At 60.6% G+C, this 57,671-nt stretch carries 46 protein-coding genes (2 of these 46 running past the window's edge); 20 read left to right on the top strand and 26 right to left on the bottom strand.

The window, feature by feature from the left end; all coding sequences use genetic code 11:
* The 7 genes in view from VLA07_RS10060 to tssA are tightly spaced (at most 52 nt apart) and all read right to left on the bottom strand, a layout consistent with a single transcriptional unit that may run on beyond the window.
* Positions 1 to 269, bottom strand: partial view of a hypothetical protein gene (locus VLA07_RS10060; RefSeq protein ID WP_333989172.1) — the 5' portion only. It extends 145 nt beyond the left edge of the window; only the first 269 of its 414 coding nucleotides appear in the window; its start codon is at positions 267 to 269; the stop codon falls past the left edge of the window.
* 52 nt (positions 270 to 321) lie between these two features.
* Positions 322 to 1,251 (bottom strand): DUF6402 family protein, encoded by a 930-nt coding sequence (locus tag VLA07_RS10055; RefSeq protein WP_333989171.1) that lies wholly within the window; start codon positions 1,249 to 1,251, stop codon positions 322 to 324.
* 12 nt (positions 1,252 to 1,263) lie between these two features.
* Positions 1,264 to 1,788, bottom strand: coding sequence for a PAAR domain-containing protein (locus VLA07_RS10050; protein ID WP_247267166.1), 525 nt, complete (start codon positions 1,786 to 1,788; stop codon positions 1,264 to 1,266).
* Positions 1,789 to 1,799: 11 nt separating this feature from the next.
* Positions 1,800 to 2,207, bottom strand: coding sequence for a type VI secretion system baseplate subunit TssE (gene tssE, locus VLA07_RS10045; RefSeq protein WP_007920274.1), 408 nt, complete (start codon positions 2,205 to 2,207; stop codon positions 1,800 to 1,802).
* 9 nt (positions 2,208 to 2,216) lie between these two features.
* Entirely contained in the window at positions 2,217 to 3,692 is a 1,476-nt protein-coding gene (tssC, locus tag VLA07_RS10040) for a type VI secretion system contractile sheath large subunit (protein WP_003229584.1), read from the bottom strand.
* Positions 3,693 to 3,717: 25 nt separating this feature from the next.
* On the bottom strand, positions 3,718 to 4,221 hold the full coding sequence (gene tssB, locus VLA07_RS10035; RefSeq protein ID WP_003229587.1) for a type VI secretion system contractile sheath small subunit: 504 nt from the start codon (positions 4,219 to 4,221) through the stop codon (positions 3,718 to 3,720).
* Positions 4,222 to 4,253: 32 nt separating this feature from the next.
* Positions 4,254 to 5,816, bottom strand: a complete 1,563-nt coding sequence (gene tssA / locus VLA07_RS10030; RefSeq protein WP_103368526.1) for a type VI secretion system protein TssA — start codon at positions 5,814 to 5,816, stop codon at positions 4,254 to 4,256.
* Between the two features lie 791 nt (positions 5,817 to 6,607).
* Here tssA and VLA07_RS10025 point away from each other — a divergent pair.
* A complete protein-coding gene (locus tag VLA07_RS10025; RefSeq protein ID WP_333989168.1) occupies positions 6,608 to 6,925 on the top strand; it encodes a hypothetical protein in 318 nt (105 codons plus the stop codon).
* Positions 6,926 to 7,020: 95 nt separating this feature from the next.
* On the opposite strand, the gene VLA07_RS10020 is transcribed toward VLA07_RS10025, so the two are convergent.
* The 3 genes from VLA07_RS10020 to VLA07_RS10010 form a co-directional block, all read right to left on the bottom strand.
* Positions 7,021 to 7,296 carry an HU family DNA-binding protein gene (locus tag VLA07_RS10020; protein ID WP_003213368.1) on the bottom strand — a complete coding sequence of 92 codons (276 nt, stop codon included), beginning with the start codon at positions 7,294 to 7,296 and terminating at the stop codon, positions 7,021 to 7,023.
* Positions 7,297 to 7,486: 190 nt separating this feature from the next.
* Positions 7,487 to 8,635 (bottom strand): NAD(P)/FAD-dependent oxidoreductase, encoded by a 1,149-nt coding sequence (locus VLA07_RS10015; protein WP_027610377.1) that lies wholly within the window; start codon positions 8,633 to 8,635, stop codon positions 7,487 to 7,489.
* Between the two features lie 20 nt (positions 8,636 to 8,655).
* Positions 8,656 to 8,823: a rubredoxin gene (locus VLA07_RS10010; protein ID WP_003229600.1), complete on the bottom strand. Its 168-nt coding sequence runs from the start codon at positions 8,821 to 8,823 to the stop codon at positions 8,656 to 8,658.
* Between the two features lie 200 nt (positions 8,824 to 9,023).
* On the opposite strand from VLA07_RS10010, the gene VLA07_RS10005 reads away from it, so the two are divergent.
* Positions 9,024 to 9,584: a chorismate--pyruvate lyase family protein gene (locus VLA07_RS10005; RefSeq protein ID WP_333989167.1), complete on the top strand. Its 561-nt coding sequence runs from the start codon at positions 9,024 to 9,026 to the stop codon at positions 9,582 to 9,584.
* Positions 9,584 to 10,474 carry a 4-hydroxybenzoate octaprenyltransferase gene (ubiA, locus tag VLA07_RS10000; protein ID WP_333989166.1) on the top strand — a complete coding sequence of 297 codons (891 nt, stop codon included), beginning with the start codon at positions 9,584 to 9,586 and terminating at the stop codon, positions 10,472 to 10,474. Before VLA07_RS10005 ends, ubiA begins: the two co-directional genes overlap by 1 nt.
* A 110-nt stretch (positions 10,475 to 10,584) precedes the next feature.
* On the opposite strand, the gene VLA07_RS09995 is transcribed toward ubiA, so the two are convergent.
* On the bottom strand, positions 10,585 to 10,968 hold the full coding sequence (locus tag VLA07_RS09995) for a COG4315 family predicted lipoprotein (protein ID WP_330205771.1): 384 nt from the start codon (positions 10,966 to 10,968) through the stop codon (positions 10,585 to 10,587).
* Between the two features lie 151 nt (positions 10,969 to 11,119).
* On the opposite strand from VLA07_RS09995, the gene phoB reads away from it, so the two are divergent.
* From phoB to VLA07_RS09980, 3 genes are all read left to right on the top strand, one after another.
* The gene (gene phoB, locus VLA07_RS09990) at positions 11,120 to 11,809 is read left to right on the top strand and encodes a phosphate regulon transcriptional regulator PhoB (protein WP_003229608.1); all 690 of its coding nucleotides are present in this window, start codon (positions 11,120 to 11,122) and stop codon (positions 11,807 to 11,809) included.
* A 74-nt stretch (positions 11,810 to 11,883) separates the two neighbouring features.
* The gene (gene phoR / locus VLA07_RS09985; protein ID WP_333989290.1) at positions 11,884 to 13,170 is read left to right on the top strand and encodes a phosphate regulon sensor histidine kinase PhoR; all 1,287 of its coding nucleotides are present in this window, start codon (positions 11,884 to 11,886) and stop codon (positions 13,168 to 13,170) included.
* 110 nt (positions 13,171 to 13,280) lie between these two features.
* Positions 13,281 to 14,621: a hemolysin family protein gene (locus VLA07_RS09980; RefSeq protein ID WP_007962298.1), complete on the top strand. Its 1,341-nt coding sequence runs from the start codon at positions 13,281 to 13,283 to the stop codon at positions 14,619 to 14,621.
* A 114-nt stretch (positions 14,622 to 14,735) separates the two neighbouring features.
* On the opposite strand, the gene VLA07_RS09975 is transcribed toward VLA07_RS09980, so the two are convergent.
* The 8 genes from VLA07_RS09975 to VLA07_RS09940 all read right to left on the bottom strand — a co-directional run bounded on the left by VLA07_RS09975 (position 14,736) and on the right by VLA07_RS09940 (position 25,547).
* Positions 14,736 to 15,632 carry a peptidoglycan DD-metalloendopeptidase family protein gene (locus VLA07_RS09975; RefSeq protein ID WP_027610372.1) on the bottom strand — a complete coding sequence of 299 codons (897 nt, stop codon included), beginning with the start codon at positions 15,630 to 15,632 and terminating at the stop codon, positions 14,736 to 14,738.
* Between the two features lie 209 nt (positions 15,633 to 15,841).
* A complete protein-coding gene (locus VLA07_RS09970; RefSeq protein WP_027610371.1) occupies positions 15,842 to 16,801 on the bottom strand; it encodes a response regulator in 960 nt (319 codons plus the stop codon).
* A gap of 180 nt (positions 16,802 to 16,981) precedes the next feature.
* Positions 16,982 to 17,743 (bottom strand): phosphate signaling complex protein PhoU, encoded by a 762-nt coding sequence (gene phoU / locus VLA07_RS09965; protein ID WP_003229617.1) that lies wholly within the window; start codon positions 17,741 to 17,743, stop codon positions 16,982 to 16,984.
* A 70-nt stretch (positions 17,744 to 17,813) separates the two neighbouring features.
* Positions 17,814 to 18,647, bottom strand: a complete 834-nt coding sequence (gene pstB / locus VLA07_RS09960; RefSeq protein WP_007962289.1) for a phosphate ABC transporter ATP-binding protein PstB — start codon at positions 18,645 to 18,647, stop codon at positions 17,814 to 17,816.
* Positions 18,648 to 18,808: 161 nt separating this feature from the next.
* Complete coding sequence (gene pstA, locus VLA07_RS09955) at positions 18,809 to 20,479, bottom strand: phosphate ABC transporter permease PstA (protein WP_007962288.1); 1,671 nt, start codon at positions 20,477 to 20,479, stop codon at positions 18,809 to 18,811.
* A gap of 15 nt (positions 20,480 to 20,494) precedes the next feature.
* Positions 20,495 to 22,528, bottom strand: coding sequence for an ABC transporter permease subunit (locus VLA07_RS09950; RefSeq protein WP_333989289.1), 2,034 nt, complete (start codon positions 22,526 to 22,528; stop codon positions 20,495 to 20,497).
* 483 nt (positions 22,529 to 23,011) lie between these two features.
* The gene (locus tag VLA07_RS09945) at positions 23,012 to 24,016 is read right to left on the bottom strand and encodes a phosphate ABC transporter substrate-binding protein PstS (RefSeq protein ID WP_086792482.1); all 1,005 of its coding nucleotides are present in this window, start codon (positions 24,014 to 24,016) and stop codon (positions 23,012 to 23,014) included.
* A gap of 232 nt (positions 24,017 to 24,248) precedes the next feature.
* Positions 24,249 to 25,547, bottom strand: a complete 1,299-nt coding sequence (locus tag VLA07_RS09940; RefSeq protein ID WP_247267161.1) for an MFS transporter — start codon at positions 25,545 to 25,547, stop codon at positions 24,249 to 24,251.
* Between the two features lie 377 nt (positions 25,548 to 25,924).
* On the opposite strand from VLA07_RS09940, the gene VLA07_RS09935 reads away from it, so the two are divergent.
* A complete protein-coding gene (locus VLA07_RS09935; protein WP_003229628.1) occupies positions 25,925 to 26,329 on the top strand; it encodes an acyl-CoA thioesterase in 405 nt (134 codons plus the stop codon).
* 58 nt (positions 26,330 to 26,387) lie between these two features.
* Positions 26,388 to 27,287: a D-hexose-6-phosphate mutarotase gene (locus VLA07_RS09930; protein ID WP_150370027.1), complete on the top strand. Its 900-nt coding sequence runs from the start codon at positions 26,388 to 26,390 to the stop codon at positions 27,285 to 27,287.
* A 227-nt stretch (positions 27,288 to 27,514) separates the two neighbouring features.
* On the opposite strand, the gene VLA07_RS09925 is transcribed toward VLA07_RS09930, so the two are convergent.
* From VLA07_RS09925 to VLA07_RS09905, 5 genes are all read right to left on the bottom strand, one after another.
* Entirely contained in the window at positions 27,515 to 28,051 is a 537-nt protein-coding gene (locus tag VLA07_RS09925; RefSeq protein WP_027610367.1) for a DUF3299 domain-containing protein, read from the bottom strand.
* Between the two features lie 102 nt (positions 28,052 to 28,153).
* The gene (locus VLA07_RS09920) at positions 28,154 to 28,399 is read right to left on the bottom strand and encodes a GlsB/YeaQ/YmgE family stress response membrane protein (protein WP_003229635.1); all 246 of its coding nucleotides are present in this window, start codon (positions 28,397 to 28,399) and stop codon (positions 28,154 to 28,156) included.
* A gap of 114 nt (positions 28,400 to 28,513) precedes the next feature.
* Entirely contained in the window at positions 28,514 to 29,596 is a 1,083-nt protein-coding gene (locus VLA07_RS09915) for a 5-(carboxyamino)imidazole ribonucleotide synthase (RefSeq protein ID WP_097089450.1), read from the bottom strand.
* Positions 29,597 to 29,606: 10 nt separating this feature from the next.
* Positions 29,607 to 30,098, bottom strand: coding sequence for a 5-(carboxyamino)imidazole ribonucleotide mutase (purE, locus tag VLA07_RS09910; protein WP_003229641.1), 492 nt, complete (start codon positions 30,096 to 30,098; stop codon positions 29,607 to 29,609).
* 333 nt (positions 30,099 to 30,431) lie between these two features.
* Entirely contained in the window at positions 30,432 to 31,340 is a 909-nt protein-coding gene (locus tag VLA07_RS09905; protein ID WP_007962273.1) for a LysR substrate-binding domain-containing protein, read from the bottom strand.
* Between the two features lie 180 nt (positions 31,341 to 31,520).
* On the opposite strand from VLA07_RS09905, the gene aspA reads away from it, so the two are divergent.
* The 9 genes from aspA to VLA07_RS09860 all read left to right on the top strand — a co-directional run bounded on the left by aspA (position 31,521) and on the right by VLA07_RS09860 (position 53,624).
* Positions 31,521 to 32,945: an aspartate ammonia-lyase gene (gene aspA / locus VLA07_RS09900; RefSeq protein WP_027610364.1), complete on the top strand. Its 1,425-nt coding sequence runs from the start codon at positions 31,521 to 31,523 to the stop codon at positions 32,943 to 32,945.
* A gap of 507 nt (positions 32,946 to 33,452) precedes the next feature.
* On the top strand, positions 33,453 to 34,898 hold the full coding sequence (locus VLA07_RS09895) for an alanine/glycine:cation symporter family protein (protein ID WP_097089448.1): 1,446 nt from the start codon (positions 33,453 to 33,455) through the stop codon (positions 34,896 to 34,898).
* Positions 34,899 to 35,069: 171 nt separating this feature from the next.
* Entirely contained in the window at positions 35,070 to 36,074 is a 1,005-nt protein-coding gene (locus VLA07_RS09890) for an asparaginase (RefSeq protein ID WP_096795417.1), read from the top strand.
* Between the two features lie 134 nt (positions 36,075 to 36,208).
* A complete protein-coding gene (locus VLA07_RS09885) occupies positions 36,209 to 40,825 on the top strand; it encodes a hypothetical protein (RefSeq protein ID WP_333989162.1) in 4,617 nt (1,538 codons plus the stop codon).
* Between the two features lie 103 nt (positions 40,826 to 40,928).
* Complete coding sequence (locus VLA07_RS09880; protein ID WP_027610360.1) at positions 40,929 to 41,924, top strand: AraC family transcriptional regulator; 996 nt, start codon at positions 40,929 to 40,931, stop codon at positions 41,922 to 41,924.
* Positions 41,925 to 42,192: 268 nt separating this feature from the next.
* Complete coding sequence (locus tag VLA07_RS09875; protein ID WP_135296863.1) at positions 42,193 to 43,218, top strand: histone deacetylase family protein; 1,026 nt, start codon at positions 42,193 to 42,195, stop codon at positions 43,216 to 43,218.
* The gene (locus VLA07_RS09870; protein WP_096795420.1) at positions 43,215 to 44,315 is read left to right on the top strand and encodes a polyamine ABC transporter substrate-binding protein; all 1,101 of its coding nucleotides are present in this window, start codon (positions 43,215 to 43,217) and stop codon (positions 44,313 to 44,315) included. The genes VLA07_RS09875 and VLA07_RS09870 overlap by 4 nt, the downstream gene beginning before the upstream one ends.
* 152 nt (positions 44,316 to 44,467) lie before the next feature.
* Positions 44,468 to 49,042, top strand: coding sequence for a hypothetical protein (locus VLA07_RS09865; RefSeq protein WP_333989160.1), 4,575 nt, complete (start codon positions 44,468 to 44,470; stop codon positions 49,040 to 49,042).
* Positions 49,043 to 49,070: 28 nt separating this feature from the next.
* Entirely contained in the window at positions 49,071 to 53,624 is a 4,554-nt protein-coding gene (locus VLA07_RS09860; RefSeq protein ID WP_333989159.1) for a hypothetical protein, read from the top strand.
* A gap of 33 nt (positions 53,625 to 53,657) precedes the next feature.
* Here VLA07_RS09860 and pdxR read toward each other — a convergent pair whose 3' ends face one another.
* Positions 53,658 to 55,214: a MocR-like pyridoxine biosynthesis transcription factor PdxR gene (pdxR, locus tag VLA07_RS09855; protein WP_333989158.1), complete on the bottom strand. Its 1,557-nt coding sequence runs from the start codon at positions 55,212 to 55,214 to the stop codon at positions 53,658 to 53,660.
* Positions 55,215 to 55,306: 92 nt separating this feature from the next.
* On the opposite strand from pdxR, the gene VLA07_RS09850 reads away from it, so the two are divergent.
* Genes VLA07_RS09850 through VLA07_RS09840 form a run of 3 tightly spaced genes read left to right on the top strand, consistent with a single transcriptional unit; the run spans position 55,307 to position 57,071 of the window.
* Positions 55,307 to 55,930 carry an FMN-binding negative transcriptional regulator gene (locus VLA07_RS09850; RefSeq protein WP_333989157.1) on the top strand — a complete coding sequence of 208 codons (624 nt, stop codon included), beginning with the start codon at positions 55,307 to 55,309 and terminating at the stop codon, positions 55,928 to 55,930.
* A gap of 10 nt (positions 55,931 to 55,940) precedes the next feature.
* Positions 55,941 to 56,387 carry a GNAT family N-acetyltransferase gene (locus VLA07_RS09845; RefSeq protein ID WP_097089433.1) on the top strand — a complete coding sequence of 149 codons (447 nt, stop codon included), beginning with the start codon at positions 55,941 to 55,943 and terminating at the stop codon, positions 56,385 to 56,387.
* 12 nt (positions 56,388 to 56,399) lie between these two features.
* Positions 56,400 to 57,071 carry a GNAT family N-acetyltransferase gene (locus VLA07_RS09840; protein WP_330205761.1) on the top strand — a complete coding sequence of 224 codons (672 nt, stop codon included), beginning with the start codon at positions 56,400 to 56,402 and terminating at the stop codon, positions 57,069 to 57,071.
* Between the two features lie 86 nt (positions 57,072 to 57,157).
* Here the strand turns inward: VLA07_RS09840 and VLA07_RS09835 are convergent, their stop codons facing one another.
* Positions 57,158 to 57,671, bottom strand: partial view of a homocysteine S-methyltransferase family protein gene (locus tag VLA07_RS09835; protein WP_097089431.1) — the 3' portion only. The gene runs 386 nt beyond the window's last position; only the last 514 of its 900 coding nucleotides appear in the window; its start codon lies off the right edge, out of view; the stop codon is at positions 57,158 to 57,160.

Genomic DNA, 57,671 nt, shown 5'->3' with positions numbered 1-57,671 from the left:
GTGCGCATATCCAATGACTGAGTATCATACAACGGGGTTCGATATACCTTTCCTGGCTCTTTTGAGTCGACAACTCTTAAATACGCCATACCGCCAAGCATGAAGATCCTGCCGACACGCACATTCTCAATTGTGTAGCGACCCGAGGGGCTAGCTGTAGTTGTACTTGCAGGATACCCTAGCATTGCGCTTACGCAATAAACGATCAATGCAATCAACGCCAAGAGCAAACTGATAGGCACTAGCCATTTCTTTTTAAGCGTAGTCATTCTTTCGCCACACCCACTTCGACAGCGATTGTATATGAGCAAAAAATGCGCATCATTTATTCCAAACATTTATAACTGTCACGGGAACATTCTGATATTGAACATCAGACAAAACCTGGAAATCACCGCCTTTTTTAAATTCCGTCCGATATTTTATAAAATGAGAATTCGTAATATAGAAATAACGCGAGTCCTCTATTTCCCGAAACATCGCCTGAGAATCTTCTGCACTGATATAGGGATTTGAAGCGATGTCTGACTTCATCTGCGCCGCACCGGCATTTGCAGTGGCCGCATAGGCCGGGTTGGCTATACCATCGAAGTTCCAGAACCCTAATGGCTGACTGAAATTGTCTTCCGGTGCGTCATTGAAGTCATAGGCATCCTCAGCGTAAAACCCAATTCGCTCTACAAACAGTTGAATGCTGTCTACGGAAATAACCAGCTTTCCTTCTGGAAATACGCGGACGTTAAAGTTTGCCAGCGCAGCTCGCAATTCATCAGTCTTCTCTATTAGACCGAATTTAACTGCTCGATTATTACTGTATCCAAACTCTTCAACCTTCCTGGCGCTCGCAAACTTAAAAGGATAGACACCCGGCGCCGAGCCAAGATACTTATCTTTAATCTTCTTGCTTATATTATTGCGGCCTGCAGGATTATCCCAGACTGACTTAAGCTCTTCAATGACAGCTTTCGCAGGTTCAAACTTTTCCAACCAGGCCATTTTTACGATGGTGTCATTTACGTAGGCGATGTCAGCAAGAGCAATATGGTCTTTGACCTCTTTACTCATCGCACCATCGGCAGTTGGCCACGGCTTGCCATCAAACCAATGGCGCATCAGCTTCGCAGCAACTGGCCACTTCATCTTATCCATCGCATCAGGTATATCTGTGATTTTGAATTGACGGACAGCTGCAGACTTACCAGTTTGGTTACTGGCCGGCGTCAGACTTGATGCTATTTTCGTATCCGCCATAACAAAACCCTTTTATCCAATTACGACTTCTGATTGCTGTTCAATAATCAACTCATAGGACTCCGCTACAGAGGACGAGATTTTTTGCGTCTTCCCGTCGGCTCCCGTGACGCCACTGATAACTTTCCCCGAGGCGGTTTTGAAACTGTATGCCACTCCCGCCAGGGGCTTCCCGGAGTCCTGACAATTGATGACGTAGTGCTCGTTAAACGGCCATTTGATCTCCACCGGTAACGGCGGCACAAACGGCGCCGGCGAATGCGAATTACCGATAATCACCGTCCCGGAGCCGGCAGTGACCTTGTTGCCATGGGCCCCGACTGAACCTACGGTGGCGGCAGGTTTGCCATTGATCAAAACAGTGGTCGCCAGATCACCAACCAACGCACCACCACACGCCGAGGCATCGCCTTGGCGGGCGGCCGCGAGGCCGTCGAAGAACACGTCGCCGGAACCGGCGGCGATCGGGTTGGTGCCGTGGCCTGGGAGTGGGCAAGCGGTGGGGTCGGATACGCGTGCTGCGGGTTTGCCAGACATCGGGAATCTCCTTAGGTGACCTTCACTTGACCGCTGCCATCCAGGCGCGCGGAAAAACTGACCTGACGCTTGAAACCCTCGACTTCCAGCAGGCCTTCGATGCTGAAGGCCAGCCGCAACTGGTCGTGGTCACGCGGCAGGGAAATGACACGCACGTTGCTCAGGCGCGGCTCGTAGGCTTCGATGAAGTTTTCGATGGCCAGGCGGGCCTGACTCAGGGAGTCGTGCAGGCTCAGACGCATGTCATTGAGATCGGGCAACCCGTAGTCGGCCAGCGTTTGCACGCTGCCGGCCCGGGTGCTGAGCATTTTGGCCAGATGGGCAGCCACTGACGCCATGGCACAAGCCTCGAGGCTGTTGCCCTTGCGTAGTTGCGCGTCGCCGTTGAGGCGCTCGAACAGGCTGCCGTATCCGTCCATGAGTCGCTCTTACTCTTTGTCCAGCTTGCCAACCAGCGACAGGGTGAAATCGGCGCCCATGTACTTGAAGTGCGGACGCACGTTCAAGCTCACGCGGTACCAGCCCGGCTCGCCTTCAACGTCGCTGACGATCACTTGCGCAGCACGCAGCGGACGACGGCCACGCACTTCGGCGCTCGGGTTTTCCTGGTCGGCGACGTACTGGCGGATCCACTTGTTCAGTTCCAGCTCGAGGTCGGTACGCTCTTTCCACGAACCGAGTTGCTCGCGCTGCAGCACTTTCAAGTAGTGAGCCAGGCGGTTGACGATCATCATGTACGGCAGTTGGGTGCCGAGCTTGTAGTTCAGCTCTGCCGCCTTGCCTTCTGCGCTGATGCCGAAGAACTTCGGCTTCTGCACCGAGCTGGCGGAGAAGAACGCCGCGTTGTCGGAGCCTTTGCGCATGGTCAGGGAGATGAAGCCTTCCTCGGCCAGTTCGTATTCACGACGGTCGGAGACCAGAACCTCGGTCGGGATCTTGGTTTCGATTTCGCCCATGCTTTCGAAATGGTGCAACGGCAGATCTTCAACCGCGCCACCGCTCTGTGGGCCGATGATGTTCGGGCACCAGCGGAATTTGGCGAAGCTGTCGGTCAGCTTGGTGCCGAACGCGAACGCGGTGTTGCCCCACAGGTAGTGCTCGTGGCTGTTGGCAACGGTTTCCTTGTACACGAACGATTTCACCGGGTTTTCTTCCGGATCGTACGGGTTACGCAGCAGGAAACGCGGCACGGTCAGGCCAACGTAGCGGGAGTCTTCCGAAGTACGGAAGCTCTGCCATTTGGCGAATTGCGGGCCTTCGAAGTGGTCTTTCAGATCTTTCAGATCCGGCAGGCCGGTGAAGCTTTCCAGACCGAAGAATTTCGGGCCGGCCGCGGCGATGAACGGCGCGTGAGACATGCAGGAAACGCTGGCCACGTACTGCATCAGTTTCACGTCCGGCGAGCTTGGGGACATGAAGTAGTTGGCGATGATCGCGCCCACCGGCTGACCACCGAACTGGCCGTATTCAGCGGTGTAGATGTGCTTGTACAGGCCCGACTGCATGACTTCCGGCGAATCTTCGAAATCGTCCAGCAGGTCTTCTTTGGAGACGTTGAGGATTTCGATCTTGATGTTTTCGCGGAAGTTGGTGCGGTCGACCAGCAACTGCAGGCCACGCCACGACGATTCCAGCGCCTGGAAGTCCGGGTGGTGCAGGATTTCGTCCATCTGACGGCTGAGCTTGGCATCGATCTCGGCGATCATGCGGTCAACCATGGCCTTCTTGACCGGCTCACCGTTGTTCTGCGGCTTGAGCAGTTCTTCGATGAACGCCGACACGCCACGCTTGGCGATGTCGTAGGCTTCGTCGTCCGGAGTCAGACGGGTTTCGGCGATGATGCTGTCGAGAATGCTGTACTCGCCGCTTTCGGCGCTCTTCTCTTGTGCTGCGCTAGTGCTCATTGTGTTGGCTTCCTTGGCTGGAGTCTCAGGCGTCCGGGGCTGCGGCGTTCAGGCCCAGCTCACCGAGTACGCGACCGCGGGATTCGTCGTCGGCGAGCACGCCTTCGATCGCTTTACGGAACGCAGGTGCGTTACCCAGCGGGCCTTTGAGGGCCACCAGCGCATCGCGCAGTTCCATCAGTTTTTTCAGCTCAGGCACTTGCTCGACCAGGCTGGCCGGGTTGAAGTCCTTCATCGAATTGACGCGCAGTTGCACAGCCAGCTCGTCGGCCTCGCCATCTTCCTGCAGACGGTTCGGCACGCTCAGCGTCAGACCCAGCTCTTGCTTGGCCAACACTTCGTCGAAGGTCATCTTGTCGATGCTGATCGGCTTGCGATCTTCGATTTTGCGATCGTCCTTGCGGTGGGTGTAGTCACCGATTGCCAGCAGCTTCAGCGGCAGTTCAATCTCTTCCTGAGCACCGCCGGTGGCGGGTTTGAAGGTGACGTTGATGCGTTCCTTGGGGGCTACCGAGCCTTCTTTGGCCATGGCTTTTCTCCTTGCGGTTGTGGCCCTGGGGCCTATTCGAGTACCACTTCGAGGTCGAGGTGGCACAGCCTGCGATAAATCTCTTCCTTGCGTTCACGCACTGCATGGTTCTGCGGCAACAACTCGCAGCAACTGTGCAGCAGGTGCAGCACTTCCAATGCAAGATCGGGCTCCCAGGCGTGCAGGCCTGAGTCCTGTAATGTCTGATCGAGGGTTTCGAGCTGGTTCTTGGCCAGTTCGTACTTCTTGGCCATGAAGCACAGCCGGGCAAGGGCGAACTGCCAGAAGAACCGCTCGCGTCCACCGTGAGCCGATTGCAGCCCTTGCTTGAGCGTCTGCACGGCAGGCTTCAGGCCTTCCTTGCGCAGCAGCGGCAGCACGTCCTGAAGGGCCTTTTCCCAGGCGGGCTGGGTTTCGACGTCGTCGGTTTCGACCTTGCGCGGCGCACTGGCGCTCTGCAGGTGCGGCATGACATTGCCGGCGATCCACGCCCGGGTGGACGGATCGGCAAACGGCGCGCCGTCATGGAAACGACATTCGATGATGCCGGGCAGGCGCTGAACCAAAAGCGCGAAGTGGATTTCCACTTCGCGCATTGCCATCTCGGCGTTGAGGTTCTGGAGACATTCCCAGACCATCCTCTGGCCATCGAACCAGAACGGCGCCTTCGCCAGGCTCGCCTCCAGTTCCACCAGCAGGTCGGCGTATTTGCCCTGATCGAAGCGATCCTGATACTGCTTGAGTTTGTCCACCGGCAGCCCGCGCAGCACGGTGATCTGCTCGGCATTGCGTTCGGGCACCGCATCGATCGGCAGCCAGAGCAAAGTGCGGTTCAGGCGCAGGGCGCGCAGGTCGGTGGCTTTCTGTTTGAGCCACCAGGCACACAACGGACGCGCGCTTTCCTGCTGGGCGCGCAGAGCCTTGTAGGCGTCTTTTTCGTTATCGATCGGTGCGCCGGGGGTCAGCAACTGGCTCGCGGCCTGCTTGACCTGCGCCACCGCCGCACCCACCACACCGGGGGCCGGCTGATTGTCGGCGGCACGCTGGATCATGGTTTTCAAGCGACGCGAGAGCGGCAGCAGCAGCGGTGCGTCATCGCCCAAGTGCTCGGTGCATGCGGCATCGAGGCCGGCCAGATGCTCGGACAGTTGCCGGAACATCGGCAGCTGTTCCTTGATCGCGATGTTTTCAGTGAGCACCTGCTCCAGGCGCGGCACCAGCCAGCCGATGGCAGCGGCACGGGTGCGCGGTTTGAGCGGGTGAACGTCGGCCCAGTGGTTTTCCGACAGATGGTGCAGCAGACCGAGGCCGGCCAGCAGCCCGGGGAAGGATTCACGCTGGTACAACGACCAGGTCAGCCAGGCGCCGACGCGTAAATCCTTGGATTGGGTACGCAGCAGATTTTCGCTGTTTTCACGGATTTTCAGCCAGTCGATCTGCCCGCTTTCGTGCATCGACGAGGCTTTGGCCAGCTCGCTTTCCAGCGCCTCGAATTCGCTCGAAAAACGAACGTCTTCGCCCGCGAAATTCTCTTTGGAAACAGAGACTTTTGCGAGTTCGAGGTAATGGGCGGAAAGTTTGCTTGAGTAGGACATCCATGGCCTTTAATTAGGATTACAGTCATGCGCCTATTGGAGTTGCCGCGGCGCGGGACAGTATCGAAGAGCAGTGAAGCGACTCATCCAATTGAGATGTGCTCTTTCAAGTGGGCGCATCGTAATCACTATGATGGCCACTAGCAAGCATCTGGTTAAACAACAAGACGAAGTGTTCATTGGACCGTGTAGGAGATCGCCCTATATGTGGCAGGGGAATCCCTGATGGCGATTTATATTGTGAACATTTGCCCTGCGCCCTCAGAACCCTTGATCCAGAGCGGCCCGATCCCGCCTGCGCGAATCGCGTCGAACATCCGTCCTATTACACGGGGGCCAGCATGACAACTCTCGAAAAAAATAGAAGTAGGATTTTTCCGAGAACCCGCTGGAATTACAAACAATTCAGCGGCGACAACGCTCAACAAAAAAAGTGCCATCAATTTGATGGCAATTCATTTTTCTGAAACTTTATTCATCTCGTGAATGCTGTACTTCAGTGCCAACTCAATAATTATCGAAGTGCGATCCAACAGTCATTTCCACCACTTACGCAACACTTCCACGCCGAAAATACTCTGACAAATGTCAGGGATAATTCTTACATCGTTTTATTTCCCACGTTGCCAGCTTGCCTTGGTAAATTCTTTTCGACCGGCAATGTCAACCAGACCGGCTGACTGTTGAGCCACGGTCCGAAGCCTGCATCTCATTCGGCTCCCGAGCCCGGAGCCGCCAAGGAGCTTTACCTCATGGAATTGAAAGCCATATTTTTCGCAGCACTTATTTGGTTGCCAACAACTCAAGCGTCAGCGGACACCCCGCCACTGGACGGTCATTACTATCTGACTGGTGCAATGGAGATGGGCGCCGAGCTGCTGCTGCGCAAGGACGGCACGTTTGACGCGGGCGTGGCGTATGGCAGCGCAGATGGCTTTGCCAAGGGCACCTGGCAGGTGCAGAACAACACCGTAACGCTGAAGAGCGAAACCAAACCGGCGTCGAACAGCGATTTGTCCGGCCTGTTCCAGGATCTGCAACTGGCGATCGAACCGAATTGCCTGGCCGTGGATTTCGGCAACGGCAAGGCCTGCTTCCGGCGTCAATAAGCCATTTGCAGCCACAAAAAATGGGCACCCGACCGCAATCGGTGTGCCCATTTTTTATTGCGGTACTCCCCGTCATTCAGGGAGTTCGCCGCAATTTAAGGATTGACGCTGTCTTTCAACGACTTGCCTGGCTTGAATGCCACGGTGTTGCTGGCCTTGATCTTCACCGGCTCACCGGTTTGCGGGTTCTTGCCGGTGCGGGCGCCGCGGTGACGTTGCAGGAAGGTGCCGAAGCCCACCAGCGTGACGCTGTCCTTGCGGTGCAGAGCGCCGGTGATTTCTTCGAGGACGGCGTTGAGAACGCGGTTGGCCTGTTCTTTGGTCAGATCCGCTTTTTCAGCGATTGCAGCGGCGAGTTCTGGTTTACGCATTAGTGAAGCCCCTTTGACGGTTTTTTGTTGTTATGTCCGTGCTGTTCTCGTTGGAACAGCGCCCAAGGCGCCGCAGGCTCTACTCTGCGGCAGACGGGAGTGAGAATGGCACGCGGATACCGGCGGCGCCAGTCTCCCCGCGACCTTTGTGGGGGCAAAAGCGGGGTGATTCCGACAGAACGACCGGTATTTACGCCAGCAGGGGCGGAAGCTGTTTGTTCAGAGCAAGTTTTTCCATCACCGCCGCACCGGTCAGTGCATAGCCGAGCAACTGACCATCGGCACTGTGGCACAGGGCCTTGATGTCGGCGCCCTGCCCTTCGACGGTCCAGACGCCTTCGCTGCCCCGTGGCGGTGGCGAAACGACCAACGGGCACACCGGAGTTTTCACCGTGATCGGCATCGGGCCGTAACTCACGGCCGTCGGATTGCCCGCCAGGGTTTGTGCCAGCGCACGCGCACAGCTCATGAGGGGCATCACGTACAACAAATTCAGCCCATCGACCTCGGCACAGTCGCCCAGGGCGTAAATATTGGCGTGGGACGTCTTCAGATACCGGTCGACTACGACACCGCGATTGACCTGCACCCCGGCCGCCGCGGCCAGATCGATGCGCGGGCGCAGGCCGATGGCCGACACCACCACATCGCAGGCAATCACCTGCCCGTCGGACAGATGCGCTTCCAGACCGTCAGCGACCTTCTGCAGGCGAGTCAGCACCGGGCCGAGGTGAAAACGCGCGCCCAGGCTTTCCAGCCCGGCCTGCACGGCGGCCGCAGCGGCCGGGTGCAGCAGCATCGGCATCACTTGCTCGCACGGCGCCACCAGTTGCACCTCGTAGCCGCCGAGGATCAGGTCGTTGGCGAATTCACAGCCGATCAGCCCGGCGCCTAGCAGCAATACGCGGCGCTTGCCCGCAGCGGCTGCACGAAAGCGCGCGTAATCTTCGAGATCGTTGATCGGGAACACCAGATCAGCACCGTCACCTTCGATCGGCACTCGCACGGTTTCCGCACCCCAGGCGAGGATCAGGTCGCGGTAGTACACCGCTTCCTCGCCGATCCACAGGCGCTTGTGGCCGGCGTCGATGCCGCTGATGCGCGTGTGGGTGCGCACTTCGGCCTTCAACTGCTCGGCCATGGCGCCGGGTTCGGCCATGCTCAGGCCATCGGCGTCCTTGTTCTTGCCGAAACCGGTGGAGAGCATCGGCTTGGAGTAAGAGCGCCCGTCATCGGCGGTAATCAGCAGCAGCGGGGTTTCGCCATCGAGTTTGCGAAACTCCCGGGCCAGGTTGTAACCCGCAAGCCCGGTGCCGACGATTACGACAGGTGCGTTCATGCCTTACTCCCTGGTTTTTCTCAGTTGATTTCGATCATTTCGAAGTCCGACTTGCCCACGCCGCAGTCCGGGCACAGCCAGTCTTCCGGCACGTCCTGCCACAGGGTGCCCGGCGCGATGCCGTCATCCGGCCAACCGTCAGCTTCGTTGTAGATCAGGCCGCAGACGATGCATTGCCACTTTTTCATTCAGGTACTTCCTCAGGATTCAGGCTTTTGTCGGCGCGGATGGTCGATGGTGGTTGCGCTGCCATCCGGCTCAGGGCGTTTTGTACTGAGGGTGCCGGGCAGATGCAAGCCTGTTCGGCGCAACGGCGCCCCGGATCCATCAAATTCGCAGCACGCCATGTTAAGCTCGCCGCCTCATTTGCGGCCAATAATGACTCATTGTGCAACATTCAAACGCCTGCCCGGCCCCGCTCTGGCTGACTCAAAGCCGACTGACGCCCCTTCCCGATTCGTTGACCCTGAACTGGTTGTTCGACGAAGGCTCGCTGACCCGCCGCCTGACGCGGCTGTCGAATGACGGCTTCAGCGTCACACCGTTGTTCGAAGGCTGGGACACTTTGCGCAGCGACGAATGCGCGGCGCTGGATCTGGCCGAAGGCAGCGAAGGCTGGGTGCGCGAGGTGTATCTGCGCGGTCACGGCGAGGCCTGGGTGTTCGCCCGTAGCGTGGCGTCACGCGCCGCCCTGCAAGGCGACGGCCTGCACATGGACGAACTGGGCAGCCGCTCGCTGGGCGAACTGCTGTTTTGCGACCACGCCTTCCAGCGCCGCGCCATCGAGGTCTGTCACTACCCGCAAGACTGGCTGCCGCCAGCCTGCCGCGCCCCGGAGCTGTGGGGCCGGCGCTCGCGCTTTGACCGTGGCGCCTTGAGCGTACTGGTGGCGGAGATTTTCCTGCCGCCCCTGTGGAGCGCCGCCCGCACCCATCCGGAGAACTGCTGATGTACCAGAGCCTGCTCAAGTCCCTGAACCGCTTGAACCCGCGCGCCTGGGATTTCATTCAGCTGACGCGCATGGACAAGCCGATCGGCATTTACTTGCTGCTGTGGCCGACCCTGTGGGCGCTATGGATTGCCGGTAAGGGCTCGCCGTCGCTGGCCAACATTGTGATTTTCGTCCTCGGTGTGGTGCTGACCCGCGCCGGTGGCTGTGTGATCAACGACTGGGCCGATCGCAAGGTCGACGGCCACGTTAAACGCACCGCGCAACGACCGCTGGCCAGCGGCAAGATCAATTCGAAAGAGGCGCTGGTGTTCTTCGCGCTGCTGATGGGCGTGAGTTTCCTGCTGGTGCTGTGCACCAATGCGCCGACGATCTGGCTGTCGCTGGGCGGTCTGGCACTGGCGTTCACCTACCCGTTCATGAAGCGCTACACCTATTACCCGCAAGTGGTACTGGGCGCGGCGTTCTCATGGGGCATGCCGATGGCGTTCACCGCTGAAACCGGTGAGTTGCCGGCGGCGGCATGGCTGCTGTGGATCGCCAATCTGCTGTGGACGGTGGGTTACGACACCTATTACGCGATGACCGATCGTGACGACGACCTGAAGATCGGCGTGAAATCCACGGCGATTCTGTTCGGCGAGGCGGATCGGGTGATCATCCTGACGTTACAGGCGCTGTCATTGGGCTGCCTGTTGCTGGCCGGGTCGAAGTTCGAGCTGGGCGTGTGGTTCCATCTCGGCCTGCTGGTGGCCGCTGGATGCTACGCGTGGGAATTCTGGTACACCCGTGATCGCGACCGCATGCGTTGCTTCAAGGCGTTTTTGCACAACCACTGGGCCGGGTTGGCGATTTTTGTCGGGATCGTGCTGGATTACGCATTGCGCTAAACACAAACCTGTAGGAGTGAGCCTGCTCGCGATGACGGTGTATCAGCCACATTGCTGTTAACTGATACACCGTCATCGCGAGCAGGCTCACTCCTACAGGGGATTTGCGTTTACTTGTGCTCGTGCACCACGTGCCACGCGTCCATCTTGCCGTCGCCCATCATGTCACCCGGTTTGGCGTCCATCTTGAAGGTATACAGCGGCTTGCCGTCGTAGGCGTACTGCATCTTGCCGTCATCGCGTTTGATCACCGTCCACTTGCCTTCCGCCTTCGCACCTGCTGGCGCCATCATCGGCGGCCAGTTTTCGGCGCACTTGTCATTGCACACCGACTTGCCGCCAGCGTCTTTGTCGAACGTATAAACGGTCATGCCTTTGTGGTCGACCATCATGCCGTCCTTCATCATGGCGGGCTCGGCCGCCATGGCTAATCCAGGCAATGCCAATGCAGCAGCCATCAGCAGAGCTTTGAAAGAAGCAGTCATTTGAGTCATGGAAACCTTCTTTTGTGGTTGTCAGGATTCGGACTTAGAGCTTAGTCCAGGATCACGCCAACCGCCGGGCGACTAAAATACTGTCACACGACTGCAATAATTCCGTTATCTAATGCGGCGCAAGACAGTTAAATGACAAGAGGATTAAGGCATGGTTGGCAGGAGCATTCTGATCGTCGACGACGAAGCGCCCATTCGCGAAATGATCGCCGTTGCGTTGGAAATGGCCGGCTATGACTGCCTCGAGGCGGAGAACTCGCAGCAGGCACACGCCATCATTGTTGACCGTAAACCGGACCTGATCCTGCTCGACTGGATGCTGCCTGGCACCTCCGGCATCGAACTGGCCCGCCGCCTCAAGCGTGACGAGCTGACCGGGGACATCCCGATCATCATGCTCACCGCCAAGGGCGAAGAGGACAACAAGATCCAGGGTCTTGAAGTCGGCGCCGACGACTACATCACCAAACCGTTTTCTCCACGCGAACTGGTCGCACGCCTCAAGGCTGTACTGCGCCGCGCCGGCCCGACCGATGGCGAAGCGCCAATCGAAGTCGGCGGCCTGCTGCTCGACCCGATCAGCCACCGCGTGACCATCGACGGCCGTCCGGCCGAAATGGGCCCGACCGAATACCGTCTGCTGCAATTTTTCATGACCCACCAGGAACGTGCCTACACACGCGGGCAGTTGCTGGATCAGGTCTGGGGCGGCAACGTCTATGTTGAAGAGCGCACCGTCGACGTGCACATCCGCCGCCTGCGCAAGGCCCTCGGCGACGCTTACGAAAATCTGGTACAAACCGTGCGCGGCACCGGCTATCGGTTTTCCACCAAGGCCTGATCCGACCGCCAGACTCGCTGACAAGGACCGTATTTTCCGTGAATCAAAACTGGCATGGCACCCTGATTCGCCACATGCTGTTGCTGGTCACAGCGTGTCTGGTGATCGGCCTGATCACCGGCTATTACGGCTGGAGCCTCGCTGCCGGCCTGGGCATTTACTTGGCCTGGACGCTCAAGCAACTGTTGCGTCTGCACGAATGGCTGCGCCTGCACCAACCCGATGAAGCACCGCCCGACGGCTATGGCCTGTGGGGCGAGGTGTTCGACAGCATCTACCACCTGCAACGCCGCGACCAACGGGTGCGCGGGCGCCTGCAAGCGGTGATCGACCGGGTGCAGGAGTCCACCGCCGCGCTCAAAGACGCGGTGATCATGCTCGACAGCGACGGCAACCTGGAATGGTGGAACCGCGCTGCCGAAACCCTGCTCGGCCTCAAGACCCCGCAGGACAGCGGCCAACCGGTGACCAACCTGGTACGGCATCCGCGCTTCAAGGAATACTTCGAGCAGGAAAGCTACGCCGAACCGCTGGAAATCCCTTCGCCGACCAATGATCGGGTGCGCATTCAGCTGTACCTGACGCGCTACGGCAACAACGAACACCTGATGCTGGTGCGAGACGTCACGCGCATCCATCAGCTGGAACAGATGCGCAAAGACTTCATCGCCAACGTCTCCCACGAACTGCGCACGCCGCTGACGGTGATCTGCGGCTATCTGGAAACCCTGCTCGACAATGTCGAGGAAGTGAACCCGCGCTGGAGCCGCGCGCTGCAGCAGATGCAACAACAGGGCGGGCGCATGCAGACGCTGCTCAACGACCTGCTGCTGTTAGCGAAACTGGAAGCCACCGATTACCCGTCGGACAACCAGCCAGTGCAGATCGACGCCCTGCTGCAGTCAATCAAGAGCGACGCCCAGCAGTTGTCCGGGCAGAAGAACCAGAAAATCACTCTCGAAGCCGATGCGCGCATCCTGCTCAAGGGCAGCGAGGCGGAACTGCGCAGCGCCTTCTCCAACCTGGTGTTCAACGCGGTGAAATACACCCCGGCCGAGGGCAACATCCGCATTCGCTGGTGGGGCGACGAGCAAGGCGCGCACCTGAGCGTGCAGGACTCCGGGATCGGCATCGACAGCAAACACCTGCCGCGCCTGACCGAACGCTTCTACCGCGTCGACTCCAGCCGCAACTCCAACACCGGCGGCACCGGGCTGGGCCTGGCGATCGTCAAACACGTGTTGCTGCGCCACCGCGCACGGATGGAGATCAGCAGCGTGCCCGGTCACGGCAGCACATTCACCTGTCATTTCGCTCCGGCGCAAGTGGCCAGCGCACGGGCGATCAGCACCGCTGAGTAATGTCGCACTAGGCAATCGCCAGGTCAGCCGCTACATTGGCTGACTTGCGCCTGCCTTTCAGGCGCGACTTTTCTCTCTTTTGAATCACACGGAACCCGCAAAACTCCATCATGGACCCTTCCCCTGGCTTGTCCCTCGCTACGATTTTCGCCGATTTCGGCATGATTCTTTTCGCTCTGATCCTGGTTTTGCTCAACGGCTTCTTCGTTGCGGCGGAATTCGCCATGGTCAAACTGCGCTCGACCCGGGTCGAGGCCATCGCTGACAAGAACGGCTGGCGCGGGCATATCCTGCGCACCGTACACAGTCAGCTCGATGCGTACCTCTCGGCGTGTCAGCTCGGTATCACCCTCGCCTCCCTCGGTCTGGGCTGGGTCGGTGAGCCGGCATTCGCGCACCTTCTCGAGCCGCTGCTGAGCGCGGTCGGCGTGCAGTCGCCGGAAGTGGTCAAAGGCATTTCGTTCTTTACCGCGTTCTTCATCATTTCCTACCTGCACATCGTGGTCGGTGAGCTGGCGCCCAAGTCGTGGGCGATCCGCAAACCCGAGCTGCTGTCGTTGTGGACGGCGGTGCCGCTGTACCTGTTCTACTGGGCGATGTACCCGGCGATCTACCTGCTCAATGCCAGCGCCAACGCGATTCTGCGGATCGCCGGCCAGGGCGAACCCGGCCCGCACCACGAACACCATTACAGCCGCGAAGAACTGAAACTGATCCTGCACTCCAGCCGTGGCCAGGACCCGAGCGACCAAGGCATGCGCGTGCTGGCATCGGCGGTGGAAATGGGCGAACTGGAAGTGGTCGACTGGGCCAACTCCCGCGAAGACCTGATCACCCTGGAATTCAATGCGCCGCTGAAAGAAATCCTCGCGATGTTCCGTCGCCACAAGTTCAGCCGGTATCCGGTGTACGACAGCGAACGTCAGGAGTTCGTCGGCCTGCTGCACATCAAGGACCTGCTGCTGGAGCTGGCGGCGCTGGACCACATTCCGGAGTCGTTCAACCTGGCTGAACTGACCCGTCCACTGGAGCGCGTGTCGCGGCACATGCCGCTGTCGCAGCTGCTGGAGCAGTTCCGCAAGGGCGGCTCGCACTTCGCCGTGGTGGAAGAAGCCGACGGCAACATCATCGGCTACCTGACCATGGAAGACGTGCTGGAAGTGCTGGTCGGCGACATCCAGGACGAACACCGCAAGGCCGAGCGCGGGATCCTCGCGTATCAGCCGGGCAAGCTGCTGGTGCGTGGTGATACGCCGCTGTTCAAGGTTGAACGCCTGCTCGGAATCGACCTGGATCACATCGAAGCCGAAACCCTCGCCGGTCTGGTCTACGAGACCCTGAAACGAGTGCCGGAAGAGGAAGAAGTGCTGGAAGTCGAAGGCCTGCGGATCATCATCAAGAAGATGAAAGGGCCGAAGATTGTGCTGGCGAAGGTGTTGATGCTGGATTGATGGGCTGATCGGGCACCGCGCCGATTCCTTCGCGAGCAGGCTCGCTCCCACAGTTGAAATGCATTCCAGGGTGGGAGCGAGCCTGCTCGCGAAGGGGCCAACAGATACAACACATCACTGTTTGCCCAACGCAAAGTTGGGCAACGCCCCCAGTGGCTGGTTGAACTGATACGGAATCGACACCAGCCCCTGCCCGGTATTGCGCTGCACCACAAAGTGCAGGTGCGGGCCGCTGCTGTTGCCGGTATTGCCGGACAGCGCCAGCGGGCTGCCAACCGTCACCCGCTGCCCCTCGCGTACGCTCACCGAGCCCTGCTTGAGATGCAGGTACACACCCATCGTGCCGTCGTCGTGCAGCACCCGGACGAAATTGCCGGACGCATCGTTACCGCGTCCGCTCTGTGAATTTTCGGTTTTCACCACCACCCCGGCCCGTGCGGCAATGATCGGCGTGCCGACCGGCATGGCGATGTCCATCGCATACCGGTTCTTCGGCCCGTAGTGGCTGTACTGGCCGTTGGCGCCCTGACTGAGACGGAACGGCCCGCCCCGCCACGGCAACGGATAGCGATAGCTCTGCGCAGCGCCTGCGGGGTCACCCAGCGAATACTGGAATTGCGGCGAATACACCAGCGGCTGACCACGGCTGATCGCCGTCAGCAACGCCAACCGGGTATTGCTGCGCGCCGGCAGCACCCGGCGAATCGTCTGCGCCGGAGCGCCACGCACATTGCTCAGGCCGGTAAACGCCAGTGCAATCTCGACCGGCGCATACAGATCGTTGCGCACGAACACCACGTCGCTGCCCTTCTGTTTCTTGATGTCGAGGTACACCTGACGTTCGAGGTGCTCGACCATGCGGTCCTGAAACACGAACACCTGCGAGCCTTTGCTCGGCCGGTCGCTGTACGAGACCACGCCGTTGGCATCGGTGGATTTGTAGATGGTCATGGCCACAGTCGAGGTGGAGGCCAGGAAAAGACCACAGAAAAACAGCAGGCGCGCGAGCATGGGCAAAGAGTCTGTCGAAGGAAGGCCTGGAAATGAGCCTAGCAGGTGAAGCAGACCAGGCTAGTCGACAGATGTTTCAAATTGGGCGGTCTGGGAAATCGATGTCGTAAGTGATGGCCCCTTCGCGAGCAGGCTCGCTCCCACCTATGAAATGCATTTCAAGGTGAGAGCGGGCTTGCTCGCGAAGGCGGTGTGTCAGGCGACGAGGATCAAGCGCCCGGAACGAAGTGCTTCTGCGCCGTGCCGCGGGCGATCAGGCGGGAGATGTAATCGAGCTTCTGCGCATCCTGGTCGACGAAACGGAAAGTCAGTTGCAGCCAGTCGCTGTCGGCTTTCTGCTCGTGGGCAACGATGGCGTGCAGGTAGCCGTTGAGGCGGGCGATTTCGGCGTTGTCGCCCTGCTCCAGGTCGAGCACGGCGCTGTCGAGGATCTGCGGCAGGGTGTCAGTGCGTTTCACTACCAGCAGCGCTTCCTTGATGCTCAGGGCCTTGATCACGCATTGCTGGGTGCCACTTGGCAGGCGCAACTGGCCCTGGCCACGACCACCGACTGGCGCTTTCGAGGCAGCCGGGGCCTGCACCGGCGGGCTGTTGAGCAAACCGCGCGACGGCGCAGCAGCTGGCGTTGGCGCGACAACAGCCGGTTTGGCAAACGGATTGACCGCAGCAGCGGCCGCCGGCGCAGCACCGACCACGGCAGGCTTGCCGCCGGTCAATGCGCTCAGGGAATCGTTGCCGAACGCCGAGTTCATCTTGGTCGGCGCGCTGTTCATCAGGGTGTCGAGCTTGCCAACCTTGTTCAGCGCCTGCTTGACCTTGGTCAGCAGTTGTTCGTTGGTGAACGGCTTGCTGACGTAGCCGGAAACCCCGGCCTGGATCGCCTGCACCACGTTCTCTTTATCGCCACGGCTGGTGACCATGACGAACGGCATGGTCTTGAGATTGTCCTGCTCGCGGCACCAGGTCAGCAGCTCGAGGCCGGACATTTCCGGCATTTCCCAGTCGCACAGCACCAGGTCAAACGCTTCCCTGGCCAGCATGGCCTGGGCCTTTTTGCCGTTGACGGCGTCCTCGGTGCGGATCCCCGGGAAGTAATTACGCAGGCACTTTTTCACCAGGTCACGAATGAACGAAGCATCGTCCACGACCAACACACTGATCTTGCTCATCCAACACCCCTATAAAAATCCCGGCAAGCATACCGCTTTTACTGATGGCACATTGCCAACAATCTTCAGTCACGCCGGGACTTTTCGTTCGCGGGTGCTGCTTTTTAATTCGATTTCCTGATTCAGGCGCCCTAAACAAAAACGCCCGGCCAAAGGGCCGGGCGCTTTTCTCAGGCAATCTTACTTATCGTCAGCATTGCCCGGAACATTAGCGGTTTCGCCGCTTGTACCTTCAACTTCTTCTTTCATGCGTTTGAGGCCCAGGTGGCGCACATCGGTGCCGCGCACCAGGTAGATCACCAGTTCCGAGATGTTGCGCGCATGATCGCCGATGCGTTCCAGCGAACGCAGCACCCAGATGATGCTCAGAACCCGCGAGATAGAGCGCGGGTCTTCCATCATGTAGGTCGCCAGCTCACGCAGGGCGGTCTTGTATTCGCGGTCGATGACCTTGTCGTACTGCGCCACCGACAGCGCCAGATCGGCATCGAAGCGGGCAAACGCGTCCAGCGCATCGCGAACCATGTTGCGCACCTGATCGCCGATGTGACGAACCTCGACGTAACCGCGCGGCGCTTCACCTTCTTCGCACAGCTGAATGGCGCGACGGGCGATCTTGGTCGCTTCGTCGCCAATGCGCTCCAGGTCGATCACCGACTTGGAGATGCTGATGATCAGCCGCAGGTCGGACGCCGCCGGCTGACGACGGGCAAGAATGCGCAGGCATTCTTCGTCGATGTTGCGTTCCATCTGGTTGATCTGGTCGTCGATCTCGCGCACCTGCTGGGCCAGACCCGAGTCGGCCTCGATCAGCGCGGTAACCGCGTCGTTGACCTGCTTCTCGACCAGCCCGCCCATGGCCAGGAGGTGGCTGCGCACTTCCTCAAGCTCGGCGTTGAACTGCGCGGAGATGTGGTGGGTAAGGCCTTCTTTACTAATCATGGTGGCGTCCTTGGAGCGTCCGGTAAGGTGCGGTGGGCCGCAGCGTCAATTCTGTGAATAACCGCAACTGTCAGCCATAACGACCGGTGATGTAGTCTTCGGTCTGTTTCTTCGCCGGATTGGTGAACAGGGTATCGGTGTCGCCGAATTCCACCAGTTTGCCCATGTACATGAACGCCGTGTAGTCGGAAACCCGCGCGGCCTGCTGCATGTTGTGGGTGACGATGACGATGGTGAACTTGGACTTCAGCTCGTAGATCAGCTCTTCGACTTTCAGGGTCGAGATCGGATCGAGGGCCGAGCACGGTTCGTCGAGCAGCAACACTTCCGGTTCAACGGCGATGGTGCGCGCGATCACCAGACGCTGCTGCTGACCACCGGACAGGCCGAGTGCCGAGTCGTGCAGACGGTCTTTGACTTCGTCCCACAGTGCCGCGCCTTTCAATGCCCACTCGACCGCTTCGTCGAGAATGCGCTTCTTGTTGATGCCCTGGATGCGCAGCCCGTAGACCACGTTTTCGTAGATGGTCTTGGGGAACGGGTTGGGCTTCTGGAACACCATGCCGACGCGGCGACGCAGCTCGGCAACGTCTTCACCTTTGCGGTAGATGTTGTTGCCGTACAGGTTGATCGCACCTTCGACACGGCAACCGTCAACCAGGTCGTTCATACGATTGAAGGTACGCAGCAGCGTGGACTTGCCGCAGCCGGACGGGCCGATAAACGCGGTCACGCGCTGTTTCGGGATGTTCATGCTGACGTCGAACAGCGCCTGCTTCTCGCCGTAGAACAGGCTCAGGCCCGGGACTTCGATGGCCACGGTTTCCTGCTCAAGGCTCAGGCTCTGCTTGTCGCGACCCAGGGCCGACATGTTAATGCCGTGGGTATGTGTTTCGTGCTGCATGGGAGGCTCCCTGTGCTAACAAATTCGGTTCGGTTAGCCGCTTGGTGCGGCTGTACTCAATCTAGGGTGGGAGCGGGCTTGCTCGCGAAGAGGGCGGCACATTCAACATCAATGTCGCCTGACCCACCGCCTTCGCGAGCAAGCCCGCTCCCACAGGAATATCAACTGTCCAAAGCTTTGTATTTTTCGCGCAGGTGATTACGAATCCACACCGCCGACAGGTTCAACGTGGCGATCACCAGCACCAGCAGCAGCGCCGTGGCGTACACCAGTGGTCGTGCTGCTTCGACGTTCGGGCTCTGGAAGCCGACGTCATAAATGTGGAAGCCCAAGTGCATGATCTTCTGGTCCAGGTGCAGGTACGGGTAGTTGCCGTCCACCGGCAGCGACGGCGCCAGCTTCACCACACCCACCAGCATCAGCGGCGCCACTTCACCGGCGGCGCGGGCCACGGCGAGGATCATCCCGGTCATCATTGCCGGGCTGGCCATTGGCAGGACGATCTTCCACAGCGTTTCCGCCTTGGTCGCGCCCAGCGCCAGCGAGCCTTCACGGACGGTGCGCGGGATACGCGCCAGACCTTCCTCGGTCGCCACGATCACCACCGGCACCGCCAGCAGCGCCAGGGTCAGCGAGGCCCAGAGCAGACCCGGAGTACCGAACGTCGGCGCCGGCAGTGCTTCGGGGAAGAACAAACGGTCGACCGAACCACCCAGCACGTAGACGAAGAAGCCCAGACCGAATACGCCGTAGACGATCGCCGGAACGCCGGCGAGGTTGTTCACGGCGATGCGGATGATCCGGGTCAGGGCGTTCTGCTTGGCGTACTCACGCAGGTAGACCGCCGCCAGCACGCCGAACGGGGTGACGATCATCGCCATGATCAAAGTCATCATTACCGTGCCGAAAATCGCCGGGAAGATCCCGCCTTCGGTGTTCGCTTCACGCGGATCGTCGGAAAGGAATTCCCAGACCTTGCTGAAGTAGAAACCGATCTTGGTCATCGTGCCCATGGCATTCGGCTGATAGGCGTGAACCACTTTACCCAGACTGATTTCGATCTCTTTGCCGTTGGCATCGCGGGCAGTCAGCGCGTCGCGGTTGAACTGCGCATGCAGATCGCTCAGACGCGCTTCGATGTCCTGATAACGCGCGTTCAGCTCGGCACGCTCGGCGTCCATGTCCGCTTGCGCGGTGGCGTCGAGCTTGCCGTCGAGTTCCAGTTTGCGCCCGTGCAGACGGATGCGTTCCAGCCCTGCATTGATCGCACCGATGTCGGTCTTTTCCAGCGATTTGAGTTGGGCAGCAAGGCCGTTCACACGGTTGATCCGCGCTTGCAGCTCAGGCCAGGCCGCTTCGCCTTCGGCGATCACCTTGCCGTCCTGTTTGACGTTGACCAGGTAGCCGTAGAAGTTGCCCCACTCGCGACGCTCGATCGCCATCAGTTCCGGCGGCGTGGTCTGCTTGGTCAGCCACTCGCCGACCACCCAGGTGAAGTCGTTGCCGTTCAGGTCACGGTTGCCGACCTTGATCAGCTCGCGGGTCATGAATTCCGGGCCCTGATCAGGCACCGGCAGGCCGGCGCTCTTCAGGCGTGCGCGCGGCACTTCTTCTTTCTGTACCACTTCGCCAATGACCAGGTGATTGGCCTGGCCCGGTACGTCGTAGCTGGCGTGGATCAGGTCCGCCGGCCAGAAGTGACCCAGACCGCGCACGGCAATCACCGCCAGCAGGCCAATGGTCATGATGACCGCGATGGACACCGCGCCACCGCTGATCCAGACGCCCGGGGCGCCGCTCTTGAACCATCCATTCAGGGAGTTCTGTTTCACAGACTTCTACCTTTCTTAAAGCGACGAGTATTTCTTGCGCAGACGCTGACGAATCAGTTCTGCCAGGGTGTTCATGACGAAGGTGAACAACAGCAGCACCAGCGCCGAGAGGAACAGCACGCGGTAGTGGCTGCCGCCGACTTCCGACTCGGGCATTTCCACCGCGACGTTGGCGGCCAGGGTGCGCAGGCCTTCGAACAGGTTCATTTCCATGACCGGGGTATTACCCGTGGCCATCAGCACGATCATGGTTTCGCCGACCGCACGGCCCATGCCGATCATCAGCGCGGAGAAGATCCCCGGGCTGGCGGTGAGGATCACCACGCGGGTCATGGTCTGCCACGGCGTGGCACCGAGCGCCAGGGAACCGAGGGTCAGGCCACGCGGCACACTGAACACGGCATCTTCGGCAATCGAGTAGATGTTCGGGATCACCGCAAAACCCATCGCCAGACCGACCACCAGAGCGTTGCGCTGGTCGTAGGTGATGCCCAGGTCGTGGGAGATCCACATGCGCATGTCACCGCCGAAGAACCAGTTCTCCATGTACGGACTCATGTACAGCGACAGCCAACCGACAAACAGGATCACCGGAATCAGCAGCGCACTTTCCCAGCCATCCGGGACTTTCAGGCGGATCGACTCAGGCAGACGACTGAAGGTGAAGCCGGCGACCAGAATGCCAATCGGCAACAGTATCAGCAGGCTGAAGATGCCCGGCAGATGCCCTTCTACATACGGCGCGAGAAACAGACCGGCGAAGAACCCGAGGATCACCGTCGGCATCGCTTCCATCAGCTCGATCACCGGTTTGACCTTGCGGCGCATGCCCGGGGCCATGAAGTAGGCGGTGTAGATCGCTGCGGCAACCGCCAGCGGCGCAGCCAGCAGCATGGCGTAGAACGCCGCCTTCAGGGTGCCGAAGGTCAGTGGCGACAGGCTCAGTTTCGGTTCGAAATCGGTGTTGGCGGCGGTCGATTGCCAGACGTATTTAGGCTCGTCGTAGTTCTCGTACCAGACCTTGCTCCACAACGCGCTCCACGACACTTCCGGGTGCGGGTTGTCGAGCAGCAGCGGTTGCAGCTTGCCGCCGGCCTCGACGATCACCCGGTTGGCGCGTGGCGACAGGCCGAACAGGCCCTGGCCTTCGGCTACCGGCTCGACCAACAGGGTGCGGTGCGCGGTGCTGTGGAACACGCCGAGCTTGCCGCTGGCATCGAGGGCCACGAAACCCTTGCGACGCTCTTCGGCGGTAATTTCAACAATCGGCGTGGTGCCCATCTGGAAGGTACGGATCTGCTTCAGGCGCAGTTCGCCATCGGTGTCACGGGCCATGAACCACTGGGCCAGGCCACCCTTGGAGTCACCGATAATCAGCGAGATGCCACCCACCAGTTGCGTGCTCGCGGTGACTTCGGCGTCAGCGTTTTCCAGCAGTTTGTAGCGACCGTTGAGGCTCTTTTCGCGCAGGCTGAACACGTCGGCCTGGGCACGCCCGTTGACCACATACAGCCATTGCTGGCGCGGGTCGACGAAGATGTTTTTCACCGGTTCAGTCATCTGCGGCAGCTCGATACGCTTCTGCTCGTTGGTGACTTCGCCGGTCATCATGTTTTCTTCGCTGGTCAGCGCCAGCACATTGAGCTGCGAACCGGTAGAACCGACCAGCATCAGCGTCGAATCGGTGGCGTTGAGGCTGACGTGCTCCAGTGGCCCGCCGCTTTCGTTCACCGCGATCGGTGTATTGCCGTAAGGAAACTCGATCGCTGGAGTGATGGTTTTCTTGCCATCGGGGTAGCTGACCTTATAGGTGTGACGGAACACCAGCGCCTGGCCGTTGGACAGGCCCACCGCCACCAGCGGATGACCTGGCTGATCTTCGCCAATGGAAGTTACGCTGGCGCCGGCAGGAACCGGCAGATCGACGCGCTTCAATTCAGCGCCACTGTCGATGTCGAAGAACAGCGCCTGGCCCTTGTCGGAAACGCGCATCGCCACCTGATTCTGCTCTTCGAGCGAAATCATCAGCGGCTTGCCGGCGTCCTGCATCCAGGCTGGGGTAATGGCCTCTTTCGCGGTCAGGCTGGCACCCTGGAACAACGGTGCAACGACGTAGGCGAGGAAGAAGAAGATCAGGGTGATGGCTGCCAGCACCGCCAGACCGCCAACGAGGACGTACCAACGGGTGAAGCGATCCTTGAGCGCGCGAATGCGGCGCTTGCGTTGCAGCTCAGGCGTATTGAAATCAATGCGCTTGGGAGGGGAAGTCGTAGTCATTGGGGAATTGGCCAGATCATTCATGCGCTCACCCTAGCGATCCTGTATGACAGAAAGATGACAGTGCAGTGACGCAGCAAATCCACCGCCAGCGGGTACTGGAGGAGGATCAGAGAATTCGAAGAATCTGTGGGAGCGGGCTTGCTCGCGAAAGCGCTTATTCAGTTAACGAAGATGCCGAATCTGAAGGCCTCTTCGCGAGCAAGCCCGCTCCCACAGTGGAGTCCGAAGGGTATTTACTACGGACTCAGTTTGTTACTTTTTTGCGACTTCAGCGCCGCCTTCCTGCAGACCCAGGTCAGCCAGTGCTTTTGCAGCAACCTTGGCCGGCAGTGGGATGTAGCCGTCTTTCACCACAACTTCCTGGCCCTGTTTGGACAGAACCAGTTTCACGAACTCGGCTTCCAGCGGGGCCAGAGGCTTGTTCGGGGCCTTGTTCACGTAAACGTAGAGGAAGCGCGACAGCGGGTACTTGCCGTTCAGGGCGTTTTCTTCGGTGTCTTCGATGAAGTCAGTGCTGCCTTTCTTCGACAGAGCAACGGTCTTCACGCTGGCAGTCTTGTAGCCGATGCCCGAGTAACCGATGCCGTTCAGCGAGGAGCTGATCGACTGCACAACCGACGCCGAGCCTGGTTGTTCGTTGACGTTAGGTTTGTAGTCGCCTTTGCACAGGGCTTCTTCCTTGAAGTAGCCGTAAGTGCCGGATACCGAGTTACGACCGAACAGTTGCACTGGCTTGTTGGCCAGGTCGCCGGTCACGCCCAGGTCGCCCCAGGTTTTCACGTCGGCTTTGGCGCCGCACAGACGGGTGGACGAGAAGATCGCGTCAACCTGTTCCATGGTCAGGTGCTGGATCGGGTTGTCCTTGTGCACGAACACCGCCAGGGCGTCCACGGCCACCGGGATAGCGGTTGGCTTGTAGCCGTATTTCTGTTCGAAGGCCGCCAGTTCGGTGTCCTTCATCTTGCGGCTCATCGGGCCGAGGTTGGAGGTGCCTTCAGTCAGCGCAGGTGGCGCGGTGGCGGAGCCAGCGGCCTGAATCTGGATGTTTACGTTCGGGTATTCTTTCTTGTAGTTCTCAGCCCACAGGGTCATGAGGTTGGCCAGAGTGTCGGAACCAACGCTGGACAAGTTGCCCGATACACCGGTGACCTTGGTGTAAGCCGGAATTGCCGGGTCAACGCCAGCGGCTACCGCGTGGGCAGTCGCAACGCCAGCAGCGACAAAAGTCATTGCCGCCATCAAACGCTTCAGTTTCATGCCTTACTCCTAGCAGATAGGGTGTGTTAAGTCGGGGCCAAGTATCAGCAGGCCGTGTGAACACTCTATGGCTGAAATATGACAATTGGATGAAAGGCCAGCATCCGGGTTTTACTGAATGATTCGAGTCGCCCTCATTCGCGAGCAGGCTCGCTCCCACAGTTGAAATGCATTCCAATGTGGGAGCGAGCCTGCTCGCGAAGGAGCCGGTACTGCTGGAGGAAATTCCGGATCAGCGCCCCTTCTTCCAGAGCCACGCCCCCACCAGAATCCCCATCGCGCACAGCACCGCCACATAGTAAGCCGGGCCCATCGCACTCTCTTTAAGCAGCAGGCTGACCACCATCGGCGTCAGGCCACCGAAGATCGCATACGCCACGTTGTACGAGAACGACAGCCCGCTGAAGCGCACCACCGGCGGGAATGCCTTGACCATCACGTATGGCACCGCACCGATGGTGCCGACCAGCAGACCGGTCAACGCATACAGCGGGAACAGCCAGTTCGGGTGATCGGCGAGGCTGTGATAAAAGGTCCAGGAGCTGATCAGTAAGCCCAGCGAACCGAAGACAAACACCCGGCCGGCGCCAAACCGATCCGCCAGGGCACCGGAAATGATGCAACCGACGCTGAGGAACACGATCGCCAGGCTGTTCGATTGCAACGCCACTGTCGGCGAGAAGTGATAGACCGTCTGCAGCACGGTCGGGGTCATCAGGATCACCACGACAATCCCGGCGGACAGCAGCCAGGTCAGCAGCATCGAGACCGCAATCGCCCCGCGATGGTCACGCAGCACCGCACGCAGCGGTACTTCTTCGGCCAGCGCCTTGCGCAGTTGCAGCTCAGCGAACACCGGAGTTTCGTGCAGCCAGCGGCGCAGATACACCGAGAACAGGCCGAATACGCCGCCGAGCAGGAACGGAATCCGCCAGGCGTAATCCGCGACTTCCCCCGGTGTATAAATGCTGTTGATTGCCGTGGCGACCAGCGAGCCGAGCAAGATGCCGGCGGTCAAACCGCTGGTCAAGGTGCCGCAGGCGTAGCCGATGTGCTTTTGCGGCACGTGTTCGGAAACGAAGACCCACGCCCCCGGCACTTCCCCGCCAATCGCCGCGCCCTGGATAACTCGCATCAACAACAGCAGGATCGGCGCCCACATACCGATCTGCGCGTAGGTCGGCAGCAGGCCCATGATCAGGGTCGGCACGGCCATCATGAAAATGCTCAGGGTGAACATCTTCTTGCGCCCCAGCAGGTCGCCGAAGTGCGCCATGACGATGCCGCCCAGCGGCCGCGCAAGGTAACCGGCGGCGAAAATGCCGAAGGTCTGCATCAGGCGCAGCCACTCGGGCATGTCGGCCGGGAAGAACAGCTTGCCGACCACGGTGGCGAAGAACACGAAGATGATGAAATCGTAAAACTCCAGCGCACCGCCCAGGGCCGATAGCGACAGAGTCTTGTAATCATTGCGGGTCAGGGGGCGTGCAGGTTGCTCGGGCTGCGCGAGGCTCGAAGGCGCTGTGGTCATGGCAAGGGCTTCTCTTATAGGCGGATCTACCGCCACAACAACGCTGGCTGTGGCTTGGGCAGGTTCGGCACCATAGCAAATTGTTCGAAAAAGCACATAGAGGCGCGTATTTGCCGGTCAAAATCAGAACCCGATGGTCGTCGCGGAGTCTACCGACCGATATACTCGCAACCTTGCTCCGGTTTGTAGGGGGTTGCTGTGCGAAAACGTCGTTGGCCCGGCCTTTGAACGGGATCAGCCGGTTTCGCAGAGTTTCCCCTTTAGACGCCTATGGAAAACGTGACGAACGCAGTATGTTCGGTGCTGAATCGTTTTTCCTGAAGACGGCTACCACCAGCAATACCAACGAAGAGTCACGGGTCAGAGGCACCCCCGGCATGATAGAGCTCGAACAAGAAGATCCGATCCCGCAAGGCGACCTGGCCCTGCAAATTACCGCACTCCCGCGCGAAACCAACGGCTTTGGCGATATTTTCGGCGGCTGGCTGGTGGCGCAGATGGATCTGGCGGGTACCGCAATGGCCAGCCGCGTGGCCGGTGGTCGCGTAGCCACTGTCGCCATCGACCGCATGGCCTTCCTGGTGCCGGTCGCGGTGGGCGCGCAATTGTCCTTTTATACCCAGACCCTGGAAATCGGCCGCAGCTCGATCCAGATGATGGTCGAAGTGTGGAGCGACGATCCGCTGTCCAGCGAGTGGCGTAAAGTGACCGAGGCGGTATTCGTCTTCGTCGCCATCGACGGCAGCGGTCGCACCCGCTCGGTGCCACCACGCGCGCGTTAAACATCGCCGCGGTTTTGCGGTCGATAGTCGTCCCAAGTGTCTGATCGAGAGTTGCCCCATGAACACGCCCAACGTTGAAGCCGTGAAACTGGATGAACTGAACTGCTGGCGCATCCGCCACGGTCAGGCCGAAGTGCTGGTGGCCCAGCAAGGCGCGCACATCCTCAGTTATCAAATCGACGGCCAGCCGCCGATCATCTGGCTCAACGACAAGGCTGTGTTCAAGACCGGCAAAAGTATTCGCGCCGGCGTGCCGGTGTGCTGGCCATGGTTCGGCAAGTTCGAACGCAACCCGCAGAGCGTGCAGGCCATGTACACCGGTGAGCAACCGGCACCCGCGCACGGTCTGGTGCGGGCGATGGATTGGGAGCTGGGCGGCATCGAATCAGAGGCTGACGGCGTCAAGGTTGAATTCAGGCTGCCCTACCCCGAAGGTGGCCTGCCGGGCTGGCCGCATCAGGTCGATCTGACCCTGACCCTGCATCTGAGTGATCAGTTGCACATCAGCCTGACCAGCCACAACCGAGGTGTCGAAACCGTCAGCATCAGCCAGGCGCTGCACACTTATTTCGCGGTCAGCGATGTGCGCAACGTGCACGTCGAGGGTGTTGAAGGGCTGAATTACATCGAGACTCTGGATGAGTGGAAAACCCACAGCCAGCAAGGTGACCTGCATTTCGCTGGCGAAACCGACCGCATCTACCTCGACGCTCCGCCGCAACTGAGCATTGTCGACCCGACCTGGGAACGGCACATCGTACTGACCGCCAGCGGCTCACGCACCGCCGTGATCTGGAACCCGTGGATCGACCGCGCGGCAGCACTGGCCGACATGGACAACGATGGCTGGCAGCGCATGCTGTGCATCGAGACGGCGAATGTGATGGATGATGTGGTGAATCTGGTCTCGGGTGCGAGCCATACGATGGGTGTCAGCATCGGCAGTAAACCGCTCTGACCAACACCGCAAAACAAAATGTGGGAGCGGGCTTGCTCGCGAAGGCGGAGGGTCAGATACATCAATTTGTCTGACACAGCGCTTTCGCGAGCAAGCCCGCTCCCACAGTTGTTTTGTGGCAGGTGTTAGAGATCGGACTCCTGCACCACNCCCCCCCCCCCCCCCCCCCCCCCCCCCCCCCCCCCCCCCCCCCCCCCCCCGCTCCCACAGTTGTTTTGTGGCAGGTGTTAGAGATCGGACTCCTGCACCACCCGCACTTTGTCAGCTTCCAGCGCATACGCCGCATCGGCCAGGTCATTGCTGACTTTCTCGATCTTCAGCGTGCCGGTTACCCACAGCGGCGTGTAGATATCGTCCAGCTTCAAACCTTTGGGATAACGCACCAGCACCAGTTGATTCGGTGGTGGCGGTGGCACGTGGATGCAGGCGCCAGGGTACGGCACCAGGAAGAACAGCGTGCTGCGGCCCTTGGCGTCGGATTCCAGCGGCACCGGGTAGCCGCCGATGCGGATGTGCTTGTCGTTCATCGACGCCACGGTCTTGGTCGAATACATCACCGCCGGCAGGCCTTTAGCCTGTTTCATCCCGCCCTTCTCGGTGAAGGTGCCAGTAGCTTCCGGGGAGTTGTGGTCGATTTCGGGCATGGCCTCGAGGGCTTTCTGGTCCGACTTGGGCATCAGTTCCAGCCAGTCGGTTTCCGGCAGTTCGCCGGCGTGGGCCAGACCGCTGCCCAGCAAAAGAAGAGTCAACAGAAGACGGCGCATGGAGGTGCTCGGTAAAAGATGCTCGGATAAAGGAAGGACGTTGAATCGCCGAGCATTCTAGCCCTCCCTGCCGCGTTGGCAGAGAGGACTTGGTCGCTTGGATCAGTTCTTTTTGATCAGGCCGTAGATCACCAGCAGCACGATCGCGCCGACCAGTGCACCGATGAAGCCTGCGCCCTGACCTGCCTGATAGATACCCAGGGCCTGGCCGCCGTAAGTGGCCGCCAGCGAACCGCCGATACCGAGCAGGATGGTCATGATCCAGCCCATGCTGTCATCGCCCGGTTTGAGGAAGCGTGCCAGCAGGCCGACGATCAAGCCGATAAAGATGGTTCCGATAATTCCCATGGCATTTCCCTCTGACTCTGAATGGTAGATATGCCAAAGCCTAGTCAGACTTTGGCATCCTGCCATGAGAGAACGGCGGCTCCCGAAGGTTCCGCCGTTGCCACATGAAACTGTTTACTCGGCGATAAGCGCTTCGACCTTGACGATCTGTGCTTGCAGCGTGGCCATGTCGGCGCAGCGCAGGTTGGCGTGACCGACCTTGCGCCCGGCCTTGAAGGCTTTGCCGTAGTGGTGCAGATGGCAATCTTCGATGGCGATCACTTTCTCAACCGGCGGAACCACGCCGATGAAGTTGAGCATCGCGCTCTCGCCGACCTTGGCGGTCGAACCCAGCGGCAGGCCGGCCACGGCACGCAGGTGGTTTTCGAACTGACTGCACTCGGCGCCTTCGGTGGTCCAGTGCCCGGAATTGTGCACACGCGGGGCGATTTCGTTGGCCTTGAGGCCACCGTCGACTTCAAAGAACTCGAACGCCATCACACCGACATAATCCAGCTGCTTGAGCACACGGCTGGAGTAATCTTCAGCCAACGCCTGCAGCGGATGATCGGTGCTGGCCACCGACAGCTTGAGGATGCCGCCGTCGTGGGTGTTGTGCACCAACGGGTAGAACTTCGTTTCGCCATCACGGGCACGCACGGCAATCAGCGAAACTTCGCCAGTGAACGGCACGAAACCTTCCAGCAGGCAGGCAACGCTGCCCAGCTCGGCGAACGTACCGACCACGTCTTCCGGCTTGCGCAGGACTTTCTGGCCCTTGCCGTCGTAACCCAGGGTGCGGGTTTTCAGCACGGCCGGCAGACCGATGGCAGCCACGGCGGCGTCCAGGTCGGCTTGCGATTGAATGTCGGCGAAGGCCGGGGTCGGGATGCCCAGCTCCTTGAACATGCTCTTCTCGAACCAGCGGTCGCGAGCGATGCGCAGGGCTTCGGCGCTCGGATAGACCGGGACGAATTGGGAGAGGAACGCCACGGTTTCAGCCGGGACGCTTTCAAACTCGAACGTCACCAGGTCGACTTCATCCGCCAGTTGGCGCAGGTGATCCTGATCGCCGTAATCGGCCCGCAGGTGTTCGCCCAGTGCTGCGGCGCAAGCGTCCGGCGCCGGGTCGAGGAAAGCGAAGTTCATGCCCAGCGGAGTGCCCGCCAGCGCCAACATGCGGCCCAACTGGCCGCCACCGATTACACCGATCTTCATCTCAACAACCTCAGGCAATACGTGGGTCTGGATTGTCCAGGACGCTGTCTGTCTGCTCGGCACGGAAAGTTTTCAGTACCGCGTGGAACTGTGGATGCTTGGCACCAAGGATGCTCGCCGAGAGCAGCGCGGCGTTGATCGCGCCGGCCTTGCCGATAGCCAGGGTGGCAACCGGAATGCCCGCCGGCATCTGCACGATCGACAGCAGCGAATCGACGCCCGAGAGCATCGACGACTGCACCGGAACGCCCAGTACAGGCAGGTGGGTCTTGGCCGCACACATGCCTGGCAAGTGGGCTGCGCCACCGGCACCGGCGATGATCACCTCGATGCCACGGCCCTCAGCCTCTTCGGCGTACTGGAACAGCAGATCCGGGGTGCGGTGGGCGGAAACCACCTTGACCTCGTACGGGATGCCGAGCTTTTCCAGCATATCGGCGGTGTGGCTAAGGGTGGACCAATCGGACTTGGAGCCCATGATCACGCCAACCAGTGCACTCATCGTCGCGCCTCTTCTCTCTGGGCGCCCGCAGGCGCGTCAAAAACAACAAGCCACGCAGGATTGCGTGGCTTGATTGTACGAAAAATGGCCGGACGTACCGGCCGAAGGCCGCGCAGTATACCGCAAAGAAAGCAATAAACAGCCCCCGAAACGACCATCTGTCAAATCAGCCAAAGGCCCGGTTTTATTGACTTTAAGGTCAGCGACAGAACACCGCAAATCCGCCCTGTGGGAGCGGGCTTGCTCGCGAAGGCGTCAGGTCAGATACATGAATCTCGACTGACACACCGTATTCGCGAGCAAGCCCGCTCCCACAATTGGATCTGCGATGGCTCAGGAAGCCTGTGCAGCGCCGCCTTCAAGCTTGCGCCACAGCAACCGCACGTTGGCCTTGCGCACCAGCGCGCAGCGATACAGGCGAATCTCCAGCGGTACATGCCATTGCGGGCCGCCGCAGACCACCAGTTCGCCACGGGCCAGTTCGGCACGCACGCTCAGTTGCGGCACCCAGGCGATGCCGAGCCCCTCCAGGGCCATGCTCTTGAGGCTGTCGGCCATGGCGGTTTCATAGATGGTGGTGAAACGCAGCTGGCGCTGGCGCAATAATCCATTCACCGAACGCCCGAGAAACGCCCCGGCGCTGTACGCCAACAGCGGCACACTGGCCTCGCCTTCCAGATCGAACAGCGGTTTGCCATCGGCATCGGCTGCGCACACCGGGAGCATTTCAGTCTGGCCCAAGTGTAACGACGGGAAAATTTCCGGGTCCATCTGCATCGCCGCGTCCGGGTCGTAGAACGCCAACATCAGGTCGCAGCCACCCTCGCGCAGCGCATGCACCGCATCGCCGACGTTGGTCGCCACCAATCGCGTGGCGATGTTCAGCCCTTCATTACGCAGTTGCGCAATCCAGCGCGGGAAGAAACCCAGCGCCAGCGAGTGCGCGGCCGCGACTTGCATCACTTCACCCTGCCCGCCTTCCAGGTGATGCAGATGGCGCAGCACTTCACCGAGCTGTTCGACCACGGTGCGCGCGGTCACCAGAAACAATTGTCCCGCCGCCGTCAGCTCGATCGGCGTGCGCGAACGGTTGACCAGCGTCAGCCCAAGCGCTGCTTCCAGGCTGCGGATCCGCCGACTGAACGCCGGCTGGGTCACGAAGCGTCGTTCGGCCGCCTGCGAGAAGCTGCGGGTGGCGGCCAGAGCACTGAAGTCCTCGAGCCATTTGCTTTCCAGATTCATCACACCCTCCCGAGAACGCACCAAAACAGGTCACACGTCTGCCGCACACGCGGCGTCACATGGGCATTATGCCGAATGTGCATAGGCCAGTGTTTAACAGCATTGGCCCAAAAAATCCCACAAGCCTAGCATTCGCAGCGTTCCGGCACAGACCGGGTCCATATCGAGATGATTTCTATCATGTCCTCCGCTGCATCTTTCCGCACAGAAAACGACCTGCTTGGCGCCCTCGAAGTACCGGCTCAAGCGTATTACGGCATCCAGACCCTGCGAGCGGTGAACAACTTCCGTCTCTCCGGCGTTCCGATTTCGCATTACCCGAAACTGGTTGTCGGTCTGGCGATGGTCAAACAGGCCGCCGCTGACGCCAACCGTGAGTTGGGTCATCTGAGCGAAGCCAAGCACGCTGCCATCAGCGAAGCCTGTGCCCGATTGATCCGCGGTGATTTCCACGAAGAGTTCGTGGTCGACATGATTCAAGGTGGCGCCGGTACTTCCACCAACATGAACGCCAACGAAGTGATCGCCAACATTGCGCTCGAAGCAATGGGTCACCAGAAGGGCGAGTACCAGTACCTGCACCCGAACGACGACGTCAACATGGCGCAGTCGACCAACGACGCCTACCCGACCGCGATCCGCCTGGGTCTGCTGCTGGGTCACGACGCGCTGCTGGCCAGCCTCGACAGCCTGATTCAGGCCTTCGCGGCCAAGGGCAAAGAATTCGATCACGTCCTGAAAATGGGCCGTACCCAGCTGCAAGACGCCGTGCCGATGACTTTGGGTCAAGAATTCCGTGCTTTCGCCACCACCATGGGCGAAGACCTGGCCCGTCTGAAGACGCTGGCCCCGGAACTGCTGACTGAAGTGAACCTGGGCGGCACCGCGATCGGCACCGGCATCAACGCCGACCCGCGCTATCAAGCGCTGGCCGTTCAGCGTCTGGCGCTGATCAGCGGTCAACCGCTGGTGCCGGCCGCCGACCTGATCGAAGCCACCTCCGACATGGGCGCCTTCGTGCTGTTCTCCGGCATGCTCAAGCGCACCGCGGTCAAGCTGTCGAAAATCTGCAACGACCTGCGCCTGCTGTCCAGCGGTCCACGCACCGGCATCAACGAGATCAACCTGCCAGCGCGTCAGCCAGGCAGCTCGATCATGCCCGGCAAGGTCAACCCGGTGATTCCGGAAGCCGTTAACCAGGTGGCCTTCCAGGTCATCGGTAACGATCTGGCGCTGACCATGGCAGCCGAAGGCGGCCAACTGCAGCTGAACGTGATGGAGCCGCTGATCGCGTTCAAGATCCTCGACTCGATCCGTCTGCTGCAACGCGCCATGGACATGCTGCGCGAGCACTGCATCGTCGGCATCACCGCCAACGAAGCGCGCTGCCGCGAACTGGTCGAGCACTCGATCGGTCTGGTCACCGCGCTGAACCCGTACATCGGCTACAAAAACGCCACCCGCATCGCCCGTATCGCCCTTGAAAGCGGCCGCGGCGTGCTGGAACTGGTGCGCGAAGAAGGCCTGCTCGACGAGGCCATGCTCGCCGACATCCTGCGCCCGGAAAACATGATTGCTCCGCGTCTGGTTCCGCTCAAAGCCTGAGCCGACGCGTTATTTGTAGCACCGCTCACCAGGTCGAGGGACTAGACACCTCTCACCTTTTGAGGGCTTGGGGATTTGTCCCCAAGCCCTTTTTTTTAACTTTCTGATCCTGAGACCCGTATGTCTGGGGACTGAACAATGTAGAGGTGAGTCATTGTGATGAGGGGGGATAAATCCCCTCACCACAGGGTTTGCATCAACAGAAGAGCAGTTCCCGCACAAGCCCGGCGCCGGTAACGCCGGGTGTTTCAACGCTTCGTTTCGTCGCTTGCACCACGAGCGTGCAGACGGGCGCCGCACTGATCGGTATAGTGCCGCCCCTCTTCGCGTGAGCGGTCGTCGGTAACGAGGCCATAACCCATGCGAAACCCGAACTAATAACAAACCCGCGAAATGGATCCGGGACGAAACCTTCGCCTCACCTGTCGTGCCGCGCGCAAACCGGTGTAACGCGATGTTTCTGAACATCCAGCATTTGCTTACACAAAAAACAGCGAGGAAAAATCCATGCTCGAAGTCATCAACGACTTCCTCTCAGGGAAAGTACTGATCGTGCTCATTGTCGGGCTCGGTAGCTACTTCACGATTCGCTCGCGTTTCGTTCAATTGCGCCACTTCTTCCACATGTTCGCGGTATTCCGCGACAGCCTGAAAAGCAGCGGCGGGCAACTCAGCTCGTTCCAGGCCCTGATGCTCAGCCTTGCCGGCCGCGTCGGTGCAGGCAACATCGCCGGTGTCGGCATCGCCGTGACCCTCGGTGGTCCGGGTGCGGTGTTCTGGATGTGGGTGACCGCACTGGTCGGCATGTCCAGCAGCTTCTTCGAATGCACCCTGGCGCAGGTCTACAAGCGCGCCGATGGCGACGGTCTGTACCGTGGCGGCCCGGCCTACTACATCCAGCACGGCCTGAAGTTGAAAGGCATGGCAGTGGTGTTCTCGGTCCTGCTGCTGGTCACCTACGGCTTCGCCTTCATCGGCCTGCAGTCCTACACCGTGACCCACTCGCTGCAAAACGCCTTTGCCTTCGACCCAAGCCACACCGGGATCGTCCTGGCGGTGCTGCTGGCCATCACCTTCATCGGCGGCATCAAGCGCATCGCTGCAGTGTCCGACCTGCTGGTACCGGTCAAGACCCTGGCCTATATCGGCGTGACCCTGTACGTAATCGGCACCCAGATCGAACACGTGCCAGCGATGCTGGAAACCATCTTCAAGAGCGCTTTCGGTCTCGACCCGGCCTTCGGCGGCCTGCTCGGCAGCGCCATCGTCATGGGCGTGAAGCGTGGCGTGTTCGCCAACGAAGCGGGCCTGGGCAGTGCGCCGAACGTCGCCGCCGTGGCCTCGGTGAAACACCCGGGCGCCCAGGGCGTGGTTCAGGCCTTCAGCGTATTCCTCGACACCTTCGTGATCTGCACCTGCACCGCGCTGCTGATCCTGCTGTCGGGCTTCTACACCCCGGGCTTCGAAGGTGACGGCATCGTCCTGACCCAGAACTCGCTGGCCGCCGTGGTCGGTGACTGGGGTCGCATCTTCGTCAGCGTTGCGCTGTCGCTGTTCGTCTTCACCTGCATCCTCTACAACTACTACCTGGGCGAAAACAGCCTGCAGTTCCTCAGCCGCAACCGCGCCTTGCTGATGGTTTTCCGCGGTCTGGTCCTGGCGCTGGTGGTATGGGGTTCGATGCAGGATCTGTCGACCGTGTTCGCCTTCGCCGACATCACCATGACCTGCCTGGCCTTCGTCAACCTGATGGCCCTGGCCATGCTGTTCAAGGTCGGCATGCGCGTGATGCGCGACTACGACGAACAGCGCCGCGCCGGCATCAAGCAGCCCGTGTTCGACTCCAGCAAATTTGCCGATCTGGATCTGGACCTGAAGGCCTGGCCGACCGAGGCGCCAGCCGCCGGCAAGACCGCAGTCGAGCCGCAAGGCGTGCCTGCAGCGCAACGCTGACAGGTGAATGACGGGCGCATCCCCTGCGCCCGTCAGTTATTGTGATGCAATAACTTGTAGGAGCGAGCCTGCTCGCGATAGCTGTCTTTCAGCCAACATCAATGTTGAATGATGAACCGCTATCGCGAGCAGGCTCACTCCTACAATGTCATCTCTTGTGGAGACCCTCAGATGATTGCCAATTCCTTTCCCGCCGCCCAAAACGTCATGGTGCTCTACACCGGTGGCACCATCGGCATGCAGGCCAGTGCCAACGGTCTGGCCCCGGCGTCCGGTTTCGAAGCCCGCATGCGCGACTACCTGCACAGCCAGCCCGAACTGGTGGTGCCGCAGTGGCGCTTCCGGGAAATGTCGCCGCTGATCGACAGCGCCAACATGACCCCGGCCTACTGGCAGCAACTGCGCGAAGCGGTGGTCGATGCGGTGGACGTGCAAGGCTGCGACAGCGTGCTGATCCTGCATGGCACCGACACCCTGGCCTACAGCGCTGCGGCGATGAGTTTCCAGTTGCTCGGCCTGCATGCCCGGGTGTGTTTCACCGGCTCGATGCTGCCGGCCGGCGTCACCGACAGCGATGCCTGGGAAAACCTCGGTGGCGCGCTCGTTGCTCTGGGTCAGGGTCTGGCGCCGGGCGTGCACCTGTATTTCCATGGCGAGCTGCTGGCGCCGACCCGTTGCGCGAAAGTGCGCAGCTTCGGCCGGCATCCGTTCAAGCGCCTGGAGCGTCAGGGCGGCGGGGTGAAAGCGCCGTCGATTCCGGCCGCACTGAACTACAACCAGCCGAAACAACTGGCCAAGGTTGCTGTGCTGCCACTGTTCCCCGGCATCGGCGCCGAGGTGGTTGATGGCCTGCTGGCCAGCGGTATCAAAGGTCTGGTGCTGGAGTGCTACGGCAGCGGCACCGGACCGAGCGACAATCCCGAGTTCCTTGCCAGCCTCGGCCGCGCACGGGACAACGGTGTGGTGGTGGTTGCGGTCACGCAGTGCCATGAAGGCGGGGTCGAGCTGGATGTGTATGAAGCCGGCAGCCGTTTGCGCGGCGTTGGCGTGTTGTCCGGTGGCGGCATGACCCGAGAAGCGGCGTTCGGCAAGCTGCACGGCTTGCTCGGTGCGGGTCTGGACAACGCCGAAGTGCGGCGTCTGATCGAACTCGACCTGTGTGGCGAATTGCGCTGAGCCTGGTCCGGCGCCGGCGATAGTCCGACGCCCTACATATCTACCACCCACGCTGCATCGTGCCTCCCTAGCATGGAGCGATCCCGAGACTTGTCCTCGGGATCGCCTCCATCACCAGAACGCAGGGACGCACGATGAGTTCAGCAACCACAAGCTCCACCCGGCAGACGGCTGCCGGCACCAATCCCACCGAAGCCCTGATCACCCAATTGAGTGTCGGCCCCGACTTGCGCGACGTGGCCGCCGTGCTGTTGCGCGAACATTTGCGCAAGCTGTACCCCACGCTTGATCTGGAGCCGAGCATTACCATGATCGGCACGCCGCAATGGTCCATCGTCGACGAACAGATCGTTGCCGGAAATCCGACCTACCAGGCCTTGACCGAAATCCTCGACGCCCAGGTCGTGCAGGGCACGCCGACGCTGTATATCGAAGGTGAACACTTTCTGACGCAACAACCGATCAGCGATCCGGCCGTCCACCTGCCGGTACGGATCGACGAAATCGCCAGCCTGCTCAACCTGCTGGCACCGGTCATGCTCACGGCGTTTCAGGAGCAACAGCTGGCGTACTGGAACAACGCCGACGACAGCAACGGCCCGCGTTGGCATACATTGTCGAACACCCTGCGCGAGATCTGGAACGTCAATCAGGTACAAGGCTGGAGCGAGAGTGACTGCGCAATGGCCCGCGCGCTGTATCGCACTGCCGGTCTGGCCGGCAGGAAAATCGATGACCAGAACAGCGCCTGCCTGATCGCCATTGATCTGATCGATGGCACAACCGTAAAGCATCTGAACGAAGTATCGATGGCCGTGCTGATCGGCACACAACAGGGAAAGACGGTCATCCTCGCCCATTCACTGCTCAAGGGTTATCAGAAGTTCGACTCTCTTGATGACCTGGGCAAATCCTTGCCTGCGCACGTGGGCAATCTTCAGCCGTACCAGCAGTTGAACTGGCGATTGCTGGAACCCTCGGGCAGCATCTTCGATTATCAGGCGTGTGCACTGGTCTCGATTCAGATCGATGTGATCGGCGCGCTGGATTTTTCTCCTGCCACACCTGCCCCGCTCGACAAGCCATTGTCCACGGCCACCCCCGAAGTCGACGCCACGGCGAAAAAGCCCGGCCCGCCATTGAGCTGGTTTCAGAATGCCTTGCCTGACTGGCTCATTGCTGCATCACTGCCGGATCTGAACAACTATTCCCGGCACTTGAAGGATCTGGCTGCACTGCATAACCAGAACACCGGCAAGTCCTATCTGGATGGCATCCTGCCAATCAGCGAATACGCGCTGAGCGAAATGAACGCCTTGCATGCCGAGACCCTTCGCGCGCACGCCGATGCGCAGCGTACCGATCTTGAAACAGCTCTGGAGTCGATCCAGTTGCGGGTCAAAAGTCCGGTGATCTGGGGCACCTTTACTGTTCCGGGAAAAATCGAGACTTACAATTTCAGCGTCACCGATCTGGCCTTGCAGAATCTGATTGCAGTGCCGGTAGGCAACAAGACCCTGCACTCCACCCGTGGCAAGCCATTGCCGACATGGCTGACCGTAAGCTATCTGGAAGACCTGGTAACCCGCGCGGATATCGGTACGACCTACCCGGCGCTGATCAAGCGTCAGTTGGTCGACACCACGCCAGCTTCCGCCGGGAGACAGGCACTGTTCACTCAACACTTGCGCATCCAGTTGCCGCTGCTGGCCCTGCAATCGAAAATTCGCGGCAAGGCCGGTATCGACGCACGCGGTTACCGCTATGTCGTCGCGGTGCTGGATCCCGACAGCAACCATCGCATGGTCGAGGACCAGACCATCGTCATGCGGCCTCTGGCTTTCGTACCTCAACGCAGAACAGACGGCAGCCATGACGAAGTCGCCAACATGTTCGTGATCGGTCCTGAGGACCCGAGCGCCGGGCCGTGCCTGCTGTATCGACCGATGCTCGACCAGCCGTTGACCCAATACCCTTCCCCCAGCAACTTGCTGTACGCCATCCAGCAATCCGCCAGTCTGCGTGACTCGGTGCTCGCCTGGCTCCCGGACCGCGTGCGCAGCGACTACGCCAACTATGTGTTTCCAGGCACGTTGCCCTCCCCCTGGGCCGTCACCGAGTTTCTGGTGGATGCGGAAAAAATGAGGGTCATGAGTGGGCCGATCAGCCTCGGTAGAAAGACCGTGGAGGGCGATCTGCCAGGCGCTCTGTACAAAGCCAACGCGTCGGCGCTGGTCGAGCTGGCCGACCGCCAGTCGGTGTCAAATGCGGAAAGTCGCTGGGCCAGTTTCAAACAGGCCGGATGGACCCTGTTCAATGCCGTCTTGCCGTTCCTCGGACGCACGGTGGGTGTCGCGACGTGGATCTGGCAGGTGATGGAGCAACTGCAAGCCCTGAAGGAAGCCCGGGAGCAGGATGACTCTTCCGCGCAATGGTCAGCGTTCACCGAGGTGTTGCTCAATCTGGGGATGGCGATCACGTTGCACATCGCAGGTCGCTCCCGACCACGGCTGGCCCATGAGACAGCGGCACGCGAAACACCGAAAAACCCTGACCCCACGACCACTGAAATCACCGTGCAACAACTGGAAAAAAGTGCTCCCCATGAAACCGCTGACCTGCAGCAAACCCTGAATATCAGCGGCGCCGCGAATCGCACGCCCGCAAGTCTGGGCACCGTGCTGTCCCACTTCAAAATCCTTCGCCCGCAACGTCTGGGTAGCGCCAACACCACGCCAGGGCTCTATCGCAATCTCTACAGCTACAACAGCAAATGGTACGCCCCGGTGGGCCATGACTGGTTCGAGGTCGCGGTGGACGAAAACGGTACCGTCATGATCATCGATCCGCAGGATCCAACCCGTACCGGCCCAGCCTTGATCGGCAATCTGCGTGGCGATTGGTTCGTCGATACCCGACTGCGTCTGCGCGGTGGCGGCTCGGCCGGCCTGACACAGCTGGCTGAAGCACAACGCCGCATCGAAGCGGAAAAACTGCGCACCCGCCTGACCGCCTTCGAAAGCCGTAAGGCGGCAGCGCAAGGCGAGCTGGAACAGGTCCGCCAGGCAATGAACGCTGCCACCGCTCAGACCGCTGCGGCCCACCGCCAGCTCTTTCTACAGTCTCTGGACAGGCAACGCGTCGCTTATGCCCAGGCGTTGAGCGATCTCAAGGCGTTGCATGTATTCTCGCCAACGGCTGACTACCAACAGAGATCCCTGAGCTACCTGAAGGCGCAGCTCGAACTCATCCATGCAGGGATTCGCGAAGCGCTGACCCTGTTCACGCCGACATTGCGCAGCGTACTCAATCATCTCGAAGAACAGGCTGAACAGCCCCAGAACCGGCATATTGCCGAAACGCGGCAGATGCTTGAGCTCAATCTGGACATGATCACGCGTCTGGAGCAGATCCAGGCACAATTGGTGCAACTCAAAGAGTTCGAGAGAGACGGCTTGCGCTTGATTCAACTGACCCGCAAGGCACTCCCGGCGTACTCGATCGAGGATCTCAAGGCACTGCAGGTGACACTGGCGCGCAATGTCTGCCTGCCCGAACACTCGGTAGCGACCGCCGCGGATGCCTGGCTCAGTCTCGACCAGATTGTCGATACCGCCGATATCGCCGTTCAAGCGCTGCGCGACACCCTTGAGGAGCGCAGCGTTTCCCGGCTCGACGAACGCATCGACTGCCTCAACGATCTGATCGAACAATTCAACGTACTCGACGAGCGCCTGGCAGACTTCAAGTCCGCGTTCGCTGACAGTGTGCAAGAGGCACCGCTGACAAACCTTCGCCAACAGCTCGAGCAATTCAACCGCAGCGCCCGCCACAACCTGGTGCTGTTGCTCGAAGAGCGCGACACCCTGCGCAGCCGCCCGGCGCTCCCCGTGCAACCGCCAAGGCCGAAAAAGAAGTTCATCCGCACCCGCTACAACGGCGTGCTGATCGGCGAGCCGCGCCTGACGGCACAGGGCCTGGAAACCGACCTGGTCGACATCAAGTCACCGCTCACGGACAAGGTCATCTCGACCTTTCATCAAAAAACTCCCGGGGTGTGGGTCGAACGTATCAGCACTGCCTTGCCGACGCCGACGCCAGCGCTCGAAACCAGCCTGAACAAGGGGCAGGACCTGCTCGACGGCCTGCCGGCGTTCACCCTGCGCATGAACGAACTCATGAAGCAGTCCGGACGCTCGGCGGTCGGTATCGAGTACCTGTTTCACCAGCACGCCCTGCAACTGGAACACGTCAGCGCGGCCATTGAACAGGCCCTGACCGACAGTAACGCCACGGACAGCAGCCAGCGCTCGGCTGCGGTGCTGAACAAGGCGCTGAGCGATGCCGTCGACAGCCTATATCAGCAGGCCAAAACCGCCATGTCGATGATGACCAGGGCACAATCACCCACACCATCAGGTGTCGCCTGGCTTCAGACCAATGACAGCATCCGTATTGCAAAAACTGTCAGTCGACGCCGCCTCAAGGGCGGCAAGGCGCTCTACCTGGACGAATACAGCATCACTGACCAGACCACGCGCAAGGTGCTGTGGTACGCGCATTTTCTGTACTCCACCTCATGGGTGCCGGACAAGGCCTTCCTCTCTGCACGTTTGAAAACCCCCGCGGAGCGGCAACTGGGATCCGATGCCGACAGCACTCGCGGGTTGAGCCGGGCCGAACGGCTGGCGTACTACCGCAGCATGATCGGCGTGGAGCAGGCCCGACAGCTGTTTTTCAGCGCGAGCTAAGGCATACGCTGATGACCGTGCACGACGTCGCCCCTGCCTGTGGGCGTCGTGCACGGCACGCTACTTGCTGCCTCTTTTGCCAAAAACCAGCGGATGCCGCCTCATGCTCCACTCCCACCTCACGACGCTCAATGCCGTCTCACTGGTACTCAACACCTTCAAGACCGAAGGCCTGTCGAGCGAAGCGCTGCTGGCCGGCAGCGGCATCAGTGCGGCGGATCTGGCCCGTGCCGACACACGCATCACCACCAATCAGGAAATGCAGGTCTGCGCCAATGCGGTCGCGCTCAAGCATGACATCGGCCTGGAACTGGGCCGACGGATGCACGTTTCCTGCTACGGCATCCTCGGTTACGCCCTGCTCACCAGTGCCACCTTAGGTGACGCTTTGCGCCTGGCGATTCGCTATCCGGCGCTGCTGGGAACACTTTTCGAACTGAGCCTGGAAGACGACGGCGAGCGGGTCTGGTTCGTCGCCGCCGATTACCGCGAGAGCCCGTCGATGGCGGTGTTCAACGCGGAGTTCTGCCTGGTGTCATTGAAGGTCATCTGCGACGATTTGCTTGGGCATCCGCTGCCGCTACTGGCGACACGTTTTGAACATGCCGCGCCGGATTACCGCGACAGCTACGCTGAGCACTTCAACAGCCCTCTGCACTTCGGCGCCAAGGACAATGCTTTCGCCTTTGACCGGCGCTGGCTCGATCAGCCGTTGCCTTTGGCCGACAGCATCACCCACCAGGCCATGGCCGACCGCTGCCGCAAACAGAACATCGAGTTCACCGGACGTCAGGCGTGGCTGGGGCGGATTCGCCAGTTGCTCAGTGCCCAGCTCAATGCAGCACCTGGGCTGGAGGGGCTGGCCCAGCAAATGAAGTGCTCGCCGCGCACCTTGCGCCGCCATTTGAAGGACATGGGCAGCAGTTATCAGGAACTGCTCGACGAACTGCGCTTCGAGCGGGCCAAGCAGATGCTATGTGAGGATCAACTGCCGATCTACCGCATCGCCGAGACCCTGGGCTTCAGCGAGACCGCGAGTTTCCGCCATGCGTTCGTGCGCTGGAGCGGGGTGGCGCCGAGCCAGTTTCGCCCTCATTGATGTTCCAATGTGGGAGCGGGCTTGCTCGCGAATTCGCAGTGTCAGTCGCGATCAATTTATCTGACATACCGTATTCGCGAGCAAGCCCGCTCCCACCGGAATGCATTGCATGCCTGAATCTAAGCAAGGCTGTACTGAAAAGAGGGGCGAATTGCGGTCAGAGTTTTTGGCCATATCGATCCCCTTTTGGCCTTTCCTGCCGTTCTCCGTTTCGTCGCGCGCCGCAACACTGGGGGCAACCGAATCAGCCCCCTGCGGAGAACAACAAATGCTGACGATCTACTCGGACGATCACCACCTGCACCACGGCCGCTGCGAACTCATCGACGGCCAGCTCAAGCCGTGCTTCGAGATGCCTTCGCGTGCCGACCATGTGCTGCAACGGGTACAGCACCAGAACCTCGGCCCGGTAGAAGCGCCAAAGGATTTTGGCCTCGAACCGATCGCACGCATCCACAGCCGCGACTACCTCGACTTCTTCAAAGGTGCGTGGGCACGCTGGACCGAATTCAACACCGACGGCGACTTGCTGCCCTACACCTGGCCCGCACGCACTCTGCGGCAGATCAAACCGACCAGCCTGCACGGCCAGCTCGGCTACTACAGCTTCGACGGCGGCGCGCCGATCACCGCCGGCACCTGGCAAGCAGCCTACAGTGCAGCGCAAGTGGCGCTGACTGCCCAGGCCGAAATCCAGCGTGGCGCACACAGTGCGTTCGCCCTGTGCCGACCACCGGGACATCACGCTGCCAGCGACTTGATGGGCGGTTATTGCTACCTCAACAACGCCGCCATCGCCGCTCAGGCATTCCTCGATGCCGGCCACAAGAAGGTCGCGATCCTCGACGTCGACTACCACCACGGCAACGGCACCCAGTCGATTTTCTACGCGCGCAGCGACGTGCTGTTCACCTCGATCCACGGCCATCCGGAGGCCGAGTTTCCGTTCTTCCTCGGCTACGAAGATGAACGCGGTGAAGGCGCCGGTGAAGGTTTCAATTTCAACTATCCGCTGCCGGCCGGTTCCGGCTGGGATGTGTGGAGTGCGGCGCTGGAACAGGCCTGCAACGAGATCGACAGCTACGGTGCCGACATCATCGTCGTGTCGCTGGGCGTCGACACCTTCAAGGACGATCCGATCTCGCAGTTCAAGCTCGACAGCCCGGATTACCTGGCCATGGGCAAACGCATCGCCGCCCTCGGCAAACCGACGCTGTTCGTCATGGAAGGTGGCTACGCGGTGGAGGAAATCGGCATCAACGCAGTGAACGTGCTCGAAGGGTTCGAACAATGAACCGACTCAAGCACTGCATTGCGCCAGCCCTGTGCGCCGCGCTGCTCAGCGTCGGCGCCCACGCCGAAGAACGCACCCTGCGCGTCTACAACTGGTTCGACTACATCACGCCCAAGGCGCTGGAAGACTTCAAGGCACAGAACACCCAGACCAGACTGGTCTACGACATCTTCGACACCAACGAAGCACTGGAAGCCAAGCTGCTGACCGGTAACTCCGGCTATGACGTGGTGGTGCCATCCAACGTGTTCCTCGCCAAGCAGATCGAGGCCGGGGTGTTCCAGCCGCTGGATCGCAGCAAGCTGCCGAACTGGAATCACCTCGATCCGAAACTGATGAAGCTGATCGAAGCCAACGACCCGGGCAACAAATTTGCCGTGCCGTACATGTACGGCACCATCCTGATCGGCTTCAACCCGGCCAAGGTCAAAGCCGCGCTGGGCGATAACGCGCCGGTGGACAGCTGGGACCTGATCTTCAAGGAAGAGAATCTCAGCAAGCTCAAGCAGTGCGGCGTCGCCCTGCTCGACTCGCCGTCGGAGATTCTGCCGCTGGCCCTGCAACACCTGGGTCTGGATCCCAACAGCAAAAATCCGGCGGACTATGCCAAGGCCGAAGCGCTGCTGATGAAGATCCGGCCGTACGTGACCTACTTCCATTCGTCCAAGTACATGGCCGACATCGCCAACGGTGACATCTGCGTCGCGGTCGGTTATTCCGGCAGCTTCTCGCAAGCGGCCAATCGCGCCAAAGAAGCGAAGAACGGTGTAGTGGTCGACATGCGCCTGCCCAAGGAAGGCGCACCGATCTGGTTCGACATGCTCGCTATTCCCAAGGGCGCGAAGAACCCGGAGGACGCCTACACCTTCATCAACTACCTGCTGCAACCGACGGTGATCGCGCCGGTCAGCGACTTCGTCGGGTATCCGAACCCGAACAAGGACGCCACCCAACTGGTCGATCCGGCGATCCGCAACAACCCCAACCTGTACCCGACCGATGCGGCGATGGGCACGCTTTACACCCTGCAACCGCTGCCGCGGGATGCCGAGCGGGCACGCACCCGGGCCTGGACCAAGATCAAGTCCGGTACCTGAGCCGACGCTGACGACAAGACCCGCCGCCGTGCGGGTCTTTTTTTGCCTGCGATATTTATCTACCACCTTCGGTGCTCGGCCCGTCATTACCTTGCAACGCATCGCCCGCCGCCACTTTCGCGGTGCCTGCTGTTCTGACCAAGGATGTGACCATGCCAGAAACCCTCAACTCTCCCGCCGACCACAAGCTGCCGGATGATCAAGACGCCCTGCTCACCCAACTGATCGCCGGCCCCTCAATCAGGGAAGTCGCCACCCGCGCCCTGCAACCGGCACTGAAGACGCTATACCCCAAGTTACAGATCGACCCGCGACTGGCAATGGTGGTGACACCTGGCTGGACCTTGCGTGACCAGCGTGTCGTCCCCGGGCCGCGACACTTCGAATCGCTGACCGATGCGCTGGTGCGTCATGGCGTCGCCAACAAGCCAGTGACCTACCTGGATGGCGAGCACTACCTCACCTTGCATCCTGCGCACGAGACACCGGTACAACTGCCCGTCAACATCGAGGCTATCGCCAGGCTGCTCAATGAACTGGCGCCGCTGCTGTTTGTTGCCTTCGAGGAACAACAGGTCGATTACTGGAACCAGTTCACCCGCGCCTCCGCCCCGCGCTGGCAGGGATTGTCCAGGTCCCTGCGCGAACTGTGGAACGTCGGGACGAACCCGGCGTGGGACGACGACCAGCGCGCCATGGCCCGGAGTCTTTTCGACCATCCGCAAAAAACTGCCCGCAGTACCGATGATCGCTATCAGTCCCGCGCCTGCCTGATCGATCTGGACACCACGCGCGATGGCACTTCCACTCACCTGCACGTCCTCGATATGGCCGTACTGATCGGCACGCTCGGCAGCCGCACGCTGATTCTCACCCACACCATCACTCGCGGTTTCCAGGCCTTCGATACCCTGCAGGAACTGGGTGCCTCACTGCAGACCCAGACGGAGGGACCGCCGCCTGCAACCCTGCAATGGCGGCTGATCGAACCTGACGGTGACTACTTCGATCATCTGGCGTGCAATCTGATCGCCCTGCAGGCCGACGCGATTGGCGAGTTGGCGAACGAACCGGCGACAACCAACCTGACGCCCCACGTCAGCCGCACGACCAACGAACTCGATCCCACGGACAAGCAGTCGTCTTCACGCTTCAACCTGGTCGAGCAAGCGTTGCCAGAGTGGATGGTCGACGCCTCGCCCAGCGACCTGACTGCCTACAGCCGTCATCTGATGGATCTGGCGCAGGTGCAAAGTCAGAACGCCGAGCAGTCCTTTGACGACGGCATCAAACCGATTCGCGAGTTCGCGCTGGAGCAACTGCAGGCGGCCCTGCTCAAGGAGCATCCCGAAGCCACTGAACTGAATCTGGCCGAGATTCGCATCGTGGTCGACAGCGTGGTGGTGTGGGGCAGTTTCACACCGTTGCTGGAGCCCGAACGCAGCACCTTCAGCCTGGTCGATCTGGCGTTGCAGAACCTGATTGCCTTGCCGCTGGGCAACAAGAACGTGAGCAGTATCGGCAGCACTGCGGTGCCGGCATGGATGACGGCCGATTATCTGGAGAGATTGATCGTCAGTGTCGACATCGGCCAGACCTATCCTGCGCTGATCAGGCAAAAACTGCGCGATGACCCGCTGGAAAGCCTGCGAAGGCAGAACCTGTTCACCAGCCGGCTGCGTGTCGAATTGCCGTTACTGGCGTTGCAGCAGAAGATTCGCGCGCAGGGTGGGGTCGACGAGGCGGGCTATCGCTATGTCGCGGCTGTGGTTCAGTTGCTGGACGCCAATCGCCGGGTGGACGGTCAGGAGATTGTCATTCGACCGCTGGCCTTCAATCCCGCGTGGCGCCCGGGGACGACCACCGATGAAGTGGCCAACATGTTCGTGATCGGGCCCCGACAGATGGACAAGGGCCCCTGCCTGCTCTACCGGCCGCTGTCCGATCATGCCTTGCTCCAGTACCCGTCGCCGGCCAACCTGGTGTACGCCATCAAGCATTCACCGACATTGCGTCAGGCGGTTCTCGCCTGGTTGCCGGACAGTGCGCGCGCCAACTATGCCAATTACGTGTTCTGCGATGATCGCCCCTCGGTATGGTCGCTCTCACAACTGCTCGCCGATCCACTGACTTCCTTGCAGATGAGCGGCACGCTGACCTTGGGAACAGCAGTCATCGCTACCGATTACCTGGCTGTTCTGTTCAAGGCCAACGTCAGTGCAATGGTCGAACTGGCGAATCGGCAATCGGTGTCCAATAGCGAAAGTCGCTGGGAAAGCTTCAAGCATGCGAGCTGGATGATCCTCAGCGCCGCACTGCCGTTTTTCGGTCGAACCGTCGGTACCGCCGCCTGGATCTGGCAAGTGCTGGACGATCTGCAACAAACCTTCGACGCCGCTGCCACAGGCGACACCGGGCAGCAGAAAACCGCGATGACCGATCTGTTGCTGACCTTGGCCATGGTGCTCGCCCATCACGCCAGCACTCGAAACGCGACGCCTCGGGACATCACTGAAAAGAAGCCGGTGACCGTCGAAACCGAGCCCAAGGAGCCGGCACCACCAACGCCGGTAAGCATCGTGCAACGCCCTGATGTGATCGGTGAGTATCCGGCGCAACACCAGACTTCGCTGATGACCGACACCGCGCTGAGCCTGACCCAAACCCTGGATCGGTTTGCCGTTACGCGCCCCGAAGCGCTCACCCCGACCGGCAGCGACGCCGGTCTTTATCGCCACCTTTATCGACATGCCAGCGGGTACTACGCACCCGTGGGTGAGCGCTGGTTCGAAGTGGCGGTCGCCGACACCGGTGAGGTATCGATCATCAATTCGCAGCGACAGCCCGGACGTCAGGGCCCGGGCTTGATCCGCAATCGGCGGGGCGAGTGGTTCGTCGACACTCGCCTGCGTCTGCGCGGCGGTGGTCTGTCGAGTCGGCGCAAGGCCAAACGACGGGAAAACAATGAACGCATCGCCGAACTCAAGAAACAACTGACCGAGTTCGATAACACGCGCGAGCAGGCCCGCGCAGAGCTGACAGCTGCCCGCACCGCCATGACCACGGCCAGCGATGACACTCTGGTGGCGCAGCAGACCACGTTTCTTGCAGCACTTGAACGCCGCACCGAGGAATACGCGGCGCCCATCGACCAGCTGAAATCGCTGAACCTGCTTGAGACCGTACCCCATTTCCGCACCGCCATGACCGAGATGCTCGGTACCCAGTTGTTCTTCAACCAGACATGGCTCACTCAACGTGACCCCCTCTTCGCCAGAACCCTCAAGGAAACCCTGGTGCTGCTCGAGGCCGAGGAAACGGCTGCGGGCACCGGTGATCCCGTCACCTACCGCAGAATGTACGATTTGACCGAGGACATGATCAGCAAGATCGAGTTTGCCCAGTCACGTTTTCAGGAGTTGAGCCGACTGGGCAAACGTGCCGCTGAAGTCGCCAATACCTATCGCGCAAAGCTGCCTGTGTTCAGTCTCAATGATCTCAAGGCACTTCAGGTGTCGCTGGCTCGCGACATCTGCCTGAAAGATCAGGCTTCGCCAGCGCTGACTCAGGCGCAAGGCGATCTGGTACGCCTGCTCGACACAACCAACCTGGTTATTCAGACCTCCCAGGAACTGCTGCTCGACCAGACCAGCCTGGGGGCCAACGAGCGGATCGAAGGCCTCAACGGCATGCTCGAACAGTTTGCCGCCATCGATCAGTCGTTTGAGGATTTCGCCCTCAACCACAAGGATGTGCTGCTCGACGAGCCCTTCAGCCACACGCGTAAACGAATCAACGAGTTTCAACGCCAGACCGAAGAGCACCTGGCGCAATTGCTCCTCGAACACCGGCCGGTGGAGCCTCGGCCCGGTCCTTCAAGGCCAGCGCCAGCCTCACGTAAACGGATTATCAAAACCCGCTTCAAGGGCACAGTGGTCGGCGAGTTGCGTTCCTCGGCGCCAGGGCAACCAGTTCTGCTGGACGTGAAAGCGCCCATGACCGGGAACGTCATCGCCACTTTTCACGAGAAAACGCCCGGTGTCTGGGTCGAACGCATTCAGCCCGGACGGCGCCGCCCGCCTGCTCCGGTAGCGGATCTCGCCACCCAGATCAGCCAGGGCCAGGCGCTGCTCGATGGCGTAGAAAGCTTCATCCGGCAAACCGAAGCCCATGCCAAAAAACCCGGCCGGATTCCGGTGGAGATCGAAGAGCAGTTCCAGCGCAAGGCCGAACAGCTCGACGAAAGCGCGAAAAGCCTTGAACAGGCCCGGCTGCGGGCAAACAGCACCGAGGAGCCGCCAGCCCTGATTGCCCAATTGAACCAGGCGGGTGAACGCCTGTACGCCGAGGGCTACCGGATACGGGTCGAGATGACCAAGCAACAACCGCCAACCGCCGCCCGGGTCGAATGGTTATTGCACAAGGATGAGATCGACATTGTGTCTGGCGGTGCCCGGCGTCGCCTCAAAGGCCCGCGCAGGGATTATCTGCAGGAGTACGAAATTCGCGAGCGGCGCACCGGCAAGACGTTGTGGTACGCGCACTTCCATTACAACAGCCCCGATGCACCGGCCGACGCCTTCACCGCCGCCCATTTGAAACTGCAGGAGCAACGGCGGATGGCCGGCGCCTTCGACCTGGACTCAGCCACCAGCAGCCCGCAAATCATCGCTATCTATCGCAGCGCGATCAGCCCGCAGCTGGCGCGTTCGCTGTTTTTCTCATAAGCCCCAAACGTCAAAAAGGACAATGACAATGACTGAGCATTCAGCGAACACCGAAACCCATGCATTGCTGCAAAAGAGCCAGATCGTCCATCAGACCAGTCGCGGGCCCACGGTCGATGAAGTCGCCAGCGCAGTGCTGCGCCAGGCGCTCGAAGCGCTGTATCCACAACGCAAGATCGATCCCGAGCAGGCCATGATCGGCACGCCACAATGGCAATGGCTGAACGCGGAACGAGTGGCCCTGCCGACCCGATTTGAATCACTGACAGAGGCACTCGTCCGGCAATTTTTCAACGGCTCCAGCGCCAACTATCTGGAGGGTGAACACTTTCTGACCTTGAACCGCCAGGCCATGCCAGTGGTGCATATGGATGTCGATATCGAGGCCATTGCCGATCTGCTCAACGATTATGCGCCCCTGTTGTTTGTCGCCTTCGCCGAGCGACAGCTGGATTACTGGAACAGCACCCGACGCCAATTGCCGCGCTGGCAAGAACTCTCCGATGCCCTGCGCGAAGCCCTGAACGTCCATAACGCCGAGGGCTGGGACGATGAACAGTGCCTGGTCGCCCGGGCGATTTCGCGGCGCCCGGACAAACAGGAGCGCCAGCGTCACGACATAACACTGTCGGACATCCGCGTGTGCCTGATCGACATCGACTCGGTCGATGCTCAAGGCGCTGCCCGGCACCTGATTCTGGGCGGCGCCGTGGTGATTTTCGGACGCTATGGCCTGCGCGATCTGGTCATGATGTACACCGTGGAAGATGGTTACGAGACATTCGACTCTCTGCAGCAACTGGGTGAATCACTGCCGCAGCGTATCGAACTGTTGCCGGCCGGACAGAATCTGCAGTGGCAGTTGTTCGAACCCGAGGGCAATTTTTTCGACCACATGGCGTGGGTCCTGATTGCCAACCAGCTCGATGCCATCCGGGCAATCACCCGACAAAGTCTCGACGAGGAGACCGAGGACGGTACCTCCCTTCTGCCCCTGATCGAGCAAGCCAGCGAACCGCAGAAAAACACCCTCATCGACCTCGATGATTCGATACCCGACTGGTTGCTCGACGCTTCGGCTTCCGAGCTCGATCAATACAGCCAGTCGATCAATGCGCTGGGCCAGTTGTACCGGCAGGCAGACAAAGCGCTGTTGCCAATCCCGCCGATCGATACCTATGCACGCAATTGCATGCGTGAGGCGATCATTGCCGATCAGCCATCGGCGGCCGGGCTGCCTTTGGACAAATTGCAAATCCGCATCACCAACAGCTTCGAATCGGGAGGCGTGACACTGCCCGATCCGCATGACACCCATATCGAAACCCTGGGCGAGTACGCCTTGCAAAACCGCACGCCGTATCTGGCGACTCTGCAGTTCGACCCGCCACAAGCGCTGCCGCAGTGGCTGACTGTCGCCTACCTGACGAAGATGGCAAACAAGATCGACATGGGTGAGGCATACCCCGGCTTGATCAGGGACAGACTGATCAACGATCCGCTGCAGGCCCCCCTGCAGCAGCGCTTTTACATACGCCAGTTGCACGCACTGCTGCCGCTGATTGCACTGGAATCCAAGCTGCGTCGCCTCGGCGGCGTGGATGAGCAGGGTTATCGCTGTGTCCAGGAGTGGCTCAAACCGATACCCGGTCATCCACACACTGTGGTCATTCGCCCGCTGACGTTTATCCATGCCGGGGAGACTGTTGGCGATGTTGTCACCAACATGTTCATCATTGCCCCGCGTCTGCCTGGAGCCGGGCCATGCCTGCTGTATCGTCCGTTGCTTGAGCAGCCATTGCTGCAATTCCCCTCAACGCAAAACCTGCTGTACGCCGTCCATCAGCCAGGCGAACTGAGAGATTCGGTGCTGTCGTGGCTGGCGGATTCCCAAACCAGCTTCAAATATGCCCAATACACCTTCCCCATCGGCCTGCCCAGTCCGTGGCTGGGCGCGCAATTGCTCGCCGAGCCCTGGACCAGCGTCAAGTGGGCCGGGCCGGTCGGGCTTGCCTCTACGGCGCTGACTGGCGACGTGTTCCCGGTGCTGTTCAAGACCCATGCACTGGCGATGGCCGAACTCGCCGACCGACAGTCGTTATCCAATGCGCAACGCCGCTGGGCCTTGCTGCGAGACAGCGGGTGGGCGTTGTTCAACGTTGCCGCGAACTTTCTCTGCGGCCCGGCAGGCGCGGCGATCTGGGTCTGGCAAAGCATCAGCGAAATCGATCAGGTCGTGGATGCCCACAACCGTGGCGATACCCACGCGCAGTGGAGCGCGGTTGCCGATATGTTGCTGAACCTGGGCATGATCCTGGCCCATCATGCGGCCACCCAACGCACAACCGGCCCCCGCACAGCGTTGCGCAGCGAAGGCGCAAGCGATATCGAAAGCGAAGGACTGCCCCGGATCCAGACCGCCCCTGCACAAGCGCCTGTCCCGCCCACGGTTACACACGTCACCACGCTGCTGAAGGACCAACTCCCGGCCAGCCATTACTCCTCGCTTGAAGCCTACGGCTCGGTGCCCCGGCGTTCGCCCGGTGCCTTGGCAACGTTTCTGAATACTCTGGCCGTGCCGGCTCCCGACCTCACGGCAGCCGCCGTGGAAACCCTGCTGCGCGGCAAGGCGACCCTGTATCGCCTCGCTACCAGCACCTATGCGCAGGCGGGCGATCGCTGGTTCCGCGTGATTGAAAACGATGACCAGCAGGTGCAAATCGTTGATCCGCAGACACCGTCAAAAACCGGTCCGCTGCTGATTCACAACCAGCAAGGCCAATGGTTCGTGGATACCCGACTGCGTCTGCGCGGGGGCGCCGGGGGCACCAGCCTGCAAAGTCAGCTCAAGGCCCAGCGCAAGGAAAAGGAAACCCAGAGGAACCAGCTCGGTGCGGCTCTGGAGGCATTCAGAAGTCAGGAAGCCGTCGGCAACGCTGCTCTGGAACAAGCCCAGTCAGCCATGCTTGGCGCCTCCGGACAAGCCCATGAAGAGGCGACCCGGCGTTACCTTGAACACGTCGAAAAGCTGATCGGGGATTACGACGAGGCCTTGAAAATACTCGGCCAATGGCGCCTCAAAGGGGGGAGCGACGGCTATTTCGTCGAATTGCAGCGCATGACCACTTTGCTGCAAAAAAACCTCAGCCTCTGGTTCGTTCTCAAACGCAACGCTTACGCAGTATTGACCCGTAAATTGGCTCAACACACGGTCATCGATACACCGCAAGCGCTGCAAAGTTACAACGAGGAACTGCACCAGGCTCTGGCGTTGAGCCAGGACATGATCGCCCGCCTGCAGCTGTCCCGTACCTCCTTGGAAACTCTCGACACCATCGGCAGCGCAGGCATGACCACTGCGCAACGCTTGCGCCAACTGCTCCCGGCGTTTAACCAGTGGGATCTGAAATCCAATGCCATCGGCATGTCTCACGAGTTGTGCATGCAGGAAACTGCCACCGAAGCGGCGCGGGAAGCCACCGGTTGGCTGATAATCGAAGCCGCCACCGCCACACATCGCCACGCCGCCCTGATCAGGAAACCCGACAACGGCGACAGCACTGCGCTGCGCATTGATCGTCTGAGCCGACTGATCGATGTCTATGTCGATGCCGATCAGCGTCTGGGGGACTTGCCAGGCGAATACCCGGGCATGGTGGTTGCGGCGGAACTGACGCGGCTAAGAAGCTTGCTCGGCGAGTTCAGACAACTGGCGCAGGAGCAACTGAGCGAACTGCTGCCGGAAACCGGAGCCCGCAGCACGCCGGCCACACCGGGCCCCTCTGTCGCAGGACCGTCCCGACCGGTTGGCAAGGTCACCAAGAGCCGGCCTCGTGACCCAGCGCCCGCCAGGCCCGCAGCCGCCAGCGAATCACCTCTGGAAGAAATGCTTCCCGTCAGACCCACCGCCTCCCCGACGACGCAGGTGGGCGACATCGAGTTCATTGCCGATGCCCTGAACCAGAATGAGCGAGTGCAGGCGTTCATTGACCGGACCCGGCGTGACGCTCTGAGGCCCAACCGCATACCGGCAGACATGCAGGATCTGTTCGATCAGCAGGCTCGGCGACTGGAACAGATTGCTGCCAGCGTCGAACAGGCGCAGGCACGCATTGTCGCCTCTGGAGGCACGCGGTTGCCGGTGGGCAACTTGAGTGCGGAACTCAACAGCGCCGCGATCCGGTTACGTGCTCAAGGCATCGCCGTGCGCGCCAGTCTGCTCAAGGACCGCCAACCTCGACAAGCCTATTTGCAATGGTTGCTGGACAATCATCAGGTACGGATCGTCAGGAACGTCCAGGGCCGGATCAAGACCAAAAAGCGCCAGGATTATTTTCAGGAGTATCAGATACTCGACAGCACCCAGCATGATCAGCCGTTATGGCTCGCGCATTTTCACTACGACTCGCCCGAAGCCGCGCCGGAACAATTCACCGCGGCGCACCTGAAAATCGCCGATGCGCATTTGAAGACCCTCAGCGCAGAACGTCGACAGGCTCTGACAAGTCTGACGCCAATCGATTACGTGCTGCGCCGGATTGGCGATCCGAGCCTGTTCCTGCAACTCGAAGCACAACTGTGATACCACCGTCGGGCGCATCGATCTGCGCCCGCTTCAGAGGGTGTGCCACACGGTTCGCAAACGCTCGAGCGCCGCTTCGATTGCGCGCTCAGGCACCGCAGCAAAGCCCAGCACCAGTCCGGCGCGCTGATCGACCGGGGTCGTGGAATCAGGCAGCCAATAGCTGCTCAGAGCATTGATCTCGACGTCAACGCTACGCGCCAGTTCGATCAGTTGGCTTTCACGCGCCACACTGGCGACCGGCACGGTCAGGTGCAGCCCGGCGGCAACGCCGGGCAACTGGCCGACGCCCGGAATATTCTGCGGCCAGCCACCGAGCAGGACATTGCGTCGGCTCAGCGCCGCGCGGCGCATGCGTCGGATGTGCCGCTGGAAATGCCCGGCGGCCATGAACTCGGCCATCACCGCCTGGGTACTGACTTCGGAGTGACGCACATCCACCGCACGCCTTTGCGCAAAGGCCTCCACCAACCCCGGCGGCAACACCAGATACCCCAGGCGCAACGCCGGGAACGCGACCTTGCCGAACGTGCCGACATACAGCACTCGCCCCTGTCGATCGAGAGCGGCCAAAGGCGCCAGCGGCGCGCCGCTGTAACGATACTCGCCATCGTAATCATCCTCGACGATCCAGCCCTGCGTGCGCTCGGCCCAGGCCAGCAATTCGAGGCGGCGGGCCAGACTCATTACCACCCCCGTGGGGTATTGGTGGGAGGGCGTGACATAGGTCAGGCGGCAATCGGTCAGTCCTGCCAGTTGCTGGCAGTCGATTCCCTCGCTGTCCACCGCCACCCCGTGCAACCGGGCACCGGCCACGGCGAAGGCATGACCGGCCGCTCGATACCCGGGATTTTCAATCGCTACGCCGTCGCCCGGCGCTACCAGCAACTGTGCACAAAGGCTTATGCCCTGCTGTGCGCCACTGGTGATCACAATTTGCTCAGCCGTGCACTGCATGCCCCGTGAGCTGCGCAAATAGGCCGCGATCATCCCGCGCAACCGCGCATCGCCCGCCGGATCGCCATAACACAACTGCTGCAAATCCGGCTTGCGCCAGAAAGCCGCGTTCAGCTTGGCCCAGACGTCAAACGGGAACAGATCGAAGGCTGGAACGCCGACCCGAAAAGCACGCGGCGGACCACTGGGTGGCAGGGCCAGATGATTGTTTTCAACCCGCTGAATTGCGTCGCTGTGGATAACTTTACTGGATGGAACCACAGGTAAATCCAGCCAATTTGTGGATAAGGCTGTGGGTAAGCTTGTTGAAAACCCTGTGGATACTTTTGTGGATAGTTTTTTGGTGGGCAATGCGCTGTGCGGCAACTGGGCGACATACGTGCCGTCCCCGACCCGGCCTTCGATGAAGCCTTCGGCGTACAGCTGATCGTAGGCGCGCACCACGCTGTTGCGGGAAATCGCCAACGCCGTCGCCAGATCACGGCTGGCCGGCAGCCGCGTGCCACTGGCCAGACGCCCGTCCAGCACGCGCAGACGTAGCGCCTGATAGAGCTGGCGGCTCAAACCCTGACGGCGGTCGAGCTCGATACCGGCCGGATTGAACGGCATGGACAGCGTGGGCGATTCGGGCATGACAATGGACCTATGAAATTGCTCATCAATGGCTCTTACAACAGACCAATAGCCTGCCTAGGATGCAGGCATTCGCCAAGGAAAATCTCTCCATGTACACGCCCCGCGCCTTTGCCATCGACGAACTGTCGCAACTGCACGAACTGATCCTCGCCACTCGCCTCGCGATTCTGGTGAGCCACGGTGAAAACGGCCTGCAAGCCAGCCATGTACCGGTGCTGCTGCACCGCGAACAGGGCCCGAACGGCACGCTGTACGGGCACCTGGCCAAAGCCAATCCGCAATGGAAAGACCTGCGCGACGGCGCTGAAGCGATGCTGATATTTGCCGGTCCCGACGCCTACGTCAGCCCGGGGTTTTACCCAAGCAAGACTGAGCACGGCAAAGTCGTGCCGACCTGGAACTACGTCGCCGTGCACGCCTACGGCCACGCCGAAACCTTCAGCGACGGCGGGCGCCTGCTCGACATCGTCAGCACGCTGACTGATCGCCATGAAGCCGGTCGCGCACAACCATGGAAGGTCGACGATGCGCCGGCCGACTACATCGACGGCATGCTCAAGGCGATCGTCGGTTTCGCCATTCCCATCGACCGCCTCGAAGGCAAGCGCAAGCTCAGCCAGAACCGCAGCGCCGAAGACATTGCCAGCGTGCGCGAAGGCCTGGCTGCCAGCCCCGACATCGCCGACCGAACCCTCGCCCACTTGATGCGTTAAGGAAATCAGCATGAGTCAGATCCAGATCCGCCCGGTGACCGCCGGTGATCACGCCGCCTGGTTGCCGCTGTGGCAGGCCTACCTGCGCTTCTACAATACCGAGTTGCCGGACGCCGTCACGCAGAGCACCTGGCAGCGTTTCCTCGACCCGAGCGAGCCGACCCACGCCGCCCTCGCCTGGGCTGACGGCAAAGCAGTGGGCATGGTGCATTTCATTTATCACCGCTCCAATTGGAGCATCGAAAACTCCTGCTACCTGCAGGACCTGCTGGTGGCGCCGGAGACTCGTGGCACCGGCGTCGGTCGCTTGCTGATCGAACACGTCTACGCCACTGCCAAGGCCGACGGTTGCTGCAAAGTGCATTGGCTGACCCACGAAACCAATGCCACCGCGATTCAGCTCTACGAGCGCATCGCCGAGCGCCCGGGATTCATCCAGTTTCGCAAAGCCATTTAAGGAGCCGCGTACATGCCCACTGCACTTGCCGACTGGAAAGGCGTCCCCGCCCCCACCGCCACCTTGCTCGAAGGCCGCTTCATCCGCCTGGAACGCCTCGACCCGGCGCGCCACGGCGACGAGTTGTTCAACGCCCTCGAAGGCCCCGGCGCCGACCCGAAGCTGTGGGATTACTTGCCCTATGGGCCGTTCCCCGAGCGCAGCGTTTTCAATGACTGGTTGAACAACCATGCGGCCAGCAGCGATCCCTATTTCTTCAGCGTGATTGACCGCGTCACGGGCGAGGTGCAAGGCATTCTGAGCCTGATGTCGATCGTCCCGGCGCAGGGGCGCATCGAGATCGGCCACGTCACCTTCGGTGCGCCGATGCAACGTTCACCGAAGAGTACCGAAGCGGTTTACCTGTTGGCCAAATACGCCTTCGAACAGGGCTATCGTCGCCTGGAGTGGAAGTGCAACAACGGCAACGCCCGCTCCAAATACGCCGCCGAACGTCTGGGTTTCAGCTTCGAAGGCGTGTTCCGCCAGCACATGGTGGTCAAGGGCCAGAACCGCGATACCGCGTGGTATTCGATTGTGGATTCGGAGTGGCCGGAGATTGCGACAGGGTTCGAGCAGTGGTTGAGCGATGCCAACCAGACGCCGACCGGGCAGGTGAAAGGTTTGGTCGAGTGCCGTTCCTGAGTCTGTAAATGTAAAAGATCGCAGCCTGCGGCAACTCCTACAGGGTGTAGCTGAGCTGCCGCTGACTGCGATCTTTTGATGCTTATTTACACCAGTTTCTGCGCCAGCACCGCGATGTGTTCCGGCCCGATCCCGCAGCAACCGCCCAAATGGCTGGCGCCCCGCTGCTGCCAATCCTTCGCCCAGTGCAGATACCCCGGCGGATCCAGATCGTCGCGCAACGGGTCGAGGCCGTCGTTGGCGGTCGCCTCTTTCGGTTGCGGTGGAAACGCGTTGGCATACGCGCCGATGTGAATCTGCACACCCAGGCGTTCGAAGGTATCGCGCGCCGCATCAATCGCCGCACCGATCACTTCCGGCTGGCTGCAGTTGAACAGCAGCGTCTCGACGCCCAATTCCGCCGCCACCGCCGCTGCTTCGGCCACCGGTTCGCCGGAACGCAGACGTGGCACCTCGTCGGTGTCTTCATCCTTCAAAGTAAACGACAGCCAGAACGGTTTGCCGTCCTGCGGCAGACTGGCGCGAATGGAACGCGCCTCGATGATCGAGCTCTGGGTTTCCGCCAGCCACAGGTCGACATGTGGCGCCAGGCCGGTTACC

It is taken from the genome of Pseudomonas sp. S3(2024) (assembly GCF_036861315.1).
GTDB lineage: Bacteria > Pseudomonadota > Gammaproteobacteria > Pseudomonadales > Pseudomonadaceae > Aquipseudomonas > Aquipseudomonas putida_A.
Note: the sequence above shows the minus strand (reverse complement) of the source record. Positions and strands in the feature narration are given on the sequence as shown.

Bases quoted from the DNA above. Each gene is read 5' to 3' on its own strand.
- VLA07_RS09945 (WP_086792482.1), bottom strand. From the start codon at position 24,016: ATGAAACTGAAGCGTTTGATGGCGGCAATGACTTTTGTCGCTGCTGGC.
- tssB (WP_003229587.1), bottom strand. From the start codon at position 4,221: ATGGCCAAAGAAGGCTCGGTAGCCCCCAAGGAACGCATCAACGTCACC.
- VLA07_RS09950 (WP_333989289.1), bottom strand. From the start codon at position 22,528: ATGCAGGACGCCGGCAAGCCGCTGATGATTTCGCTCGAAGAGCAGAAT.
- purE (WP_003229641.1), bottom strand. From the start codon at position 30,098: ATGAGTGCACTGGTTGGCGTGATCATGGGCTCCAAGTCCGATTGGTCC.
- VLA07_RS09980 (WP_007962298.1), top strand. From the start codon at position 13,281: ATGGACCCTTCCCCTGGCTTGTCCCTCGCTACGATTTTCGCCGATTTC.
- VLA07_RS09860 (WP_333989159.1), top strand. From the start codon at position 49,071: ATGACTGAGCATTCAGCGAACACCGAAACCCATGCATTGCTGCAAAAG.
- tssA (WP_103368526.1), bottom strand. From the start codon at position 5,816: ATGTCCTACTCAAGCAAACTTTCCGCCCATTACCTCGAACTCGCAAAA.
- phoU (WP_003229617.1), bottom strand. From the start codon at position 17,743: ATGATTAGTAAAGAAGGCCTTACCCACCACATCTCCGCGCAGTTCAAC.
- VLA07_RS09995 (WP_330205771.1), bottom strand. From the start codon at position 10,968: ATGACTCAAATGACTGCTTCTTTCAAAGCTCTGCTGATGGCTGCTGCA.
- VLA07_RS09930 (WP_150370027.1), top strand. From the start codon at position 26,388: ATGAACACGCCCAACGTTGAAGCCGTGAAACTGGATGAACTGAACTGC.
- VLA07_RS09850 (WP_333989157.1), top strand. From the start codon at position 55,307: ATGTACACGCCCCGCGCCTTTGCCATCGACGAACTGTCGCAACTGCAC.
- tssE (WP_007920274.1), bottom strand. From the start codon at position 2,207: ATGGACGGATACGGCAGCCTGTTCGAGCGCCTCAACGGCGACGCGCAA.
- ubiA (WP_333989166.1), top strand. From the start codon at position 9,584: ATGTACCAGAGCCTGCTCAAGTCCCTGAACCGCTTGAACCCGCGCGCC.
- VLA07_RS09870 (WP_096795420.1), top strand. From the start codon at position 43,215: ATGAACCGACTCAAGCACTGCATTGCGCCAGCCCTGTGCGCCGCGCTG.
- VLA07_RS09940 (WP_247267161.1), bottom strand. From the start codon at position 25,547: ATGACCACAGCGCCTTCGAGCCTCGCGCAGCCCGAGCAACCTGCACGC.
- VLA07_RS09890 (WP_096795417.1), top strand. From the start codon at position 35,070: ATGATTGCCAATTCCTTTCCCGCCGCCCAAAACGTCATGGTGCTCTAC.
- phoB (WP_003229608.1), top strand. From the start codon at position 11,120: ATGGTTGGCAGGAGCATTCTGATCGTCGACGACGAAGCGCCCATTCGC.
- pdxR (WP_333989158.1), bottom strand. From the start codon at position 55,214: ATGCCCGAATCGCCCACGCTGTCCATGCCGTTCAATCCGGCCGGTATC.
- VLA07_RS10020 (WP_003213368.1), bottom strand. From the start codon at position 7,296: ATGCGTAAACCAGAACTCGCCGCTGCAATCGCTGAAAAAGCGGATCTG.
- VLA07_RS10055 (WP_333989171.1), bottom strand. From the start codon at position 1,251: ATGGCGGATACGAAAATAGCATCAAGTCTGACGCCGGCCAGTAACCAA.
- VLA07_RS09970 (WP_027610371.1), bottom strand. From the start codon at position 16,801: ATGAGCAAGATCAGTGTGTTGGTCGTGGACGATGCTTCGTTCATTCGT.
- VLA07_RS10010 (WP_003229600.1), bottom strand. From the start codon at position 8,823: ATGAAAAAGTGGCAATGCATCGTCTGCGGCCTGATCTACAACGAAGCT.
- VLA07_RS09845 (WP_097089433.1), top strand. From the start codon at position 55,941: ATGAGTCAGATCCAGATCCGCCCGGTGACCGCCGGTGATCACGCCGCC.
- VLA07_RS09905 (WP_007962273.1), bottom strand. From the start codon at position 31,340: ATGAATCTGGAAAGCAAATGGCTCGAGGACTTCAGTGCTCTGGCCGCC.
- VLA07_RS09840 (WP_330205761.1), top strand. From the start codon at position 56,400: ATGCCCACTGCACTTGCCGACTGGAAAGGCGTCCCCGCCCCCACCGCC.
- VLA07_RS10015 (WP_027610377.1), bottom strand. From the start codon at position 8,635: ATGAACGCACCTGTCGTAATCGTCGGCACCGGGCTTGCGGGTTACAAC.
- VLA07_RS09925 (WP_027610367.1), bottom strand. From the start codon at position 28,051: ATGCGCCGTCTTCTGTTGACTCTTCTTTTGCTGGGCAGCGGTCTGGCC.
- VLA07_RS09880 (WP_027610360.1), top strand. From the start codon at position 40,929: ATGCTCCACTCCCACCTCACGACGCTCAATGCCGTCTCACTGGTACTC.
- VLA07_RS09915 (WP_097089450.1), bottom strand. From the start codon at position 29,596: ATGAAGATCGGTGTAATCGGTGGCGGCCAGTTGGGCCGCATGTTGGCG.
- aspA (WP_027610364.1), top strand. From the start codon at position 31,521: ATGTCCTCCGCTGCATCTTTCCGCACAGAAAACGACCTGCTTGGCGCC.
- pstB (WP_007962289.1), bottom strand. From the start codon at position 18,647: ATGCAGCACGAAACACATACCCACGGCATTAACATGTCGGCCCTGGGT.
- VLA07_RS09875 (WP_135296863.1), top strand. From the start codon at position 42,193: ATGCTGACGATCTACTCGGACGATCACCACCTGCACCACGGCCGCTGC.
- VLA07_RS09895 (WP_097089448.1), top strand. From the start codon at position 33,453: ATGCTCGAAGTCATCAACGACTTCCTCTCAGGGAAAGTACTGATCGTG.
- tssC (WP_003229584.1), bottom strand. From the start codon at position 3,692: ATGAGCACTAGCGCAGCACAAGAGAAGAGCGCCGAAAGCGGCGAGTAC.
- phoR (WP_333989290.1), top strand. From the start codon at position 11,884: ATGCTGTTGCTGGTCACAGCGTGTCTGGTGATCGGCCTGATCACCGGC.
- VLA07_RS09885 (WP_333989162.1), top strand. From the start codon at position 36,209: ATGAGTTCAGCAACCACAAGCTCCACCCGGCAGACGGCTGCCGGCACC.
- VLA07_RS09920 (WP_003229635.1), bottom strand. From the start codon at position 28,399: ATGGGAATTATCGGAACCATCTTTATCGGCTTGATCGTCGGCCTGCTG.
- VLA07_RS09975 (WP_027610372.1), bottom strand. From the start codon at position 15,632: ATGCTCGCGCGCCTGCTGTTTTTCTGTGGTCTTTTCCTGGCCTCCACC.
- VLA07_RS09865 (WP_333989160.1), top strand. From the start codon at position 44,468: ATGCCAGAAACCCTCAACTCTCCCGCCGACCACAAGCTGCCGGATGAT.
- VLA07_RS10050 (WP_247267166.1), bottom strand. From the start codon at position 1,788: ATGTCTGGCAAACCCGCAGCACGCGTATCCGACCCCACCGCTTGCCCA.
- VLA07_RS09935 (WP_003229628.1), top strand. From the start codon at position 25,925: ATGATAGAGCTCGAACAAGAAGATCCGATCCCGCAAGGCGACCTGGCC.